The sequence below is a fragment of the Micromonospora sp. NPDC005203 genome (genome assembly GCF_042872705.1).
In the GTDB taxonomy this organism is placed as follows: Bacteria; Actinomycetota; Actinomycetes; order Mycobacteriales; family Micromonosporaceae; genus Micromonospora.
Genome location: NZ_JBIAKV010000011.1, coordinates 173,015 through 224,170, shown reverse-complemented (window position 1 = coordinate 224,170; position 51,156 = coordinate 173,015). Strand labels below are relative to the sequence as shown.

The window sequence follows — 51,156 nt, the reverse complement described above, 5'->3', positions numbered from 1 at the left end:
GCCCCCCCGGCCGGGCGGGCCCCCCCCCCCGGGGGGCCCGCCCCCCCCCCCCCCCCCCCCCCCCGCCCCCCCGCGGCCCCCGCCCCCCCCCCCCCCCCCCCCCCCCCCCCCCCCCCGCGACCGTTTGTGATCACCCGGTCGCCCGAGGGACCGACACGGGGGCATCACCGGTTGCCGCACCGGGTTAGGATCACGCGCTTCGCACCCCCTGACTTGGAGCCAACTGATGTCTCAGCCACCGGCCAACCCGTACGGCCCGCCGCACGATTCCGCCAACCAGCCCCCGCAGCCGGGGCAGCCGCAGCAGCCGGGCCAGGCGCAACAGCCCGGTGGGTGGCCGCAGCAGCCGGGGCAGCCCGCTGGGTGGCCGCAGCAGCCGGGCCAGCAGCAGTACCCGGGGCAGCCGCAGCAGCCCGGTGGGTGGCCGCCGCCGCAGCAGCAGCAGGGGTTCCCGCCCGCGCAGCCGGGTCAGCCGTACCTGCCCGGCGGCCCGCCCCCGGCGAAGAAGTCGAACGTCGGCAAGATCGTGCTGATCGTGCTGGCGGTGGTGCTGGTGATCTGCCTGGGCGGGGCGGCGATCACCTGGTTCGCGATCCGGAAGGACGTCGGCGACGTCGTCGACGCCACCAAGACCCGGGTGGTCGCGCCGGCGACCCTCGCCGGCCGACCGAAGCTCACCGACCCGCAGCTCCAAGCGGCCGCCGACGATCTGGTCACCAAGATGAAGTCGGAGGTGCAGAACGAGACCAGCACGGTCGGTGCGTTCTACGGCGACCCGACCAAGCAGGACATCGTCATGATCGCCGCGGTGTCCGGTCTGATGACGGACCCGAAGAAGGAACTGGACGACGCCGTCAACGGGCTCACCACCGAACTGACCGTGACCAACATGGCAGCGGTCGAGGCCGGCCCGCTCGGCGGCGACGCGAAGTGCGGGGACGGCAACGCCGCCGGGAACATCCCGTTGGGCGTCTGCGTCTGGGCCGACCGGGGCAGCGTGGGCCTGGTGGTGGTCTACTTCAAGACCGCCAAGCAGGTGGAGGCCGAGTTCACCACCATCCGGGGCCAGATCGAGCAGCGCTCCTGAGCCATGCGGTGACCGAGGCCCCGGCCACCGCATGGTGGCCGGGGCCGGCCCCCGAACCGTACGCCCGCGATCAGGCCGGTTCGTTGTCTCCCGCCGCGGCCCGCGCCGCCGCTGCCGCCGCCCGCTGGGCAGCGTTGCCGAGCACGCAGAACTCGTTGCCCTCCGGGTCGGCGAGCACCACCCAACCGCCGCCGGCCGGGTTGACGTGATCGGCGACAAGCGTCGCGCCGATGCCGAGCAGCCGCTCGACCTCCTCGGCCCGGGTGCGGTCGGCGGGTTGCAGATCCAGGTGCAGTCGGTTCTTCACCGTCTTGCCCTCGGGCACGGCGAGGAAGAGCACCTCCGGGCCGCCCGGCGGCAGGAGCATCGCCTCCGGGTCACCGGGGAAGTCGTCGGGCTGCCGGGGGCAGTCGAAGACCTGTGCCCAGAATCCGGCCAGGGCGTACGTGTCGTGACAGTCGATGCTGATGTTGTGGATCGTCGAACTCACAGCTGGTCCTTCACAGTGGTGGTGGCGACACGTTCCCCGGCGCTGCGGACCACGCAGAACTCGTTGCCCTCCGGGTCGGCGAGCACCGCCCAGCCCGTACCGTCGACCCGCCGTCGGTCGGTGACCAGGGTGGCCCCGAGGCCGAGCACCCGCTCGACCTCCTCGTCCCGGGTCCGGTCGGTCGGCTCCAGGCAGATGTGCAGCCGGTTCTTGGTCACCTTGTCCTCCGGCACCTCCTGGAAGAACAGGTTCGGCGTGGTCTCGCCCGGCGGCAGCAGAGCCGCCTCCGGGTCACCCGGGGCGTCCTCGGAGTGACGGGCGTACCCGAGCACGGCGGCCCAGAAGCCAGCCAGGACGTACGTGTCGTGACAGTCAAAACTGATGTTGCGGATCCGTGGATACACGGGTGTTCCCTCCGGGTGGGATGGGACGCTCCGCTTCCGGGAGTCAGCCGGCGCAGACCCGGGGTGCGGAGTCATCATTTGTGGACATCGACGCACCCCCCTTCACTTCTCGAGCTGACAGCGTGATCTTGCCACCGGTCGAACGCCGGGCGCAACCCCGTCAGCCGGTCGCGGCGACCGCGCCGTTCACCGCCGGGGCGTCCGCTGACGGCAGGGTGACCGTCACCTCCAGGCCACCGCCGGGCTGGGCGATGACGCGCACCGTGCCGCCGTGCGCCGTGCAGACCGCCCGGACGATGGACAGCCCCAGGCCGGAGCCACGGGCGCCGGTGCGTTCCCGGCCACCGCGCCGGAACGGCTCGAACAGCCCCGGCACGTCGGCCTGGTCCACCTCGAACCCGGTGTTGCCCACGACCAGCCAGGACCGCTCGCCGTCGGTGCCGGTGCGCACCCAGAGCCGGCCGTGCAGGTGGTTGTAGCGAACCGCGTTCTCGATGAGGTTGCCGGCCAACCGGTCCAGCAGCCCCGGGTCACCGACGACCGGCGCGGGCTTCAACGACGTCTGCACCCGCAGGCCGATCCGCTCCACCTCGCGACGCATCGCCGACAACGCGTTCGCGGTGCCCGCCGAGAGGTCACACTCGGTGCGCCGGCCCAGTTGCCGCCCGGCCTGCGCCTCGCTGCGGGCCAACACCAGCAACGCGTCCACCAGGCCGTTGGCCCGCTCGGACGCGTCCCGGACGACCGTAGCCATCCGGCGGTACTCCGCGGCATCCGCGTCGTCGTCGCTGAGCGTCACCTCGATCTCGGTACGCATCACGGCCAACGGAGTACGTAGTTCGTGCGAGGCGTTCGCCACGAAGCGCTTCTGCGCCTCGAACGCGGACGCGATCCGGTCCAGCATGGCGTCGAACGTCTTCGCCAGCTCGGCCACCTCGTCGTCGGCGCCCGAGTAGCCGATCCGCTGGTCCAGGGTGGCCTCGCCGAGGCGCTGCGCGGTCGCGGTGACCTGGTGCAGTGGGCGCAGCGCCCGGCCCGCCACCGCGTACGCGCCGGCCACCCCGACCACGCTGATCGCCAACAGCGCGACCAGGCCCTTGGCCAGCAGTTCCCCGGACGCGGCGTCGACCAGGCGCCGCTGCCACTCGGCGGCGTCCATCCGGCCGCCGTCGGAGAGCAGCACCGTCGTGCCGGGCAGCAGCTCGTCGGTGGGGCGCAGCGCGTCCCGGACCAGCAGCCAGGCCAGCAGCACCAGGATCGCCCCCGCGCCGACCAGCAGCACCCCGTTGAGCAGGGTCAGCCGTAACCGCAGGGTGGGCCGGACCCGGCGGCTCACCGTGCGCCCTCGGTTCGCGACTGCGGGGCTCGCAAACCCGGCGCACTCCTCGCGCTCACCGTGCGCCCTCGGTTCGCGACTGCGGGGCTCGCAAACCCGGCGCACTCCTCGCGCTCACAGCCCCACCTCGGCCGTGCGGTAACCCGCGCCCACCACGGTCTCGATCAGCGGCGGGTCACCGAGCTTCCTGCGCAGCGTCATCACGGTGACGCGGACGATCGTGGTGAACGGGTCGGTGTTCGCGTCCCAGACCCGTTCCAGCAGTTCCTCACTGGAAACCACCGCGCCGCGGGCCTTGAGCAGCTCGCTGAGCACCCCGAACTCCTTGTTGGTGAGGTCGACCGGCACCCCGGCCCGGGTGGCCACCCGGCGGGCCGGGTCGAGCACCAGGTCGGCCAGTTCGAGCACCGGCGGCGCGGCCGGGGTGGCCCGCCGGCCCAGCGCCTGCACCCGGGCGACCAACTCGTCGAAGGCGAACGGTTTGGACAGGTAGTCGTCCGCGCCGAGCTGCAACCCCTCCACCCGGTCGGCTACCGTGCCGCTCGCGGTCAGCATCAGCACCCGGGTCAGCGCACCGGAGGCGGCCAGATCCGCGCAGATCTGGTCACCGTGCACGCCGGGCAGGTCGCGGTCCAGCACCACCACGTCGTACCGGGTGACGAACGCCGCCTCGTGGCCGGCGTCGCCGTCGTACGCCACGTCGACCGCCATCCCCCGTTTGCGCAACCCGCGCGCGATCGCGTCGGCGAGGTTGCGCTCGTCCTCCACCACCAGTACCCGCATCCCGGCCTCCTCGCTGCTGACCACCGACAACCTAGTGCCAGCCGGCAACCATCCTCCCTCGCCGCCCGCCCGGGCCAGCCGGTGATCAGTCGCGCAACCGCCAGATCTGGTACGGGCCGCCCGTGCCAGCGCAGAGCAGGTGGCCCACGATCGCCTGGCACCGCCCGGTGGCGTCCGGCAGCAGGTCCGCGACGCGCGACTTACCGGCGGAAACGTCCAACTCCCCGACCAGCACCCCGCCGTCGGGATGCGGGCGGACGCCGAGCAGCCGACCACTGCTGTCGAGTTGGTACAGCTCCCACCGGCCCAGGTTGGCGGCCTCCTGGCCGGTCCGCACGTCGACGACGAAGACGTCCCCCAGCGGATCGCTGCTGCGTACGCTGGCCACCAGCTGACCGCCGGACGGCCAGGCCCACGCCCAGCGGTCGCTGCGCCAACGCACCTCGCCGGTCGCGGGGTCGACCCCCCACAGCCCACTGGAGCGGGTGCCCAGACACAGGACGGCGCCACAGCCCTGCACGAAATCGATCTCGCCGATCGTGGTGCTCCAGCGCCGGTCCAGCCGGTCCAGCCCGTACGCGGTGAGCGCGCCCGGTTGCCCGCCGGCGGTCAGCAGCAGGTCGTCCTCCACCTGCACGTACCCGAGTGGCCCGCCGTCGGGTGGCCGCAGGTCGGCGCGGGCCAGCACCGCCCCGGTCAGCGCGTCGCGTACCTCGACCGGTCCGCGCACGTCGCTGAGCACCAGCCGGTCCGCCTTCTCCCCGACGGGCTGCGCGGTGACGCCGGCGGTGGGGGTGCTCAGCTGCCAGCGCACCGTGCCACAGCAGGGGTCGACCACGCGCAGGCTGAGTGGCTGGTCCTCGCCGACGGACTGCAGCAGCACGTTGCCGTCCGCCAGCTCGAAGGAGCCGCCCGGCTGTTGCCAGCGGTACGCCCCGGTCGCGCGGTCCAGCGCCACGGTGAGAGTGTCCCGCGCGTCCGCACCGATCTCGTACCCGGTGAGCAGCAGGAGACCGTCCTTCGGCTGGATTCCCCAGAAGCGGGCCCGGCCGGGCAGCGGGGTGTCCCAGACCGGCTCGCCGTCGGACAGCCGGAAGGCGGCCAGCCGCCACTGCGGCGCCTGGACGGTGACCGGATTGATCACCAGGACCAGGTCGTCGTCGATCTGCACGTCGGCGCCCGCCTCGGCGGGCACCGTCACCACGGTCCGCCCCGGCGGCGGCGGCGCGGCGGCGGCGAGGGTGGCCAGCACGAGCAGCAGGGCCAGCGCGCAGCGTAGCGGCCGGCCCTTGGCGCGGGGTGGGCGGGGCGACGGCGCCGGCTCCAGCTCCGGTCCGTGCCGCAGCTCACCGAGGTCGATCACCGAGCCGCTCACCGGGACACCTGGAACAGCCGGTACGACCCGTCCACCAGCTGGCAGAGCAGGAGGCCGGGAATCGCCTGGCAGTTGCCGGCGACGTCGGGAAACACGTCCAGCACGCGCGCCTCCCCGGCGCGGACGTCCAGCTCCGCGACGACCATCCCGCCGTCCGGGTGCGGACGCGTGCCGATCAGCGGGCCGTCGCGGTTGACCACGGCCAGCTCCCACCGGCCCAGGTCGGCCACCTTGTCGCCGGTCATCGGATCGAGCACGACGAGCGGCTGTGGAGGGTCGGCGACGGGCGCGGACACCAGCCGTCCGTCGTACGGCAGGACCCACTCCCAGCGGTCGCTGTGCCACCGCACCTGGCCGGTCGCGGGATCGATCCCCCACAGCTCGGGGCGACGTCGCTGCGAACACAGGACGGGGCCGCAGTCCTCGATGAAGTCGATCCGATCGGTGCTGGTGGCGCTCCAGCGCCGCTCCAGCCGGTCCAGCCCGTAGGCGGTGATCGTGGTCGGCGTCCCGTGGCTGGCCAGCAGGAGGTCGTTCACCACCTGCACGTACTCGTACGATCCGCCCTCGGGCGGGCGCAGGTCGGCCCGGATGAGCTCCGTGCCGGTGATCGCGTCATGCACCTCGGTATGTCCCGTCCTCCGGTGGAGCACCACCCGGTCCACTCCGCGGGCGTCCTGCCGCAGGTTGACGGACTCGGCGGGGTCGGTCAGCTGCCAGCGCACGACGCCGCAGCAGGCATCGACCGCGCGCAGGGTGACCGGCTCGTCGTCCGCGCCGGACTGCAGCAACACGTTGCCGTCGGCCAGCAGGGTGGGGTGGCCCGGCTGCTGCCAGCGGTACGCCCCGGTCTCCCGGTCGAACGCCAGGGACTGGACGTCCTGCTCGGGCGGCAGCACCTCGTAGACCGTGACCAGCAGGGTCCCGCCCGCCGACGTGACCGCCCAAATCCGGCCCTGCACCGGCACCGCGGCCTGCCAGAGCAACCCGCCGTCGGGCAGCCGGAAGGCACTCATCCGCCGCCGCGTCGGCTGCCCCGGGTCCGGGTCGAGCACCACGAACAGATCGGCGGTTAACAGCGTCTCGGCGGCGAGTTGCGCGGGCAACGTCACCGCGGCCGGGCGGGGCGGCGGCACGGCGGCGGAGACGAGCGTGGCCAGCACGAGCAGCAGGACCAGCGCGCAGCGCAACAGCCGACCGTTCGCGCGGGGCGGGCGGGGCAGCGGATCCGGATCCGGGCCGGCCCGGAGCTCACCGAGGTCGATCACCGGGTCGGTCACTGTCCCAGCCGCCACAGCGCGGTCGAGCCGTCGAGACGCTGGCAGAGCAGGATCGGCAGCGACGCCTGGCAACTGCCCGCGATGTCCGGCAGCACGTCGAGGATCCGCGCCTGGCCGGCCGGCAGGTCCAGGGCGGCGACGACCAGCCGGCCGTCGTCGCCGTGCCGCAGCCCGACCAGCGGATCATCCAGCCGGAGCACCTGCATCAGGTCCCACTCACCCAGCTCGGTGCGCGTTCGCCCGGTCGCGGCGTCGCGCACCGCGTACTGCCGCCCGAAGCCGGCCATCAGCAAATGGTCGCCGCGTACGTCGGCCAGCAACTCCCCGCCCGGGTCCGACCAGCGCACCACGCCGGTGGCCGGATCGAGGACCCGGAGGCTGCCGTCCTGCCCCGACACGCAGAGCAGGTCGGCACAACCGACCACGAAGGACACCGGAGACACCTGCGCCGTCCACCGCTGCTCCAGCCCGACCAACTCGTAGGCCACCACCATCGGGACGTCCCCGGGTGTGAGGAGCAGCAGCAGATCGTCGACGACCTGGACCCGCTGGAACACCGATCGGTCGCCGGGCAGCGTGTCCACGCTGCGCAGCAGGCGGCCGCTGTCGGCGTCGTGCACCTGAACCTCGCCGGCGGGCTGCACCAGCACGAACCTGTCGACCCGACCGTCGATCACGTGGTAGCCGGGGCCGGAGGGCGACAGCAGGGGCACCGACCAGAGAACCCGGCCGGTGTCGGGGTCGATCCCGCTCATTCCGTCCACCCCGTTCTGGCGGACCTCGGTCAGCAGCAGCCCGCCGCCGGCGATCGGTACGGGGGAACCACGACGCTGCCACCGCTGGTGGCCCGTCTCGGCGTCGAAGGCGGTGGTCTCGATCACCCCGTCCTCGGCATCGACCCCAGTGAGTAACACCAGCCCTCGCTCGATCCGGACGCCGAGGTAGTCGTCGCCGCGGGGCACCGGCGCCCGCCACCGCACACCGGCGCCGTTCGGTGCCGGCTGGGTGTACGCGGTCAGGTGCCGGTCCTGGTCGGCTGTCGGGGGGTCGATGACGATGACGCCGTCCGCGGTGAGGAAGACGGTGTCCGCCCGCGACGTCGGCACCACGGTCATCGTCCGTTCCGGCTGCGGTGTCGCGCCGGCCGGCAGCAGCACGGCGAGCAGCAGCACGGCGGCGCCGCGCAACGGGCGGCCGGCGGACCGGGGCCGGCGGACCGGCGGACCGGTGGTCGACTCGTCCCCGATCTCACCCAGCTCGATGATCGACAACGACCATCCTCCCCGTGCTGGCCGGCGAGTGACGTCCGGCAAACCGACCGTGAGTGCACCGGCCCGGCAAAAGCGACGGACCCGCGCCTGTACGATGGCGCGTCGTGGCTGTGCCGGTGGTAGACCCTTCGCTGAATCCCGTTACCGACGCCGACCCGGCCGAGGTCGAGCCGACACGGCGGTCTCGACGCCGCCCGGCCCGAGCCGACCTGTTGGCCCTCGGAGCCTATGTGCTGCTCGGCGTCTTCGTCTGCCTCAACTACGCCGGTGACGTCACCGGCCGGGTCTCCTCGCACCTGCCCACCGACCACAGTTGGTTCGAGTGGTTGTTCGCGCACGGCGCGTACTCGGTGCGGCACCTGGAGAACCCGCTGTTCACGGACCGGCAGAACGCCCCGGACGGCGTGAACATGATGGCCAACACCTCACTGCTCGGGGTGACCCTGCCACTGGCCCCGCTGACCCTGCTGCTCGGCCCCCAGGTGGTGTACGCGCTCTATCTGGGTGCGGCGCTGGCGGCCACCGCCGGCACCGGGTACTGGATGCTCTCCCGCCACCTGGTGCGCTCCCGGGCGGCGGCCTTCGTCGGCGGCGCGTTCCTCGGCTTCGCGCCGGGAATCATCCACCACGCCAACGGTCAGCCCAACTTCGTGTCCAACTTCCTGTTGCCGCTGATCGTGGTGCGGGTGCTGCGCCTCGGCGAGCCGGGCCGGTGGCGGCGCAACGGGCTGGTGCTCGGCGCGCTGGTGACGTACCAGATCTTTATCAACGAGGAGATGCTGCTGCTCACCGCGCTGGCCTGTCTGGTCGTCGTGCTGGCGTACGTCGTGCAGCGGCCGCGCGCCGCCTGGGCGGCCGCCGGCACGTTCGCGGCCGGGCTCGGGGTCGCCGGCGGGCTGGCCCTGGTGCTCGCGGCGTACCCGATCTGGTTCCAGTTCAACGGCCCGCAGTCCTACCGGGGCCTGCAGGGTGGCGTCTTCCACAACTGGGGCGAGGACCTGATGGCCTTCGTCACCTTCGCAAGGGACACCTGGGCCGGTGACCCGGCGGTGGAGCAGACGATCGGGCTGACCGAGCAGAACACCTGGTTCGGCTGGCCGTTGGTGCTGCTCTCGCTGGTGTCCCTGGTGCTGCTCGTGCGCCGGTCGATGGCCACCCGGATCGTCGCGGTGCTGATCGTCGTGTTCACCGTGGCCGCGATCGGGCCGATTGTGCGTTTCGACGGGGTGGAGACGACGGTGCGCGGCCCGTGGTCGTACGTGCCGGACGACCTGCCACTTGTCGAGATGATGATGCCGACCCGGCTGACGCTCGTGGTCGCCGCCGCGGTGGGCGTACTGCTCGCGTTGACCTGGGATGCCGCGCACCGCCAGGGGCGCGCGGTGGCCGAGGACGCGCGGGTGCCGGCCCAGCGCGTCGACGAGCCGACCCCGGCGACGTCCGACGACCCGGCCGCTCCCGCGCCGGTCGCGGCGCGTCGTCGGTGGCTGCGCCCGGTGGGGTACGCGGCGGTCACCCTCGCCGTGCTGCCGCTGCTGCCCCGGCCGCTGCCCGCCCAGCAGATCGACCCGCCACCGCACTTCATCACCGCGGGCGGCTGGCGACCGTACGTGCCGGCGGGCCGGACCCTGGTGCCGGTGCCGATCCCGAGCAACGTGCACGGCCTGCCGACGCTGCGCTGGAGCGCGCTGACCGGGCAGGAGTTCCCCGTCCCGGGCGGTTACTTCATCGGGCCGAACGAGCTGGGCGAGGGGGTCTTCGGTGCGCCGAACCGGCCCACCAGCACCCTCATCTACTCGACCATGGACAAGAACGCGGTCCCGGCGCTCACCGCCGAGAACCGTCGCCAGGCCGTCGAGGACCTGCGGTTCTGGCGGGCGTCGGTGGTGGTGCTCGGGGGGCACCCGCGCGAGGCGGTGCTGCGCGATCTGGTCACCGGCCTGATCGGGCCGCCGCAGCGGGTCGACGACGTCTGGGTCTGGGACGTCCGCGCCCTGGTGGGTTGATCGGTCGATGAGGTCCCCGAGCCGGGGCGTGCTGGCCGCCATCGGGGGCGACGTCGTCCCCGGTGGCTGTCAGACCGAACGGTCGCTGAGCGCCCGCACGTCCCACACCCAGACGTCCAGCTCCTGGCGACCCGGACCAACCAGCTCCTCGACCGTCCGCCGCAGCGGCTCGGCGTTCTGCTGTCGCAACGGCAGCACCAGGATCGCCGCCCGCCAGTGCCGCAGCTCGTCGGCGAATCGACGCCGCTGCCGGTCGTCCAGCTTCGGCATCCGGCCGGTCGTCGCCACCTCCTCCAGCATCTGGCCCACCCCGCTGGGTCGGCCGCCGAACCGGCCGGCGTCACCGGTGTTGCCGTTGCGGGGGGCGAGGAAGTAACCGCCGGGAATCTTGAAGTCGAGGTTGGTGGCCGCCGCCCAGCGCATGCCGTGCGTGTTGCCCATGCTGGGCACCGGGATCGGCACCAGCGTCTGGTCCGGCCCGACGTACGCCCGCCAACGGTCGGCGGTGATGAAGTCCGGCACCGGCGGCCGGGAGACCATCCGCAGCGGCATCGGGGCGATCGGCAGCAGCGCGAACGCCAGGCCCGCCGCGGTGAGCGTCCGGACGGTACGCCGCTCGGCAGGACGCAACGCCCAGGCTCGTTCGACGGCGAGCGCGAGCAGCAGGCCGACCACCACGCTGGTGATCAGACCGAACCGGGTCGGCACCACCGCGTCCAGCAGCGGCAGGTGGACGAGCATCTGCCACGGCCCGGTGACCAGCTCCCGATCCCACCAGGAGACGCGCTCGCCGAGTGAGAGCACGGCGAAGAGCAGGCCCGTCGCCGCGAGCGCCCGGACGATCAGCTCCCGGCGCAACCAGACCACGATGCCGATGGCGATCAACGACAGGCTCCAGCCGAAGAAGGCGTTCTCCTCGGAGTAGTTCGGCGCGAGGTTGATGTTGGCGCGCTGGTTGCCGCCGAGGGTGGGCGAGCCCGGGGCGAAGAAGGCGGCGATGTCGTTGCCGTAGTCCTTCACCGCGTCGCTGAGCCCGTGGTAGGCCATCGGCCCGGCGAACTGCACGTACAGGGGGTACGCCAGCAGCGCGCCGGCCAGCAACGCGCAGGTCACCACACCGGCGCCCAGGGGCCGCCACGCGGCCCGCCAGCGGGCGGGCTCCTGCACGAGCACCGCCAGCAGGAAGACGCCGCACGCCAACGCCGTGAAGAGCAGGATCTCCTCGTTGATGAACGCCTGCGCGGTGACCAGCAGGGCGAGCAGCGCGCCGTCGCGGACCGGCCGGGTAGACCGGGTGAGCACCAGCACCCGCCAGACGATGAACGGCAGCAGGAACTGGCTGATGATGTTCGGGTGCCAACTGGCGTGCGAGAGCATCGCGGGTGAGAAGCCGCAGAACCAGCCGCCGGCCGCCGCCGCGAGCGGGGTGCGCACCAGGTGGCGGGAGAGCATGAGGTACCAGGCCAGGGCGGTGCCGGCGAGGCCGAGCGTCACCAGCAGCACGAAGGAGACCGCCGGCCCGAACAGCAGCGTCACCGGGACCATCGGGATGCCCAGCGCCAGCACGGCCGTGTTGGCCATCAGGTTGACGCCGTCGGGGTAGTTGAACTGCTCGGTGTAGAACGGGTACTCGCCGTGCAGCACCACCCGTACCGAGTGGGCCAGGAAAAACTGCACCTGGGCCGGGTCACCGGTGTAGAGCGAGGCCACCCGACCGGACGGGTCGAGCCAGATCCGGCTGGTCACCCAGAGCGCGGCGAGCAGGAACAACCCGCCCACCGCCAGGTGCTGCCGCCGCCGCGTCCACCCACGCCACCACGCCCGCGACGGTACGGCCGCCGCGCTCTCCCCGGACTCGACCGGCGCGGTCGCCTCCGCCGGAGCCGGCACGACGGTCTCCGCCGGCGGCGCGGTCGCCTCCGCCGGAGCCGGCACGACGGTCTCCGCCGGCGGCGCGGTCGCCTCCGCCGGAGCCGGCGCGGTCGCCTCGGCGGGGGTGGTGCGGGTGGGGGCGGTCGCGCGCGCCTCGGCCGGCGCGGCGGAGGCGCTGGTCAGCGCGGCAGGGCCGGCGAACTGGCCGACCGGAGTGCGAGAGCTCACCATCTCGCCGGAGCCGGCTGCCGACTCCGGGTGCGGCGCGGGCAGGGCGCGGGACTCGGCAGGCGTCACAGTCGGCGGAGTCTACCGGAGTAACCAAAACGCACTAAAGCCCCGGTGGCGTCCACTGTAGGTGGTCCGGCGACGACCACCTGAGGTCCGGCACCGGACATCTCGTACTATGGCGCTTTCCGACAGCGACGGCGAGGCGATCGGGGGCGGGCCAGGTGACTCCAGGCCGTCGGTACGGCAGGACGCTCGCCGTCCTGCTGAGTGCGCTGTTGGTCAGCACGGCATGCGGTCCGGTCGCGGATCGCAAGCCACAGGACCTGCGGGTCGGGTACGACAGCCTGGATGGCACGCTGGCGGTGTGGCCGCCGCGCGGCGATCTCTCGGGCGACGGCACGGCGACGGCAGCGGTCACCGCCGCGGTTCGTGACTGGCGGTCGCCGGCCGACGACCGCGCGCACCTCCCCACGTCCGGCATCCTGTTCTCCGGTCGGGTCGATGGTGCCCCGATGGCGATCGTGGCCGCCGACGTGCCCGGCGAGAGCGCCTCCTGGCTGCTGCAACTCACCCGCGACGGCGATCGGTACGCGGTGACCCGTGCCACCGAGTACACCGACCCGGGTTATCTCGTCTACTCCGACGTACTGCCGGTGCAGACCCCCGGCGGCCGGCGCTACCTGATCTCCGCCCGGGTGCAGACCCTGGTCGGACCACAGGAGCGGACGCTCACCGTCGCGGACGGCCTCAGCGCACCTGTCGACGTGCCGGCCTGCACGGCTGTCGCGGTGACCGCGACCCTCCGAACCACCGAGTCGTTGCCGCGCGGGCGGGCCGCCGACCGGCTGCTGGATCTGGGCACCGGCACCGTCGATCCGCGCTATCCCCTGGTCCGGGACGAGTCCGGCACGGGACGGCGGGCGCTGACCGGGCTGGACACCTGTGTGCTGGCCGGCGACCGGGGTCCGTTCGGCAGCATTCCGCGCCGGATCGGCGACCGGGACGCCCCGCGCTCGGTGCCGACGTCTTGGCCGATGGCGAAACTCACCGTCCGCTCGCTGGGTGAGGTCGCCCTCGGAGGTGGCGCGGCGGCGGAGTTGCAGCAGCTCAACTGGGATACCGACGCCGGCGCGATGACCGCCGTGATCTACCGACCGGCCGACGGCGGCGCACCCGTCGTCTCGCCCGCGGACCGGGCCACCCCGCTGCAGGCGTACCAACTGCCCGTACCCGGTCAGCCGCTGGTGGTGCTCAGTTGGCGGGCCACCCGGGACAGCTCGCTGTCCGTCCCGCCGGGCACCCCGCTGCTGGTCGAGCGCCCCGGCCTGGCGGTCATCCCCAGCCCGTCCCGCTCCCAGACCTACAGCCTCGCCAACTCCGACAAGACCCACTACCGCTCAGTAAAACCCCACTGACCCACCCCCACCCCCCACCCCACCCCCACCCCACCCTGGTCCCCGCCCCCACCGCGCCGATCTTGCACTTTCTGCCCCGACAAATAGCCGCGAAGCGCACATTACGACGACCGAAAGTGCAAGATCGGCGCGGCACAGGGGCGGGGCGGGGCGGGCAGCGGGGCGGGCGGTCCCGGAGGGGCCGCCCGCCGCTGGTGTCGCGAGGTGGTCAGTTCTGCGCGGCCGCGTCGCTGGGGGTGAGGCGGTCCGGGGTGGCGTCCAGGCCGGAGATCCAGCCGGTCACGTTGCGGGCCACGTCCTGGGCGGTCAGGCCCAGGTCGGCGAGGATCTGCGCGCGGGTGCCGTGCGGGTGCCACTCGGCCGGTACGCCCAGGTCCTTGAGCGGCACCCGGACGTCGGCGTCACGCATGGCCTGGGCGAGCGCGTCGCCCACCCCGCCGACCCGGACCCCGTCCTCGACGCTGACCACGAGCCGGTGGCGGGCGGCCAGGTCGACCAGCTCCGCCGGAACCGGGCGCACCCAGCGGGGGTCGACGACGGTGACCCCGTAACCCTGCTCGGCGACCCGGGCGGCCACCTCCATGCCCAGCTGGCCGAAGGAGCCAACGGCAACCAGCAGTACGTCGGTACGCGCCGACTCGGTCAGCACGTCGACCGGGCCGACCCGGCGCAGCGCCGGCAGGTCCGCGGCGACCGCGCCGGTCGGGAAACGCACCACGGTCGGGCCGTCGTCGACGGCGAGCGCCTCGCGCAGCTCCTCGCGCAGCGTGGCGGCGTCCCGGGGAGCAGCGATCCGCAGGCCGGGCACGACCCCAAAGACGGACATGTCCCAGATGCCGTAGTGGCTGGGGCCATCCGGGCCGGTGATGCCCGCCCGGTCCAGCACGAAGGTCACCGGCAGCTTGTGCATCGCCACGTCCAGCAGGACCTGGTCGAAGGCGCGGTTGAGGAAGGTGGCGTAGACCGCGACCACCGGGTGGAGGCCGCCGAGGGCCAGCCCGGCCGCCGAGGTGGCGGCGTGCTGCTCGGCGATGCCCACGTCGTACACCCGCTCGGGATACTTACGGGCCAGCTTGGCGATGCCGGTCGGCTCGGCCATCGCGGCGGTGATGCCCACCACGTCCGGGCGTTCGTCGGCGATGGCCAGCAGCTCGTCGGCGAAGACGTGCGTCCACTTCACCGACGGGGCGGCCAGCAGCGCGCCGGTCTCGACGTCGAAGGCGCTGCCGGGGCCGTGCAGGCAGTCCGCCTCGTCCTCCTCGGCCGGGCGGTAGCCGTAGCCCTTGCGGGTGACCGCGTGCACGATCACCGGGCCGCCGAAGTTCTTGGCCGCGCGCAGCGCCGCCTCGACCGCCGCCACGTCGTGCCCGTCCACCGGACCCACGTACTTGATGCCGAGGTCCTCGAACATGGCCTGCGGGGCGACCGCGTCCTTGATGCCCTTCTTGACCGCGTGCAGCACCTCGTACATCGGCTTGCCGACCAGCGGCGTGGAGCCGAGGGCGTCCTTGACCGTGTCGAGGACCTTCTCGTAGCCGGGGTTGAGCCGCAGCGAGGAGAGGTGGTCGGCCAGCCCGCCGATGGTCGGCGAGTAGGAACGGCCGTTGTCGTTGACCACGATCACGAGGGAGTTGCCGGCGGTGGCGATGTTGTTCAGCGCCTCCCAGCACATGCCGCCGGTCAGCGCGCCGTCGCCGACCACGGCCACGACGCTGCGGGCTTCGCCCCGCAGGGCGTACGCCTTGGCCAGGCCGTCGGCGTAGGACAGCGCGGTGGAGGCGTGCGAGTTCTCGATGAGGTCGTGCTCGCTCTCCGCCTGGCTGGGGTAGCCGGAGAGGCCACCGCGCTGGCGGAGCTTGTCGAAGCCGGCCTGGCGGCCGGTGAGGATCTTGTGCACGTACGACTGGTGACCGGTGTCGAACAGGAGCCGGTCGCGGGGGGAGTCGAAGACGCGATGCATGGCCAGCGTCAGCTCGACCACACCGAGGTTGGGCCCGACGTGCCCGCCGGTGCGGGAGACCTTGGCGATCAGGAAGTCACGGATCTCGGCGGCGAGGACGTCCAGTTCCTCACCGGACATCCGCTTGACGTCCTGCGGACCGCGGACCGTCCCCAGCAACCGGCCGTGGTTGGCCGTGTCCTCTTCAACACTCATGACCGGAGAGTCTATCGGCCGCCCGGCACTCCGCAGCCTGGGCCGAGTGGCCCGAGCCGCGCGGGTGGGCTGAGCGCCTGGTCAGAGGCGGATCCGCAGCCGCCGCCGGAGGACCGGAGTACGAGGATTGCCGGTCAGCGCTCGACCGGAGGCAGCAGCAGTCCGACGCACTCGACGTGCTGCGTCATCGGGAAGAGGTCGAAGCCCCGCAGCGCCGCCAGCCGCCAACCCAGCTCGGTGAAGGTGCGCACGTCCCGGGCGAAGGCCGCCGGGTCACAGGCCACGTACGCGACCGCCCGTGGGCCGGCGGCGACGACGTCCCGCACCACCTGGGCGCCCGCGCCCGAGCGCGGCGGGTCGAGCACCACCACGTCGACCGGGCCGGTGATCCGTCGACGGGTGAGCGCGGTCTCCACCCGGGCCGCCACCACCTCGACCCGGGGCAGGTCGGCCAGGTTGGCGCGGGCCGCGTCCACCCCGTCCCGGCTCGACTCGACAAGGGTGATCCGGGCAGCGCCGACCCGGCCGGCGAGGGCGGCGGCGAACAGCCCCGCGCCGCCGTAGAGGTCCCACGCGGTCTCGCCCGGCTGCGGGTCCAGCAGCTCCAGCACCGCCGCGCAGAGGGTGTCCGCCGCGGCCGGGTGCACCTGCCAGAACCCGGACGCGGGCAGCGCCCAGTCCCGGCCGGCGGCCACCTCGCGGACCTCGGTCGGGCCACTGACCGGGGTGGGTACCCCGTCGCGGACCGCGGTGACTGTCACGTCCCCGCCGGTGCTGGCGACGGTCTCCACCGCCTCGGCGGCCGGCCAACATTCGGCGAGCACCGGCAGCCGCTGGATGGCCGGGTGGGCGATCCGGCACCTGTCGATCGGCACCACCTCGTGCGAACGGTGCTTGAGCAGGCCGGCCCGGTCCGCGGCGTCCACGGCGTAGCGGACCCGGGAACGCCAGCCCAGCAGCCCGCCGGGCAGCGCCTCGACCCGGACGCCGAGTTGGTCCAGCTCGGCGTCGGTCAGCCCACCCAGGCGGGTCAACTGTTCACGCACCACGGCGGTCTTCCAGGCCAGTTGCGCCTCCGGGGCGACGTGCTGCAGGTCGCAGCCGCCACACGCACCCGGCTTCGCGTACGGGCAGGGCGGCTCGACCCGGTCCGGTGAGGCTTGCAGCACGGTCACCGCGTCGGCCCGGACGAACCCCCGGTGCACCTCGGTGACCTCCGCGATGACCCGTTCGCCGGGCAGCGCGTGCCGGACGAAGACCACCTGCCCGTCCACCCGGGCCACGCAGTGCCCGCCGGGGGCGACCGCGTCGACCGTCAGCTCGACCCGTTCCGCCTCGGCCAGGCCACGCTCAAGCACCGAAGGCACCGAAGGCACCGAAGGCACCGAAGGCACCGAAGGCACCGACGGCACCGAAGGCACCGAAGGCACCGACGGCACCGACGGCACCGCAGGCACCGCAGGCACCGACGGCGGGTCGGCCGGGGTGGCGGGCTGGTGTGCGCCGGGCTCAGTCACGGCCGGTCCCGACCGGGCCGCCGTCGATCGGGCGAGTCTCGGGCGCCGGGGCGGAGGCGACCGGCGGAGCCTCCGGCGCTACGGTGCCGCGCGGCCCGCGCGCCGGGGTCCGGGACAGCGTCGCGTCCAGCCGGTCCAGGTTCTTGCTCGCCGTCGAGGCGAGCTGCCACGGCACGCTGACCACCATCACCCCCGGTTCGAAGAGCAGCCGGCCCTTGAGGCGCAAAGCGCTCTGGTTGTGCAACAGGTTCTCCCACCAGCGACCCACCACGTACTCCGGAATGAAGACGGTGACCACGTCCCGGGGCGACTTGCGGCGGGTGTTGGCGACGAAGTCCAGGATCGGCCGGGTGATCTCCCGGTACGGCGAGTCGATCACCGTGAGCGGAATGGCCATCTCCCGCCGCTCCCAGTCGGCCTGCAGGTCGCGGGTGTCCTTGTCGTCCACGTTGACGGTCACTGCGGTCAGCGTGTCCGGTCGGGTGGCCCGAGCGTAGGCGATGGCCCGCAGCGTCGGCTGGTGCAGTTTGCTGACCAGCACGATCGCGTGGTTACGGGCGGGCAGCACGGCCCGGCCCTCGTCCGGCGGGGTCAGCTCGGCCGCCACCCGGTCGTAGTGCCGGCGGATGGCCAGCATCAGCAGGTAGATCACCGCCATGGCGGCGATCGCGATCCAGGCGCCGAGCAGGAACTTGGTGATCAGCACGATCACCAGCACCGTGCCGGTCAGGCCCATGCCGAACGTGTTGATAGCCCGGGACCGGATCATCCGGCGCCGCGCCTCCGCGTCCCGCTCGGTGCGCAGGCGCCGGTTCCAGTGCCGGATCATGCCCGCCTGGGAGACCGTGAACGAGACGAAGACCCCGACGATGTAGAGCTGGATGAGCCGGGTCACCTCGGCCTGGAAGCCGACGATCAGCACGATCGCGAACAGGGCCAGGAAGGTGATGCCGTTGGAGAAGGCCAGCCGGTCGCCCCGGGTGTGGAACTGGCGGGGCAGGTAGCGGTCCTGGGCGAGGATCGAGCCAAGCACCGGGAAACCGTTGAACGCGGTGTTCGCCGCCAGGAAGAGGATGAGCGCGGTCATCCCGGCCACCACGTAGAGCAGGATCGAGCCGGAGCCGAAGACCGTCTCGCCGAGCTGGGTGGTGACCGTCTTCTGCACGTAGCCGTCGGGGCCGGCGACGATCTGGAGCGCCGGGTCCTCGACGAACTGCAGGTGGGTCAGGCGGGCCAGCCAGATGATCCCGACCAGCATGCTTACCGAGATCGCACCCAGCAGCAGCAGCGTGGTGGCGGCGTTGCGACTCTTCGGGGCCTTGAACGCCGGCACACCGTTGGAGATCGCCTCGACGCCGGTGAGCGCGGCGGCGCCCGAGCTGAACGTCCGCAGCAGCAGGAAGACGAGCGCGAAACCGGTCACACTGTGCTCGGCCTGGATGACCAGGTCAGCGCTGGGCGCCCGGAGGTCGTCGCCCAGCACGAAGACCCGGAAGAGCCCGGTGAGCAGCATCCCGCCCATCACGATGACGAAGCCGTAGGTGGGAATGGCGAACGCGGTGCCGGACTCCCGCAGGCCGCGCAGGTTGACAGCGGTCAGCAGGACCACCGCGATCACCGCGATCAGGACCTTGTGGGTGGCCACGAACGGCACCACCGAGCCGAGGTTGGCCACCCCGGACGAGACCGACACCGCCACCGTGAGCACGTAGTCCACGAGCAGCGCGCTGGCCACCCCGACTCCGAACTTCGGACCCAGATTGACCGTGGCCACCTCGTAGTCGCCGCCACCGGAGGGGTAGGCGTACACGTTCTGCCGGTAGCTCGCCACCACGGTGAGCATCACCACGACCACCGCGAGGGCGATCCACGGGGAGAAGAAGTACGCCGAGGTGCCGGCGATGGAGAGGGTCAGCAGGATCTCGTCGGGCGCGTACGCGACGCTGGACAGGGCGTCGGAGGCGAACACGGGTAGCGCGATGCGCTTCGGCAGGAGGGTGTGCTGAAGTCGGTCGGACCGGAACGGTCGACCGAGCAGAAGCCGCTTCAGCAGCGAGGTGGGACTGGCCACGAACGCCAAGAGTACGACCACCGCCGTGGGAGCGCGGGGGTGGGCGATCGTGGCTGCCGGGCACCACGGGGTACGGTCGGTCCCCGCTCCGCACCGGGACGTGGCAGGCTCGCACTCGTCAGGCCACCAGCAGACGGAGTGGTACGCACCTTGGGAGGGACAGCGTGCACGTCGTGATCATGGGATGTGGCCGGGTCGGGTCGACCCTCGCCCACAGCCTGGAATCCCGAGGGCACTCGGTGGCGGTGATCGACCAGGACGCCGACGCGTTCCGCCGACTCGGCCCCGACTTCGCCGGAATCACGGTGACCGGGGCCGGTTTCGACGGTGAGGTGCTGCGCCAGGCCGGCATCGAGCGGGCGGACGCCTTCGCGGCGGTGTCGAGCGGCGACAACTCCAACATCATCTCGGCTCGGCTGGCCCGCGAGACGTTCGGCGTGTCCCGGGTCGCCGCCCGCATCTACGACCAGCGCCGGGCGCAGGTCTACGAGCGGCTGGGCATTCCCACCGTGGCGACCGTGCGGTGGACGGCCGACCGGATGCTGCGGCATCTGGTGCCGGAGGGCAACGTGGAGATCTTCCGCGACCCCACGAGCACCGTGTCGATCGTCGAGGTGCCGGTACACAAGGACTGGATCGGTCGGTCGGTACGCACCCTGGAGGACGCCTCGGGCGCGCGGGTGGCCTATCTGATCCGCTTCGGCATCGGCACGCTGGCCACCGGCTCTACCGTCGTGCAGGAGGGTGACCAGGTGTTCATGCTGGTCAGCGATGACATCGTGGCGACGGTCACGTCGGTGGCGGCGGCGCCGCCGGAAGGGGGGCACTGAGCCATGCGGGTCGCCATCGCGGGCGCGGGCAACGTCGGCCGTTCGATCGCCCAGGAGTTGATCGACAACGGCCACCAGGTGATGCTCATCGAACGTCAACCCAAGATGTTGCGCCCGGACCGGGTGCCGGCCGCCGAGTGGGTGCTTGCCGACGCGTGCGAGCTGAGCAGCCTGGAGGAGGCCAACGTCGCCGGGTGCGACGTGGTGGTCGCGGCGACCGGTGACGACAAGACCAACCTGGTGCTGTCGCTGCTGGCCAAGACCGAGTTCGCGGTGCCTCGCGTGGTCGCCCGGGTCAACCGGGCCGAGAACGAGTGGCTGTTCACCGAGCAGTGGGGCGTGGACGTCGCGGTGAGTAAGCCTCGGGTGATGGCCGCGCTGGTCGAGGAAGCCGTCACCGTCGGCGACCTGGTCCGGCTGATGACCTTCCGGCAGGGCGAGGCGAACCTGGTCGAGATCACCCTGCCACCGACCGCGCCCTACGTCGGTCAGCCGATCCACGCCGTGCCGCTGCCCCGCGACTCCGCGCTGGTGGCGATCCTGCGCGGCAAGCGGGTCCTGGTGCCCAGCCCGGACGACCCGATCGAGGCCGGCGACGAGCTGGTCTTCGTCTGCACCGCCGAGGTGGAGGACCAGGTCCGGGCGGTGATCCTCGGGCCGGACAGCGTCGAACGGACTCGCGGCTCGCGCTGAGCGGGCGAGCGGACGAGCGGGCGGCCCGAATAGCCGGGCGCCCGCTCAGGCGCCGGGTAGCGGGGTCGGCTGCGGCTCCCGGGTGACCCGGCGCACCGTCCAGACCGTGATCAGCAACAACAGCGCGTACGGCGGGTAGCCCAGCGCCAGCCGGGCCACGCCCAGCGCGGTGTCCTGGTGGGCCAGGTAGAGCCCGGCCTGCACGCCCACCTTGGCCAGCCACACCACGCCCCAGAGCACGGTCAGCTGGGTGAAGGTCCGCACCAGTTTCGGATCGTCGCGCCATTCCGAGCGGCCCTTGGCGACCAGCACCGACCAGATCCAGCCCACCAGCGGCTGCCGGATGACCGCCGAGACCAGCAGGGCGATGCCGTACCCGATGCCGTAGAGGATGCCGGGGAGGTAGAAGTCACGCTCGTCGCCGGTACGCCAGGCGATGGCGGCGCCGATACCGACGCCGAACAGGCCGTTGACGGCGTGCCGGATCGGCCGGCGCTGGGCCAGCCGCAACCCGGCGATCAGCAGCGCGATCGCGACCGAGGCGATAACCGCCGGTCGCAGCTCACCGATGACGTTGGCGACCACGAAGACGACCACCGGGATGCTGGACTCCACCAACCCCCGCCAGCCGCCGAGCTGGTCGGCCATCTGCTCGGCGATCGTCGGCAGTGGCTCCTCTTCCGGCTGGCCGGTCTCCGGCTGTGCCGCCCGGTGCTGTCCCGTCGTCATCGCCGGCCTTCCGTCCGCAGCGCCGTCACTTCGGCGAGTCCAGCTCGTAATAGGGGTTGTAGATGACCTTGCGGTCGTCGCGCACCGCCACCCGGCCCCGGGCGGTCAGGTGCCGGCCCGGCTCGATCCCGGCGATGTGCCGTCGACCCAACCAGACCAGGGTGACCACGTCGGTGCCGTCGTACAGGTCGGCTTCCAGGGTGGGCAGGTTGGTGCGCGGCGTGTAGACCACCGTGCGCAGCCGACCAGCGACCGAGACCAACTGGCCCCGCGAGCACTGCTGGGCGGGGATCCCGCCGCACTGGGCGCTCTCCCGACGCAGCTCCTGCGCGTCGATCTCGGCCTCGCTGGCGGTGAACCGTTGCAGGATGCGCCGCAGCGACACCCGGCCCTCGTCGGTCGTCATGACCTCCGCGTCACCCTCTCCACGCTCGCCGTCCCCGGCCGGCCCCGGCGACGCCGGAACCGTGCCGCCAGCGTACGCCGACGGGGCTGGTTCCGGCGGGCCGGTGGACGCGGGTCAGACCTGGCGTGGCTCGGCGGCGGCGTCGCCCGCCTCGGCGTCGGTCTGGTCGGAGATCTCTCGGGGCAGCCGCAGCGGCAGTGGCTCGCGGACCGGCTTGGCCTCCTGGCCGCGGTCGACCACCAGGCCGTCCAGGCACTCGAGGAGCGGCCCGGCCGCGGCCGGGTCGATGGCCACCGGCCCCTGGAACACGCCGCGGACCATCCAGCGCGGACCGTCGACGCCGACGAACCGCAGATTCGTCGGGCCGTCCGGGGTGGGCACCTGGGCGTGCAGCTCCGGGCCGTACTCGCCGTCGACCTCCTGCGCGCTCGCCCCGTCGCGCAGCAGCGACTGGCGGATCTCCTCGCGCACCTCGTCCCAGATCCCCTCGGACCGGGGGGCGGCGAAGACACCCAGCTGGAGCGCGTTGTCGCCATGCACCAGCACGACCTGCTGGATCACGCCCTGCGGGTCGGCCTGCACCCGCACCTCGACCTCGGCGATCGCCGGGATGTGCAGGCTGCCCAGGTCGAGCCGCTGCACGTCGGCGTAGCTCTCGGAGATGTCGTACGGGCCGCGCTCCAGCGTCGGCGCCGCATCACCCTGGTCCGGGATCTCGACGGCCTGATCGTCACGGGTGTGCCGTTCGGCATCGGCCCGCTTTCGGGAGAAGATCACTGCGCTCGCCCTCCGCTGTTCACACTCACCCTGCCACCTCTTCCGTCTGCCCGCGGCCCGGCTCGTCTGGCCGCGGCTCGACCCGGTCCTGGCCCGCCGGAGACGGCACCAGCCCGGCGTGACCACCGGTGGACCCGTGCCCGCCGGTCCCACGCCGGGACGCGGGCAGCTCGACCACCGGCTCGAACCTCGCCCGCGCGACCTGTTGGACCACGAGCTGCGCGATCCGGTCGCCACGGGAGATCTTCGCCGGCAGATCCCGATCATGGTTGATCAGGTTGACCAGGATCTCACCCCGGTAGCCGGCGTCGACCGTACCGGGCGCGTTGAGCACCGTCACGCCGAGCCTGGCCGCCAGACCGGACCGGGGATGGACCAGACCCACGTACCCCTCCGGCAGCGCGATGGCGACGCCGGTGGGCACCAGGGCACGGCCGCCGGGCGGCAACTCCACGTCCGCGGCCGCCACCAGGTCGGCCCCGGCGTCGCCGGGATGGGCGTACGTGGGCAACGGCAGCTCGGAGTCGAGCAGCTGCACGGGCACTCCTACGACGTCGGTCACGGGTCCCCCCTTCTCCTCCGGTTCGCGGGCTGACCCTGCCATCCTGCCGGTTCGCCGAGCCGCCGTGCGCCGTACCCTCGCAGGAGTGAGCATGTCGCCCTCTCCGTCCGCCGACCAGCCGCCGGTCGACGCCCGCACGGCCTACGACGAACGGCTGGATCTGCCCTGGTGGCTGTGGCTGGCCGGGCTGGTGGCCGCCGCGTTGTTGGCCGTCGAGATCTGGATGGGCGCCGACGGCGTCCGGGCCTGGCTGCCGTTCGCCGTGCTGCTGCCACTCGCCGCCGCCGGGTTGTGGTGGCTGGGCCGGATCCGGGTGCGGGTCGCTGACTCGGAGCTGCGGGTGGACGACGCGCGCCTGCCGGTGCGTTTCGTCGCCGACGTGGTCCCGCTGGACGCCGCCGGTCGCCGTGAGGTGCTGGGTGTCGGCGCGGACCCGCTCGCCTTCGTCGTACAGCGACCGTGGATCGGCGGGGCCGTGCAGGTGGTGCTCGACGACCCCGCCGACCCGACCCCGTTCTGGGTGGTGAGCACGCGGCACCCGGTCGAGCTGGCCGAGGCGGTGCTGGCCGCGCGGGACGCGCTCGCGGTGACCGGTCCGACCTCGGAGGAGCCCGGCTGATCCGGTGCCACGGGCCGCTCAGGTGCCGGTCGGCGGTCCCGGCAGGGCCTGCGGTGGCGCGGGCCGGGCGATGCCCCGCCGGCGCAGGTCCACCTGAAGCTGCTCGGCCATCTGCTGGGTGGCCCGCCGGTTGAGGAAGCTGGCCACCGCGGCGCCGGTCAGGAACGGCCCGAGTGTGGTGAGGTTGCGACCGAAGCGCCGCAGCAGCATGTCCCGCAGCTCCTTGCGGGCGGCGGTGCCGAGCACCGCGCCCACTCCCACGCCGGGAACCATCGGGTTGACCCCGCGCTGGGTGGCCCAGGAGTGCACCAGGGCGACGGCCCGTTGGCTGCCAGCGTCCGGGAGCGCGACACCGTGGACCTCGTGCAGCTCACCGACCAGCTTCAGCTCCACCGCCACCACGGCGACGGTCTCGGCGGCGAGCAGCACCGGCGCGGAGAGCAGGGTCGGAGCGATCGTCCACTCGACGGCGGCGACTCCCCCACCGGCCGCGCCGATCGCGGCGGTGGTCCGCGACGCGTTGCGGATGAGCCGGTCGGCCAGGGCGGCGTCGTCCAGGCCGGGAAAGTGCTGGCGCAGGGTGTCCAGGTTTCGCACCGGTATGTGCGGGGCGACGTCCGCGACCGCGTCGACCATCCAACGCATCGCGGCACGTGGCTTGAACAGGTCGGAGACGCCCCGGGCACGGGCCTGCCCGACCATCCGGGTCAGCAGTTGACGGCGACGGGCCGGCTCGATGTCGTCCGCGGTCAACGCCGCGACGGTCGCGCCGAGGTCGTCCGAGCCGCCGTCGGTGGCGCCGAGGTTGCCGGTGCCGCCGTCGGTGGCGCCGAGGTTGCCGGTGCCGCCGTCGGTGGCGCTGGGGTGGTCAGTGCCGCCATCGGTGCTGCCGCCTCGATCGCTCATCGGACCTCCCGGTGCTGTGGCTACCCGCTACGAGTCAAGCAGGTACCCACCTCGGCCGCATGCCTACACCGGCAGCGGCGGCCCCGTTCCGGAGGCCGCCGCTGGTGTCGTGGTTGTCAGACGCACTCGCGGCAGATCAGCTCGCCGTTACGCTCGACCGCCAGCTGGCTACGGTGGTGGACCAGGAAGCAGCGGGCGCACCGGAACTCGTCCTGCTGCATCGGAAGCACCTTGACCGTGAGCTCCTCGTCGGCCAGATCGGCACCGGGCAGCTCGAAGCTCTCGGCCACCTCGGCCTCGTCGACGTCCACCGCGCCCGACTGTGAGTCGACGCGCCGTGCTTTGAGCTCTTCCAGGCTGTCCTCGCCGAGGTCGACCTCGTCGCGACGCGGGGCGTCGTAGTCGGTGGCCATCGGTTTCACTCTCCCATATCGATGTTGTCGCTTCCGGTTGTAACGCCGGACGACGCTGTTTCGGTTCCGCTGGCCGGCCACCACTTGTGTCGGGCACCCGACCCGAGGACCGAACGGGTCGAGCTCGCTGGGGCGACTCCCCTGCGAGCGCGGAACCTTACCCCCCCTTGGGCGAGGCATGTATACCGCCCTTGCGGCTGAGATGTACGCCCCTGCGCGCCAAGTTGTTCCCAATGTGATTCAGGCGACACGAAGATAGGGGTATTAGTACCCGGTCTGCGGTCGGCGCGCCGGCATGTCGGGCTGTTTCCACGCGACGGCCGGACAACCGTTAACCTCAGCGGCGTATTCGACGGCCGGCGGCCCGAGCGATCGCTCCTGGCCGTCACCACCCACCTGGAGTCCGGGGAGTGCTCTGATGAGTTTTGCGCGCGTGCGGGCACTCGTCGTCGTCGGCCTGCTGGCGATCATCGCCCTGGTCTTCGTCGTCGTGGCCGTGGTCCGCGACAGCCAGGGCAACGCGGGCACCGCGGCGGGTTGCCCGGATGGCTGGCCGCTGGCGGATCTGACCCTGCGCGAGCGCAAGGACGTCAAGATCAACGTGTTCAACGCCACCGACCGGCCCGGCCTCGCCCACACCGTCAGCGACGAGTTCCGCAACCGCCAGTTCCAGGTCACCAAGACCGGGGACGAGAAGAAGCAGGTCGACAACGTCGCGGTGCTGCGGTACGGCCCGAACGGCGTCGGTTCCGCGCACCTGCTCGAGGCGTACTTCCTCAACGAGGCCAAGCGGGACTACGACGAGAAGCGCACCGACGACACCGTGGACGTGGTGCTGGGCAACAACTTCCAGCAGCTCGCCACCACGACCGAGGTCAACCAGTCCCTCGGCGACTCGGGGCCACCGAAGGCGCCCGCGGGCTCCTGCCCGTCCCCGGCCGCCAAGTGACGGCGTAGCCACGCCGCGCGCCGTCGGATCGGCAGGTCACGGTCCGCCGGCAGCGTCCAGCGCGGCGAGCCGGTCGTGCAGCGGCGGGAAGAGCGCCGGCGGGGCAGCGACCACCAGGTCCGGCCCCGGCGGCCGACCGGCCAGGCCGGCGACCCGCACACCCGCCTCGGCGGCCACCAGCCCACCCGCGGCCAGGTCCCAGGCCGCGAGGCCCTTCTCGAAGTACGCGTCGAGCCGGCCCTCCGCGACCAGGCAGAGGTCCAGCGCGGCGGCGCCCAGCCGGCGGATGTCCCGGACGTGCGCGATCAACCCGGCCACCACCTGGGCCTGGTGCGCACGACGACGGGCGTCGTAGCCGAACCCGGTACCGACCAGCGCCTGACCCAGGTCCACCTCGGCGGAGCAGCGCAGCTGGACGCCGTCCCGCCAGGCGCCACCCCCGGCCGTGGCCGTCCACTCCTCGCCGGTGCTCACGTTGCGCACCACGCCGGCGACCACCACCCCGTCCACCTCGGCGGCCAGCGACACCGCGCTGTACGGCAGCCCGTAGAGGTAGTTCACGGTGCCGTCGATCGGGTCGATGATCCACCGCACCCCGCCCGGCGCGACCGGCCCGGTGTCCCCGCTGCCGTACTCCTCGCCGAGCACCGCGTCGTCCGGCCGCGCCCGCTTCAGCGCGTCGAGCACCTGCCGTTCGACCGCCCGGTCGGCGGCGGTGACCACGTCGGTGACCGTACTCTTGGTCGCGGCCACGGAAACTCCCTCGGCGCGCATCCGGTACGCGGTGGCCGCCGCGTCCCGCGCCACATCCAGCGCGATCGCCAAAAGATCCCGAGGTGACGGTGCCGAACCGTGCATCCCAACGTCCCCTTCCCGCACGACCGGGGTGTTCCGGGCCACGCGCGGGTATCATCCTTACAAAGTCCAGATCAGCGTCGAATCAGCGGTCCCACCGTCGTTACGCAGTGCGGCGCAGGATGATCGCCGCAGACGGCGTTACAATTCATCCCTGCCCACGCGCCACGGACCGCCGACCACCGGCCGGCCCGGGACGCGAGGGTCCCTCAACCACATCGCCCGGCCCGGTTGCCCCATGCTGTGCCGGACGACCCGGCCGTGCCCGCTCTTCGCCTCCGGAAGGTCATTCGTGACAGAACCCCGCCAGACCGGCGCCGACGTTCGCTCGCTCACCGACACCCTGATCGCCCACGCGCAGAGCGCCGGTGGTCAGCTGACGTCGGCCCAGCTCGCGCGCACCGTCGAGTCCGCCGAGGTGACTCCGGCCCAGGCCAAGAAGATCCTGCGGGCGCTCTCCGAGGCGGGAGTGACCGTAGTGGTGGACGGCTCGGCGAGCACCCGCCGCCGGGTCGCCGCGGCCCGGTCGACCACGCCGGCGTCCCGGGCCACCACCGCCAAGACCACCAAGAAGGCCGCCGCGCCGGCCCCGAAGCAGGCGCCAGCCGGCGACGACGCGCCGGCGACGCCGGCCCCACGCAAGGCGACCGCGAGCAAGGCCACCGGCGCCTCCGCCGCGGCGGCTCCGGCGAAGGCGACCAAGTCGACCCGAGCCACCAAGGCGACGGTGGCCGCGGCCGCCGGTGCCAAACCGACAAAGGCCGCCGGCAAGGCCAAGGGCGAGGGCGCCGACGGCGAGATCGACCCGGAGGAACTGGCCGCCGCGATCGAGGACGTGGTGGTCGAGGAGCCGGCCGAGCTGGCCCAGGCCGCCGAGACCGACGCCGCCGCCTCGGCGACCGACAACGACTTCGAGTGGGACGACGAGGAGTCCGAGGCGCTCAAGCAGGCCCGGCGGGACGCCGAGCTGACCGCCTCGGCCGACTCGGTTCGCGCGTACCTGAAGCAGATCGGCAAGGTTCCGCTGCTCAACGCCGAGCAGGAGGTGGAGCTGGCCAAGCGGATCGAGGCCGGGCTCTACGCCGCCGAGCGGCTGCGCGCCGCCGACGAGGGCGAAGAGAAGCTCGTCCGGGACATGGTCCGTGACCTGGGCTGGATCTCCCGTGACGGCGAGCGCGCCAAGAACCACCTCCTGGAGGCGAACCTTCGACTGGTGGTGTCGCTGGCCAAGAGGTACACGGGTCGCGGCATGGCCTTCCTCGACCTGATCCAGGAGGGCAACCTCGGCCTGATCCGCGCGGTGGAGAAGTTCGACTACACCAAGGGCTACAAGTTCTCCACGTACGCCACCTGGTGGATCCGGCAGGCGATCACCCGCGCGATGGCCGACCAGGCCCGCACCATCCGCATCCCGGTGCACATGGTCGAGGTCATCAACAAGCTCGGCCGCATACAGCGCGAGCTGCTCCAGGATCTGGGTCGCGAGCCCACTCCGGAGGAGCTGGCCAAGGAGATGGACATCACACCCGAGAAGGTGCTGGAGATCCAGCAGTACGCTCGGGAGCCCATCTCTCTGGACCAGACCATCGGTGACGAGGGCGACAGTCAGCTCGGTGACTTCATCGAGGATTCCGAGGCCGTGGTCGCGGTCGACGCGGTCTCGTTCTCGCTCCTGCAGGACCAGCTCCAGCAGGTGCTGCAGACGCTCTCCGAGCGTGAGGCGGGTGTGGTACGCCTGCGCTTCGGCCTGACCGACGGCCAGCCCCGGACGCTTGACGAGATCGGCCAGGTCTACGGGGTGACCCGGGAGCGGATCCGGCAGATCGAGTCCAAGACGATGTCCAAGCTGCGTCACCCGTCCCGGTCGCAGGTCCTCCGGGATTACCTGGACTGAGCCGGTTTCGTCAACCGAACGTGTCGTTTTGACCACCTGGTGTGCAACACGAGATGGTGATCGTCCGGATGCACGAATGTGATCGTTGACGTGGCACCCTGGGTGCACGGCACACTGTCCCTGCCAGGTGTGACCTCGGTCCCCCGCGGGCACACAGGGAAGGCAGTGCCTAGCAAGGGTGTTGCACCATAGGTGAGCAACGACCGAAGAGATTGTTCATCGGTGACGACCAGAGGAGGAAGGCGATGACCCCGACCCTCACGCCGCCGCCCGTGACGGCGGCTCCCCCAGCCGCCGATGAACGGTGCGACCGCTGCAATGCTGCCGGGAAGCTCCGGATCACCCTCACGGGTGGGAGCGAGTTGGTGTTCTGCGGGCACCATGCGAACAAGTACGCGGAGGATCTCGTGAAGATCACCGAGCGGTTCGCGACGGAGCCCGATTTCAGCTGGCGTGGCGCCGATCTGATGGCGAACTAAATCCGCTAACCGACATAGCCGACCGGAGGTACCCCGAGGGGGACCTCCGGTCGGCTTTTTCTGTCCGAACCGCCACGCCCGGGAGCGAGGTCCCCGGGGCGCCACGCCCGGAAGCGAGGTCCCCGGGGCGCCGGCCGACCAAGGTCACGCTCGAACCAGGATGTAGGGGCCTTACCGACGCACCGACACCACTAGATCCGGGATCTAGCGCGATCTCGAGATTGGGACACCCGCGCAGGGCATGTGCGGCCGTTCCGGGCAGGCAGGCCTCGGCACCACCCCAGGCCCCGTGATCCACTCGATCGACACCACCCCGGACCCCCGTGATCCACTCGGTTTCACGGAAGTTGCGCTCTCCACGCCGCTCGAACACGGCGTTTTCAAGGAAGCCGAGTGGATCAGGCCGCCACACCGCCACACCCGCCCACACCGCCACACCGCCGCCCGTTGGTGCGGCCGGCGGGTGGATCTGTACGTGGGGGCCGTTCCTCGGCGGGTCTAGAGGGTTTGGACAGTGGCGATGCGTTCCTCTAGCTGCTCGATGGTGGCCTGCGCGCTCGGCGGCCCGCCGCAGAGCCGGCGCAACTCGGCATGGATCTTGCCGTGCGGCTGGCCGGTGCGGTGGTGTCGGGCGGCCACCAGAGCGTTCAGTTGGCGCCGGAGCGCCACGCGACGCTGGGCGGCACTCAGAGGTGCCGGTGGCGCCACGGTGGGCGCAGCGGCCGGCTGAGAGGCCGCGTCGACGGTACGGCGGCGTTGGGCGGCAAGTTGGGCGGCCTGCCGCTTGGTCAGCAGCAGGGACACCTGGTCGGCGGTGAGCAGGCCGGGCAGGCCGAGGTATTCCTCTTCCTCGGGGGTGCCGGCCTGTGCGGCGGTGCCGAACGACGCCCCGTCGAAGATGACCTGGTCCAGCTCGGCGGTGGCCGACAGCGCGGCGAACCGCTTCTCCAGCTCGCCGCTGGCCTGGTCGTCGCGCTGCGCGCGTTCCAGCAGGTCGTCGTCGAAACCGTCGGATTCCTTGGGTTTGCCGAGCACGTGGTCCCGCTCGGTCTCCATCTCGCTGGCCAGGCCGAGCAGGTGCGGCACGCTGGGCAGGAACACCGACGCGGTCTCCCCGGGTCGGCGGGCCCGAACGAACCGGCCGATCGCCTGGGCGAAGTAGAGCGGCGTGCTGGCGCTGGTGGCGTAGACCCCGACCGCGAGTCGGGGGATGTCCACCCCCTCGGACACCATCCGCACCGCGACCAGCCAGCGCTGGTCGGACGCCGCGAACGTCGCGATCCGGGCTGATGCGCCCTGGTCGTCGGAGAGCACCACGGTGGCCTTCTCGCCGGTCACCTGCTCGATCAGCTTGGCGTACGAGCGGGCGGTCTGCTGGTCGGTGGCGATGATCAGCCCACCGGCGTCGGCCATCCCCGCGTTACGGAGCACGGTGAGTCGGGCGTCGGCGGCCCGCAGCACCTGCGGCATCCAGTCCCCGGCCGGGTCCAGGGCGGTACGCCAGGCCTGCGCCACCAGATCCTGCGTCATGGGCTCACCGAGGCGTGCGGCCAACTCCTCCCCCGCGTTGGTCCGCCACCGGGTCTCCCCGGAGTACGCCAGGAAGAGCACCGGCCGGACCACGCCGTCGCGCAGCGCGTCGGAGTAGCCGTACACGGAGTCGGCGCGGGAGCGCATGAGCCCGTCCCCGCCCCGCTCGTAGCTGACAAACGGGATCGGGTTGTCGTCGGAGCGGAACGGCGTCCCGGTCAGCATCAGCCGGCGTACGGCGGGTTCGAAGGCGTTCTTCACGCCGTCGCCCCAGGACCGGGAGTCCCCGGCGTGGTGGATCTCGTCGAGGATGACCAGGGTGCGCCGGGTCATGGTGCGCCGACGGTGCACCTGCGGGGCCATTCCGACCTGGGCGTAGGTGACCACCGCGCCGTGGAAGTCGGCTGCGGAGTGCAGGTCGGCGTTGCGGAAGGCGGCGTCGAGTTGGATGCCCACCCGCGCCGCGGCGTCGGACCACTGGTTCTTCAGGTGCTCGGTCGGGGCGACCACGGTGACCGCCTCGATGGTGCCGTCGGCGAGCAGTTCGGCCGCGATCCGTAGGGCGAAGGTGGTCTTGCCGGCACCTGGCGTGGCGACCGCGGTGAAGTCGTCGGTACGCCGACGCAGGTATTCCACCAGGGCCCTACGCTGCCAGGAGCGTAGTGCCGGGAACGTCTCGAGCACCGGCGTCCGGGCTGCCACGCGAAGCTCCTCTCCGACCGCACGAACGCGGACCCCGGGCGAGGGCCACGAGTCCCGCCGCCCATGAAAACGCCTCCGCGCAGTAGCTGCCGCGAAGGCCGACTCAGCATAACCAGCACGGGCCCCACAGCCCAGGCGACGCCACGCTGGTCACAATCCCGCACCCGAACCGAACAACTGCCGGACCGTCTCACCACTCCCGGTCGGTACGCGGATCCGCCCCACCGGTGCGCGGCGGGCGCAGCGTCGCCACCGGGGCGGACCAGCGTCGACGCAGTGCGATCAGGCGCAGCCCGAAGGCCAGGACGGCGGCCGCGGTGAGCGACGCGGGCGCGGTCTGCCCGGTGACGTACAGCAGCACCACCGTGACCGACCCGGCCAGCGCCGCCAACGCGTAGATCTCCCGGCGCAGCACGACCGGGATCTCGGCGGTGAGCAGGTCGCGGGCGAGCCCGCCGCCGATCGCGGTGAGCATGCCGATGAGGCAGGCGCCGACGGCCGGCACCCGGGCGTCGAGCGCCTTGAGCGTGCCGGTGACGGTGAACAGCGCGAGGCCCGCCGCGTCCAGCACCAGCACGGTGGTGCGCAGTCGGGCCAGTTGTGGGTGCAACCAGAAGGTGGCCAGCGCGGTGATCGCGGCGGTGGCCACGTACCGCCAGTCGGCGAAGGCCAGCGGCGGCGCCTCGTCGATGACCAGGTCCCGGAAGATCCCACCGCCGAGGGCGGCCACGAACCCGACGAACGCGACGCCGAACAGGTCCAGCCGTTTGGCCACCGCCGCCGACGCCCCGGACGCGGCGAACACCGCGACGCCGGTCAGGTCCGCGAGGAGCAGGGCGGTGGAGGTGGTCACCGCCGCAGGCTACGTCGCCGGCCGGAGCGCCGGCCGAGGTTCACTCGCGGTACGAGTCGTAGATCTCCTTGCACTTCGGGCAGACCGGCGAACCCGGCTTGGCGGCCTTGGTGACCGGGAAGGTCTCGCCGCAGAGCGCGACGACGAAGGTGCCCATGACGGCGCTCTCGGCGATCTTCTCCTTGCGGACGTAGTGGAACATCTCGGGACCGGTGTCGGCGTCCTTCAGCTCGGGACGCTCGAGAACCTCTGTGCTCACGTCTGCACCTCCAACCGACAAGTTTGGCAGGTCATCACGGCCGGGTCCACCTGAGGCCGGCGGGAGCCCGACCCCGTACGGTGCCCGGGTGACTGACTTTCACCTCAGCTACGGCACCGAGGTCGCCGACGCCCTGCGCGACGGCCGGCCCGTCGTCGCACTGGAGAGCACCATCGTCTCGCACGGGCTGCCCCGCCCGGAGAACCTGCGGGTGGCCAGGGAAATCGAGCGGGCGGTCCGGGACGCCGGGGCCGTTCCCGCGACGATCGGCATGATCGGCGGCAGGCTGGTGGTCGGCCTGGACGACGCACAGCTGACCCGACTGGCGACGGTCGATGGAGTGACGAAACTCTCCGTCCGCGACCTCGCGGTGGCGGCGGCGAGCGGCGTGGACGGCGCCACCACGGTTGCCGCGACAAGCGCCGTGGCCGCCGCGGCCGGCATCGGGGTGTTCGCCACCGGCGGGTTGGGTGGGGTACACCGGGAGGCCACGCACACCTTCGACGAGTCGGCCGACCTGGTCACCCTGGCCCAGACCCCGATCGTGGTGGTCTGCGCCGGCGTCAAGTCGATCCTCGACGTGGGCGCGACGCTGGAGCGCCTGGAGACCCTCGGGGTCGCCGTGCTCGGTTACCGCACCCGCCGGTTCCCCGGCTTCTACCGCACCGACGCCGGCTTCGACCTGGACTGGTCGGTGGACTCGCCCGAGCAGGTCGCCGACGTACTCGCCGCCAGGGACGCGCACGCCCTGCACACCGGCGGGCTGCTCGTCGCCAACCCGTTGCCGGTCGACGAACAGCTCGACCCGGAGCTGCACGATCGGACGCTCGCCGACGGTCTGGCCCTGCTGGAGCGGGACGGGATCACCGGAAAGGCCGTCACCCCGTACCTGCTGGCGCACTTCCACTCGGCCACCGAGGGCGCGAGCCTCACCGTCAACGTCCGGATCATCCTGCGCAACGCCGATCTGGCCGCGCGGATCGCGGTCGCCGCAGCGGCCCGCGACACCGCCGTCGCGGTATGACCCGAACGGCCCGGCTGGTCGTCGTCGGGGACGTGATCACCGATGTGGTCGCGGTGCTGTCCGGGCCGCTCGCGGCTGGCTCGGACACCGGAGCCGAGATCAGTGTCGGCGGCGGGGGCCAGGCGGCCAACACCGCCGCCTGGGTCGCCGCTCAGCGGGTGGACGTCACGCTCGTCGCCGCCGTCGGGAACGACGACGCCGGGCGGGACCGGGTCGCCGAGTTGGAGCGGGCAGGTGTGGACTGCGCGATCGAGCGGGTCGAGGACGTGCCGACCGGCACGGTGATCGTGTTGGCGACCGACGACGAGCGCACCATGGTCAACCAGCGGGGTGCGAACCTGCGGCTGAGCGCCGCGCACGTCGAGCGGGCCCTCGCGGCGGTGCCCGACGCGGGGCATCTGCACCTGTCCGCGTACACCCTCCTGGACGCCGGGTCACGCGACGCCGGGCTGCGGGCGTTGGCCGCCGCCCGCGAGCGCGGGCTCACCACGAGCGTCGACGCGGCCTCCGCGGCGCCGCTGCGGCGGGTGGGCGCGGCGGCGTTCCTGAGTTGGGTACGCGACGTCGACCTGCTGCTGGTCAACGCGGACGAGGCCACGGTGCTGGCCGGCGGCCTGGACCCGGCGGCGCAGGGGCGGGCATTGTCGGCGACGGCCTGGCGGGTAGTGGTGAAGCGCGGCGCGGCCGGCGCGGTCTGGGTCGACCGCAGCGCGGCGGTCTGGGTGGCGCCCGCCCGGCGGGTGGCGGTACGGGACGTCACGGGGGCGGGCGACGCCTTCGCGGCCGGCCTGCTCACCGCCTGGCTCGCCGGCGCCGCCCCGACCGCGGCGCTGACCCGCGCCACCGACCTGGGCGCGCTGGCCGTCTCGACGGTCGGCGCACGGCCACAGCCGTAGCGGTCGCGGCACACGCCACAGCCGTAGCGGTCGCGGCGCCCGGCCACAGCCGTGAGTGTCGAACCCCGGCCCGTTCGCGGGTCAGGGTTCGACGTCGATGACCTTGTGGTGGCGTTCCTCCGCGGTGAGGCTCATCGGCGGGGTGTCGTCCTGGTGGCGGCTGTGGAACCGGTTGGCCAGCCGGTGTTCCTCCTTGGGCGGCCGGTCGTTGGCCAGCAGCACGGCCAGCCACGGGATGAGCACCATGCCGAGGACACACAACGGCAGCCACAGCCAGAGCAGTGGGGCGTTCGCACCGACCAGGATCGCGCCGACGATGATGCACAGCACCCGGATGCCCATCATCAGGACATAGCGGCGCTGGCGACTGGTGAGCTGATCGTCTTGGCTGCGCGAGGCGTCGGTGATCAGAATCGGCTGGTAGGCCTGACGCTTCACCTGGGACCTCCTCGAGGGGATTACGCCTCATCCTGTCACCGCGAGGCCGTGATCAGCGAAATTCGACTCATCCCCATGCGTGTTACGCCCGTGGTACGCTCCACGGCGTGGGCAGCAGGTTCAGCTTCACCGACGAGGCGTTGGCCAACCTGAGGGTCTACGACGTCACGCCCGGGGAAGTCTGGGAGGCGCTGCACAGCGCCCGACGGGTCATTCGTCACCTGGGCGACGACGTCATGGTGGTCTACGCCGCCGCCCGTCGGGGCCGCCGACTGGCGGTGCTGCTCGCCGAGGCCGATGGCACCGACAACGACTGGGACATCCTCTCCGCCCGCGAGTTGAGCGACGTCGAGTCCAAGCGCTACGACGAGGCCGTGCGGAGATCTCGGGAGATGAGGAGGCCGTGACGATGCACCGAAACGACGCGACCAAGCAGTTCCACAGCGGCGACGACCGGATCGCCGAGCTGATCGACGAGCACCCGGGGGTCGACCTCCCCGCCCCCGACACCGACGTGCCGATGGTGAGCCGGTCGGTCCGGCTGCCGCTGGAGACCTACGAGCGGGTGCGGGCCGCCGCCGACGCCCGCGGCATCGGGGTCACCACGCTGATGCGCCAGTGGATCGAGGCCGGCCTCGCCGACCTGGACGACTCCGCGACCGTCTCGCTGGCCGACGTCCGGCGCGCGCTGGCGTCCCTGGCGCATCCCACCGCCGCCTGAGCGTCAGCCCCGCGCAGCCTTGGCCGCCGCCTTCATCTGCTGCTTGAACTCCCGCACCCGGCTCAGCGAGTCGACGTCGGTGACGTCGGCGACCGACCGGTACGCGCCGGGGTCGCCGTAGTCTCCGGCCACCTTCCGCCAGTCCTGCGGGGTCACCCCGAAGCGCTTGCCGAGCAGGGCCACGAAGATCTGCGCCTTCTGCCTGCCGAAGCCGGGCAGCGCGGAGACCCGCCGCAACAACTCCGGCCCGTCGGCGACCTCGGCCCACAGCAGGGCCGCGTCGCCGTCGTAGCGCTCCACCAGCACCCGGCAGACCTCCTGCACCCGGGCCGCCATCGCCTTCGGGAACCGGTGCAGCGCCGGCGGCTGGGCGAAGACCGCGACCAGGGCCTCCGGGTCGTACCCGGCCAGCTCCGCCGCGTCCAGGTCGTGGCCGAGCCGCTGGGTGAGCACGTACGGCGAGGAGAACGCCTTCTCCATCGGAATCTGTTGGTCCAGGACCATGCCGAGGAGCAGAGCCAGCGGGCTGCGCTCCAGCAGACGGTTGGCCTCCGGGTCGATGGGCAGCACGAGCGTCATGCCGACCATCCTGCCCGGCCCACCCGACCGGGCGGACACCGACGCTCCGACCGGGCACGACAGACCGGCGTCCGTCTGCCACGCTCGACCGCATGCTTCGGACCGCCCTGCCCGGATCCCCGTACCACCGGCTCGGCCGCACCGACCGGCACCGCTGGTGGCAACCCATCGTCGGCACCCTCGCGCTGCTCGCCTCGGCGCTGGTGGTGGTCTGCCTGCTCTTCGGCGTCGCCGCCGTCGCGGCCGAGCTCACCGACCGCCCGTACGACGCCGACGGGCTGCCGACCTTCGGCCCGATTCCGGACACCGGACTGCTGATCGCCTCGCTGGCGCTGCTGCTCCCACTGCTGCTCGGCACCGCCTGGCTCGTGCAGCGCCGGCCCGCCGGCACGCTCTCCTCGGTGCTCGGCCGGCTGCGGTGGGAGTGGCTCGGCCGCTGCCTGCTGATCGCCACCCCGCTGATCATCGTGATGCTGGTCGGCGCGGGACTCCTGCTCGACCTGACCGGCGAGAGCGCGATACCCGCCCCGGACACGTGGGTGGGGTTGCCGAAATTCGCCGCCGGGCTGCTGATGGTCCTCCTGCTGGTGCCGTTCCAGGCCGCCGCGGAGGAGTACGCCTTTCGCGGCTGGCTGTTGCAGGCCGTCGGCGCGTACCTGCGCACACCCTGGCCCGGGATCGCTCTCCAGGCGGTGCTCTTCGCCGCCGCGCACGGTTGGGGCAGCGGCTGGGGCTTCCTGGACCTGGCCTTCATGGGCCTGTTGTTCGGCTGGCTGACGGTGCGAACCGGCGGGCTCGAGGCCGCGATCGCGCTGCACGTGGTGAACAATCTGTTCGCCTTCACCCTGGCGGCGGCGTTCGGCGGGCTCAGCGCCGACGAGACGATGGCCGACGCCCCGTGGCAGGTCATCCTCGTCGACGTGCTGGCCCTGTCGGCGTACGCCCTGGTCATCGACCGGTTGGCCGCGCGTCGAGGGCTGGCGACAGTCGTACCGCCGGCCCTGGTCGTGGCGGTGCCCGGCGAGCCCTCGGCCCCGACCGGCGCGGAGCTGGGGCTGCCGGGCGGCGGGGTCGAATCTCGCGGGTGATGCTGGCTTCCCCAGCGACGGCAGGCAGGATGTCGGGGTGGACGAACACGACATGCTGCTCTCCCCCGCCGGTGTCGACGCGCTGCGGGCCGCGCTGACCCGGACCGGGTTCACCAGCCAGGGCATCGCCGAGCGGTTGGGCGCGCAGGCAACCGCCGCGGTCGCCCGCAACGACTACCGGGCCGCGCTGCGCGCCACCGAGGACGGCGACCCGCTCGGCACCCTGATCCGGCTGTTCATCTGCGCCCAGACCGAGTCGGAGGCCGCGGTGGCCGCCGCGCTGGCACCGCTGGGCCTACCGGAAGCGCTGGCCGGCGGGCTGGTCGAGCGGCACGGCGACGGCCTGCGTGCCGGCATCGACCTGGAGCCGTACGGCGAGGACTGGTGGGTGCTCGCCGACGTGCCGGCCAGCGCCCGCCCGGGTCGCCCGTTGCACGCCGAGCACGTCCTCGGCGTCGGCGGGGCCACCCACACCCTGATCGGCGCGACCATGCGCCGGCCGGTCGACACCGCACTGGACCTGGGCACCGGCTCCGGCGTCCAGGCCCTGCACCTGGGCACCCACGCCAGGTCGGTGACCGCCACCGACCTCTCCGAGCGGGCGCTGCGCTTCGCCGCGACCACCGCCGCCCTCAACGGACAGGACTGGGAGCTGCTCCGCGGCGACCTGGTCGCCCCGGTGGCCGGTCGGCGGTTCGACCTGGTGGTGAGCAACCCGCCGTTCGTGGTCGGTCCGGGCACCACCACGCACGTCTACCGCGACTCCGGCCGGGCCGGTGACGCGATCGGCGCCGAACTGGCCGCCGCCGCCCCGGAGCTGCTCACCGAGGGCGGCACCATGCAGTACCTGGCGAACTGGGTGCACGTGACCGGCGAGGAGTGGGACGAGCGGGTCGCCGGCTGGTTCGCCGGGACCGGCCTGGACGCCTGGGTGATCCAGCGTGAGGTGGCCGACCCGATGGCGTACGTCGACCTGTGGCTCACCGACGTCGGCGAAACCGCCGACCCGCAGCGGATGGCCGCGTGGCTGGACTGGTTCGACGCGCACAAGGTGGAGGGAATCGGCTTCGGCATCGTGTCACTGCGCCGAGGTGGACACACCGACCCCGTGGTCCGCGTGGAGGATCTGCGCCAGCGGGCGCAGCCACCGCTGGGCGACCAGATCGCCGCCTGGTTCGACCGACAGGACTTTCTCCGGGTACGCGACACCGAGGCGTTGCTCGCCGAGCGCTACCGGGCCGCCGAGGGCCTCCAACTGCGGCAGGAGGCCACCATGGGTGACGAGGGCTGGGCGGTGGACCGGCAGGTCCTCGCGATGCCGCACGGCCTGCGCTGGACCGAGGAGATCGACCCGCTGGTGCTGGCGCTGGTCGGTGGCGCCGACGGGCGCCTGCCGCTGCGTGACCAGCTCGCCCTGCTCGCCGCCGCGCACGACGTCGAACCCGACGAGATGGCCGAGGCCGCCGGCCCGATCGTGGCGCACCTGGTGGAGCGCGGCTTCATTGAGCCGGTGACCGCCTGATGCGTGCGGTGGTGCAGACCGTCGGGCGGGCCAGCGTGACCGTGGACGGCGAGGTGGTCGGCGCGATCGAGAACGGACTGCTGGTGCTGCTCGGGGTGACCCACACCGACACCGCGCAGACCGCTCAGACGATGGCCCGCAAGGTGCACGAGTTGCGCATCCTGGACGACGAACGGTCCGCCGCCGACACCGGCGCGCCGATCCTGGTGGTCAGTCAGTTCACCCTCTACGGCGACGCCCGCAAGGGCCGCCGTCCCAGCTGGACGGCAGCCGCCCCCGCCGAGGTCGCCGAACCACTGGTCACCGCGGTGGTCGACGCCCTACGCCAGCGAGGCGCCAGGGTAGAGACGGGCCGCTTCCGCACCCACATGCTGGTGGAGAGCACCAACACAGGCCCCCGAACCCTCCTCCTGGACCTCTAACTCGAAATTAGGAGAAGAGGCCTCGGCGGGACAGGGACTGGCGGAGCCAGTTGTCGAGTTCGGTGGTCCAGTCGGTGCGGTCGGCAGTGGCGTGGTCGACGGTGAACCGACCGAAGGCGTCTCGTCCCTCGGTGAAGACACCACCGCGCTTGTCGACCTCCAGCACGACCTGCATCTGCTGGGCGTCGGCGACGAAGGTGACCTCCAACTGGTTGATCGAGCGGGCGTACTGCGGCGCCGGGCCGAACTCGATCTCCTGGTAGAACGGCATCGTCTGCCGTACGCCGTAGATGTGGCCACGCTCCACATCGGCACGTGCGAACCGGAAACCCAGCCGCAGCAACGCGTCCAGTAGTCGCTCCTGAGCGGGCAGCGGGTGCACCGACACCACGTCCAGGTCGCCCTTGTCGACCGCGCGGGCAACCTCCAACTCGGTACGCAGCCCCATCGTCATTGCGTGCAGGTGTTGCCCGTACAGCTCGGTGACCGGTGTCTCCCACGGCACGCCGAACCGGAACGGGATGTCGTGGCGCTGCCCCGGCTCCAACCGGAACGCGCCGGTGACCTGCTGACGGTGGAACTCCTGGGTGGTGTCGTAGTCGTTGTCGCCGCTCTCGACCTCGACCCGGGTGACCAGGCCGAGGGTGACGTGGTCGATGTCGACCTGGTGGTCACCGCCGACCACCTGGATCCGGCCCTCCAACTGCCCGCCCGGACGGCAGTTCGGGTCGGCCAGCACCGTCTCCACCGACGGGCCGCCGACCCCCATCGCCTTCATGAGCCGCTTGAAGACCACGCCGTCCTCCAACTGTGTCCGTGCCGACCGAGGTGCCGACCGTCCGCACCGTAGCCGGGGTGGGCAACCACGGAGCGGGGCGACACTCCACACAACGATCTGACGCAATTCCTGTCGGGTGTCTGATCGCCTCACTCCCGTTTTACGCCCCGCCCGCCAAGCTGTGTCTCACACCGGCACCACTGGGCCGGAGACACGGCATAGACGTGGAAACGGGGAGAGACAGAGATGGTCCTGCAGATGACGGAACACCGGACGCGCCCGGCCACCACGACCGACACCGACGGGACCTCCGAGGTCCTCACCGACCTGGACGCCACCGACGAGCGTGGCATCTCGACCGACCTGGTCCGGGCGTATCTCAACGGGATCGGCCGGACCAAGCTGCTGACCGCCGCGCAGGAGGTCGACCTGGCCCGGCGGATCGAGGCCGGCCTGTTCGCGGACGAGAAGCTGGCCACCTGCACTCCGGTCTCCGAGGAGCTGCGGGCCGACCTGCAACTCGTCGTCGCGCAGGGCCGGGCGGCCAAGGACCATCTGTTGGAGGCGAACCTGCGGCTGGTGGTCAGCATCGCCAAGCGCTACACCGGCCGCGGGATGGCGTTTCTCGACCTGATCCAGGAGGGCAACCTCGGCCTGATCCGGGCGGTGGAAAAGTTCGACTACGCCAAGGGCTACAAGTTCTCCACGTACGCCACCTGGTGGATTCGGCAGGCGATCACCCGGGCGATGGCCGACCAGGCCCGCACCATCCGCATCCCGGTGCACATGGTCGAGCAGGTCAACCGGATGGTCCGCGCCCGCCGCGAGCTGGCGGTGACGCTGGGCCGCGAGCCGACGGTCGCCGAGGTGGCCCGCGCCCTGGAGGTGCCCGAGATCCAGGTCATCGAGCTGATCTCCTACGACCGGGAGCCGGTCAGCCTGGACCAGGCCGTCGGCGACGACGGGGAGAGCGCGCTCGGCGACTTCGTGGCCTCGGTGGACCCGCGCACCGAGCCGGGCGACGCCGCCGCCCACGGCGAGCTGCGCAACGAGGTCAGCATCGTGCTGGCCACCCTGTCCCAGCGGGAGCAGGCGGTCATCCGGTTGCGGTTCGGCCTGGACGACGGCCGGCAGCGCACGCTCGACGAGGTCGGCCGGGAGTTCGGCCTGTCCCGGGAGCGGATCCGGCAGATCGAGAAGGTGACGCTGCTGAAACTGCGCGCCCCGGAGCGGGCGCAGCGCCTGGAGGCGTACGCCTGCTGACGCACCCGGTTCCCACGGAAGGCCCCGGCGGTTCGCCGGGGCCTTCCGTGCTGTGGTGGTGCTTGACGAAGGCGCCCTTGCACGATACAAACCAACTGGTTATAAAACCAGGAGGTTATGAGTGGCGAGCACGGAACTGTTGGACGCGACCTTCGCGGCGCTGGCCGACCCGACCCGCCGGGCCATCCTCGCCCGGCTCGCGACCGGGGAGGCGACCGTGACGGAGCTGGCAGCACCCTTCGAGATGAGCCAGCCGGCCATCTCCAAGCACCTCCGGGTGCTGGAACGCGCTGGCCTCGTCAGCCGGGGGCGGGACGCCCAGCGCCGACCGTGCCGTTTGGAGGCCCGACCACTGCGCGAGGCGACGGCCTGGCTCGCCGACTACCGCGACTACTGGGTGCAGAGCTACAAACGCCTCGACGCTCTGCTCGACGAACTCCAGTCCCTCGACCGCACCGACACCGCGCGTCGGCCCGCCGGACCGGACGGAACGAGCGAGTGACAAACGTCGACGATCCGCTCGTCGTGCACACCCCGGGCGACCGGGAGATCGTGCTGAGTCGGCTGTTCGAGGCGCCGGCGCGGCTGGTGTTCGCCGCCTTCACCCGACCCGAGCTGCTCCTGCGGTGGTACGGCGCACACGGCTGGAGGCTGGCGGAGTGCGACGTCGACCTGCGGGTCGGCGGGCGGTGGCGGTTCGTGTCGCAGGGCCCGGAGGGCGCCCGGATGGTCCAGGCTGGGATCTATCGACAGGTCGAGCCGCCGCACCGACTGGTCTGCACCGAGCTCTTCGACGACCAGTCCTACCCGGGCGAGACGCTTGTCAGCCACGAATTCACCGAGGCGGCCGGGCGAACGACAGTCAGCACCACGCTGCTCTACGCCACCGCGCAGGGGCGGGACACCGTGCTGCGCTACCCGATGGCGCGGGGGGTCGGGCAGAGCTTCAGGCGGCTCGCCGACCTGCTGCGTTCCACAACGACGACACGAGGGGTGCAACCATGAACTGGACGCTGGAAGTGGTGATCGTGCCGGTCTCCGACCTGGACCGGGCGAAGAAGTTCTACGCCGACCAGCTCGGCTTCACTGTCGACCACGACACGGTGATCAGCGACGAGGCGCGGGTCATCCAACTGACCCCACCCGGCTCGGGCTGCTCCGTCGTGCTCGGCAGGGGCGTCGTCCCGGACATGCCGCCGGGCTCACTCAGGGGCCTGCAACTGGTGGTGCCCGACCTGAAGCGGGCCCACGCCGAGCTGGTCGAACGGGGGGTGGAGGTGAGTGAGATCCAGGTGGTGGGTCAAAACCCCCGGCCGGTGCCGGATCCGCTGGACAACGTCGGCTTCGTCTTCTTCGCCGACCCGGACGGCAACACCTGGGGCGTCCAGCAGATCTCCAGCCGACCCTGACCGGGTGCCCTCAGAGGCGGCGGGGACCGGTGTCCGGGCGGGCGACCACGCCGCCCACCCGCACCTGGGCGTGCAGGACCGCGATGCCGTCCGGGCGGGCGAGCACCGGGTTGAGGGTCAGTGACCGTACGCGGGGCTGCTCGTCGGCGAGCTGCCCCACCCGCAGCAACAGGTCGGCCAGGGCCGTCCGGTCGACCGGCGCGGCACCCCGGTGCCCACGCAGCAGCGGCGCGGCCCGGGGCTCGTCGACCAGCTCGGCCGCGTCGGTGTCGGTCAGCGGCACCGCCCGCCAGGCCCGGTCACCCAGCAACTCGGTGGCGACCCCACCGAGACCGAAACCGACCACCGGCCCGAACGCCGGGTCCTCCACCAGCTCCACCACGCACGCAACCCCGGGCGGCACCATCGGCTGGACCAGTACGTCCGCGCCGAAGGCCGCGGCCAGCTCGGTGTACGCCCGCCGGAGCGCCATCTCGTCGGGCAGGTCGAGCCGGACCGCGCCGAGGTCGAGCCGGTGCCGCAGGCCGGGGGCAGCCGCCTTGAGCGCCACCGGATAGCCCAGCGGCGCCGCCGCGTCGACCGCCGCGTCGGCCGAGTCGACGGGCACCGACGCCACCACGTCGATCCCGTACGCGGCCAGCAGTGCACCGGGGTCGGTGGCGTCGCTGCGGAACGCGGCCTGCGCGGCGACCCGGTCGACGCCGGGCAACTCGGGGACAACCCCGGGCGGGCGGCGGAGCCACTCGGCGTACCGGTGCACCCGGGCGAGGGCGCGCACCGCCTCCTCCACTCCCCCGTAGGCGGGCACCCCCGGCGGCAGCCGCCCGACCAGGAACGTCGCCACGGTCGGCTTGCCCAGCGCGAGGGCCGCCGGTAGGGCGGCGGTCACGTCGGCGTCCACCTCGGTCCGTTGGCCGGGCAGCGGCGGCGCGAAGACCACCACCAGGGCGTCCACCTGGTCGTCGCTGGCCGTCTCGGCGAGAGCGGCGGCGAACTCGGCGGCACCGGCGCCCGGCCCGACGTCGCGGGGATAACCGTCGGCCACCGTGAGGCCGTGCCCGGCGCAGGCGGTGGCGGCCAGGCCGGTCAGGGCCGAGGAGTTGCCCACCACGCCGACCCGGCCGCCGACCGGCAACGGCTGGTTGGCCAGCAGCACGCCCACGTCGAGCAGTTCCGGCACGGTGTCCACCCGGATCACCCCGGACTGGGCGAAGAGCGCGGACACCGCCGCCTCGTCCGGCCCGGCGGTGTCACCGATCCCCACCGGGCGGGCCGGTGAGGCGAGCGCGACGACCGGTTTGGCACGGCCGATCCGCCGGGCCAGCCGGGCGAACTTCCGTGGGTTTCCGAAGGTCTCCAGGTAGAGCATGATCACATCGGTGCCGGGATCGTCCTGCCAGTACTGCAGCAGGTCGTTGCCGGAGACGTCGGCCCGGTTGCCGGCCGACACGAAGCTGGACAGCCCGAGGCCACGCCGGTCCGCCTCGGCGAGCAGCGCCACCCCGAACGCGCCGGACTGACTGAAGATGCCCACCCGGCCCGGCGGCGGCAGCGCCGGGGCGAGGGTGGCGTTGAGGCGTACCGTCGGGTCGGTGTTGGCCACGCCGAGACAGTTCGGGCCGACGACCCGCATGCCGGCGGCGTGCGCCGCGCGGACCAGCGCCCGCTGCGTGGCCGCGCCCCCGGCCCCGGCCTCGGCGAAGCCGGCCGAGATGACCACCAGCGCGTGCACTCCGGCGGCGGCGGCGTCGGCGACCACCGCGGTCACCGCCCCCGGCGGAACCGCCACCACCGCCAGGTCCACAGGCGTGCCGGCGTCGACCGCCGACGGGTACGCGGGCAGGCCCGCCACGGTGGACGCGCTCGGATGCACCGGCACCACCGCGCCGGTGAACCCGCCGTCGCGCAGGTGCCCGAGCACCGCCGCGCCGACACCCTGGCCGGTGGCGCTGGCACCGTAGACGACGATGCCCCGGGGGGTGAGCAGCCGGGCGATCGAGCGGGCCTCGGTGCGGTGCTCCCGGCCACGCTGCACCTCCAGCGTGGCTTCGGTGGGCGCGATCGGGAAGCTCAGGTGCACCACACCGTCGGCGTACTCGCGCTGGACCTGGTAACCGAAGTCGGCGAAGACCCGCAACATCGTCCCGTTGGTCGGCAGCACCTCGGCGACGAAACTCATGATGTCGTTGCGGCGGGCCGTCTCGGCCAGGTGCTCCATCAGCACCGAACCGATGCCCCGGCCCTGGTAGGCGTCCTCCACGACGAAGGCCACCTCCGCGTCCGGCGCCTGCGGGCCGAGCCGCTCGTACCGGCCGACCGCGACGATCCGGTCGGCGGCCAGCACCACGAACGCCTCCCGGTCGTGGTGGTCGACGGTGACGAACCGGATCAGGTCCCGTTCCGGGATGCGGGGGTACGGCGAGAAATACCGAAGGTAGCGGGTGCGCTCGGAGAACCGGCTGTGCATCGCCACGATGCCCGGCGCGTCAGCCGGGTCGATCGGACGCAACTGGACGGTGCTGCCGTCGCTGAGCAGCACGTCCACCGGCTGGTCCACGGTCGTCACCGAAACAGCCCGGCTCAGTCCCGCGGATCGTGTGGATCGAGCCCGAGCAGCGGGAAGACGGCCTTGCGGGTCGCCGCGATCGCCCGGTCCACCGCGTTCGGCTCGCCGGTCGGCTGCCACGTCTCGTACGACGGGTCGGCGTCGTCGGTCATCCGCAGCGGCACCTCCCGGCCCAGACGACGGGAGGCGACCAACTCCCGCCAGCCCGCCGGCGTGAGCGTGGCCGGGTCGATCGGGTCACCGGTGGCCACGGCCAGCAGGTGACTCCAGGCCCGGGGCACGACCTCGACCAGCGCGTACCCGCCGCCGCCGGTGGCCACCCACCGGCCGTCGCACAACTCGTCGGCGAGTGCCCGCATCGCCAGGTAGGTGGCCCGCTGCCCGTCCACGGTCAGGTTGAGGTCGGCGAGCGGATCCAGTCGGTGCCCGTCGGCGCCACACTGGGTGACGAGCACCTGCGGCCGGAACGCGCGCAGCACCGACGGCACGACCGCGTGGAACGCCCGCTGCCAACCGGTGTCGTCGACACCCGGTGGCAACGGCATGTTGACAGCGGTGCCCTGCGCGCCCGGCCCACCCGTCTCGTCCGGGAACCCGGTGCCCGGAAAGAGCGCCAGCGGCGTCTCGTGCACGCTGACCGTGAGCACCCGGGGGTCGTCGAAGAAGATCTGCTGTACACCGTCTCCGTGGTGCACGTCGACGTCCACGTACGCGACCCGCTCCGCGCCCAGGTCGAGCAGGCGGGCGATGGCCACCGCCGGGTCGTTGTAGACGCAGAAGCCGGACGCGCGGGCGGGCATCGCGTGGTGCAGGCCGCCGGCCACGTTCACCGCCCGCCTGGCGTCACCGCGCCAGACCGCCTCGGCGGCGGCCACCGTCGCGCCGGTGATCAGCGCGCTGGCCTCGTGCATCCCCTCGAAGATCGGGTTGTCGGACGTGCCCAGCCCGTACCCGGCGAAGAGCGGGTCGCGGGGCGCGGCCCGCACCGCGGCCAGGTAGGCCGGGTGGTGCACGCGAGTGAGCAGGGCGTCGTCGGCCGGCTCCGGCTTGACCATCCGCACCCCCGGCCGATCCAGGATGCCCAGATCCCGGGCCAGCGCGACGGTCAGCTCCACCCGCACCGGGTCGAGCGGATGGTCACCCATGTCGTAGGCGAGCAGCGAGGAGTCCCACACCACCACCGTGTCGTCGGACATGAGCCCATCGTCGCACGAGGACCGTCGCCGACCCACCGCACGCGCTGGTCAGCGCGCAGATATCGGCCCGGGGGCGACCGGGCGCGTGGGATCGGCCACCCAGTTGCTCCACGATCCAACGTAGAGCGCGGCGTCCGTGCGGCCGGCCAGGTGCAGCGCGAGCACCGCCTGCGCGGCGGTCACCCCGGAGCCGCAGTACGCCCCGACGGCCCGCGCCCCGGTCACTCCGACGGTGGCGAACCGCTCACGCAGGGCGTCGGCGGCCGGGAAGCGCCCGTCCGGACCGACGTACTCCCCGGCGGGGAGGTTCGCGGCACCCGGCACGTGCCCGGCGACCGGGTCGATCGGCTCGACCTGACCGGAGTAGCGGGGCGCCGTCCGCACGTCGAGCAGCACCGCGTCGTCGGCGGCGGCCAACTCGGCGGCCTGCCCCGCGTCGAGCACCGGGAGATCACCGGGGCGTACCGCGACGTCACCGGGGGTCGGGGCGGGCGCGTCGGTGGAGACGGGCCGGCCGGCGGCGACCCAGGCTGGATAGCCACCGTGGAGCAGGCGCACCGGGCGGTGTCCCGCCCAGCGCAACGTCCACCAGGCCCGCGCGGCGGCCAGGCCGTCGCCGCCGTCGTACACCACCACGGGGTGACCGGCGCGGACGCCGACGGCCCGCAGCGCGGCCTGCAACGCGGCCGGGTCGGGCAGTGGGTGCCGGCCGCCGACGCCGGGCGGCCCGCAGAGCGCGGTGTCCAGGTCGACGAAGACCGCGCCGGGCAGGTGGCCGGCGAGGTAGTCGTCGTGGCCCGGTGGGCCGACGAGCCGCCAGCGAACGTCGAGCAGGGTGGGCGGATCATCCTGGTCAAGCTCGGCGGCGAGCCGGTCGACCTCGACCAGCGGCTCCTGGGTACCGGACATGACGACCATCCAACACCATTCGCGTCGACGGCACGCGGCTCGGCGGCGGTCGCTGGTGCTTCTCCGAGGTAGCATCGTGCACCGGAGGGCCGCTGACGTTATGAAGTCTCACGACCTGGTCGACACGACCGAAATGTACCTGCGCACCATCCTCGAACTGGAAGAGGAAGGGGTGCCGCCGCTGCGTGCCCGGATCGCCGAACGGCTGCAACAGAGCGGCCCCACCGTGAGCCAGACCGTTGCCCGAATGGAGCGCGACGGCCTGCTCACCGTTGAGGGCGACCGGCACCTGACGCTCACCGTGCAGGGCCGGGGCAGCGCCGTGTCGGTGATGCGCAAGCACCGCCTCGCCGAGTTGTTGCTGGTAAACGTCATCGGGATGCCCTACGAGGAGGCCCACGAAGAGGCCTGCCGCTGGGAGCACGTGATGAGCGACGCGGTGGAGAAGCGGGTGTACGACCTGCTCAACCGGCCGACCCGCTCCCCGTACGGCAACCCGATCCCGGGGCTACAGGAGCTGGGCTCGCCGGCCGAGGAGGCCACCGAGGCCGTCGAGGGCGAGCGCAATCTGGCCTTCCCCGGCCTCTCCGGGCCGGTCGTCGTGCGCCGGATCTGCGAGAGCGTGCAGAAGGACGCCGACGTGCTGCGTCAACTCCACGCCGCCGGTGTCGACCCGGGCGCCACGGTCACCGTGGCGCAGGAACGCGACGGCGTGTCGATCGACAGGTCGGGCGACCGGGTACGACTCCCCCGCGAAGTCGCCTCCCGGGTGTTCGTCGCCGCCAGTTGACCAATCGGTTATCCGGGCGTCACAGCGCCCGGGTGTCCACCTTCTTGGCCAGCGCGCCCAGGTCAGCGGTCATCTTCTCCGCCGCCGTGCGTTCGCTCCCCCGCGCACCGGTCCAGCTCAACGTGGCCAGCCGACCGTCGGTGGCCAGCCAGCCCACCTCGGCGACCGGCCCGTGCCCGCTCGCCGCGGCGGTGGTCCGCCGGTACGCCTGCTGACCCAGGCCGGTGATCTTCGCCGCCTTGTCCGGCACCACGTCCGCGGCGAAGGTGGCCTTGTCGATCGTGGTCTCGGACACACTGAGCGTCAGCTCCGGCCACGCCGCGCCTCCGGCCCGCACCACACAGGTGTGCGTGTCGCCCTGCTCGCTGGCCGCCGCCACGTCGAAGCGCACCTTCACCAGTTCCTCGATCACCGCGAAGTCCAACAGCCGGCAGGCGCCGCCGGAGGACGCCGCCGCCACGTCCACGGCGATGGGCACCGGTGGCGGCAGCACCGCCACCGGCTCGGCCTCGGCGGCGCAGCCGCTCATCAGCAGCCCCGCCAGCCCTCCGACCACGATCCGCCCGCGCACGTTCCACCCTCTCGCCGACCGACCGACGGCGGAAGGCGCCCGCCGGATGTCCGTCGGACACCGTACGGGGTGTAAGTGTCGCGCGGAAGTCCTCGTTCCGGCGGTCTGCCCGCGCTCATCCGGACGGTGGATCGTCCACATACGGGCAGTGTCGGCAGCCGCGCCCGCAGCAGGTGCCTCGCCGGGCCAGGAACCCGGCGCTGAGCACGAACAACCCCGTCGCCGGGTCGAGGTAGCCGGCCTCCCCGGCGGTCAGCGCGGCGGCGTGGGTGGCGAGGATCCGGGCCCGGTCGGGGTGCGCGGGCGACAGCCGGGACGGGTGCGGCTCGGTGAGCGGCCGATCCGCCAGGGGTCGTCGCTCCTCGGTCACCGCCGCAGTCTAGGGATCCGCCGCGGCCTGCTCCACGCTTGAGTCTCCAGCGGGGGGAGACGCGAGGGTGGGGGCATGAGCGGTACGAAGCAGTACACGATCGGCGAGCTGGCCCGCCGCACCGGCCTGAGCGTCAAGACCATCAGGTACTACGCCGACAGCGGGATCGTGCCACCGACGGACCGGAGCCCGAGCGGCTACCGCCTCTTCGACGCCGCGGCGGTTGCCCGGCTGGACCTGGTCCGGACGCTGCGCGACCTGGGCGTGGACCTGGCCACCATCCGGCGGGTGGTGGACCGCGAGGTGCCCCTGCCCGAGGTGGCCGCCGCGCACGCCGAGGCGTTGGCGGTGCAGATCCGGGTGCTGCGGCTGCGCCAGGCGGTGCTCACCCTCGCGGCGAAGCGCGGGTCGGGGCCGGCCGAGGTGGACGACCTGCATCGGTTGGTCCAGCTCACCGCCCGTGAACGGGGGCACCTGGTCGCCGACTTCCTGGCCAGCGTCTTCGCCGGCCTCGGCGACCAGCCCGCGTACCCGGGTGTGATCGTGTCGATGACACCGGAACTTCCCGACGACCCCACCACCGAGCAGGTCGAGGCGTGGCTGGAACTGGCCGAGATGTGCCGGGAGCCGGAGTTCCGGGCACGGATGCGGCGGCTGGCGCATCAACACGCCGCCGACCACGACGTCCCGGGGCTGCCCCGCCCGGACGCCGTCGCGGTGGTCCGGGACGCGGTGGCCCCCGCCCTCGCGGCCGGACTCGACCCGACCAGCCCGGACGCCGATCCGGTGGTCGCGGCAGCCACCAGCCGGTACGCGAGCCTGCACGGTCACTCCGACGACGCCGACCTGCGTCAGCGGTTGCTCGACCGGCTGGTGCCGGCCAACGATCCCCGCCGGGACCGCTACCTCGACCTGTTGGCGGTGCTCAACGGCTGGTCGACAGGCGATGCGACCGCGCCGGCGGTGGACTGGTTCATCCGAGCCCTGCACGCCCGGATGCCGGCACCGATTCGTTGAGCCGGCCGAGCCGGCTGGGTGGCTGGGTGGCTGGGTGGCTTCAGCCGAACCAGGTCATCGCCTGGCCGTGGCCCCGGGTCCAGGCCAGCGGCTGCCCGTCGAGCGCGAGGACGTTGTGCAGCGCGTCGCTCGGCGGGTCGGGCAACCCGTCGTACGGCAGCACCTCCGGCGCCTCGTTCGCGATCCAGTGCCCCGGCAGCTCACGGACCAGCCGGACGAACGCGTCCCGGCGCGGCGGCGGCACCTGGTAGAGCACGGACGTGTGGAAGACCACGAGCGTCGCGTCGGCCGGCGCGCGGGCGGCCAGCGCCGGCAGGTCGTCCACCAGATCGCCGCGGACCAGTAGCGGCGGGTCGGCCGCGGCGAGGGCCGCCGCGGCACGCAACCGGGACCGCCGGTGCGCGTGCTCCGGCCAGATCAGAGCGTCCAACCAGGACACGTCGCCGGGGTCGGTCACGTCGAGCGGGTTGAGGTCCAGACCAGCCCGCCACACCACCCGGGGTACGCGGGCCGGCGCCACCAACCCACCGGCCGTGCACTCCAGGACCGGCTCGCCGGAGCCGACCTCGTGATCGCCGTAGCGGTACGCGTACCGATCGGGGTAGAGGCAGAGCCCGGCGGACGCGCCGACCTCCAGCAGGGCGAGGGGCTGCGGCAGCGCGGCGAGCACCGGCAGCAGGACCGCGCACCTGCCGCTCTCGTTGGTCTGGGTGGCCCGGGTGCGCAGCTCCGCCTCGACGGCGGGCCAGTGCGTCACCGCGTACTCGTGAAACGCGACCGGGTCGTCGACCGGGCCGCCGAGCCAGCGCACGACGCCGAACAGCAGATTCGGCTGCCGTTTGCCCGGC

Annotated in this window: 52 protein-coding genes (1 of these 52 running past the window's edge); 22 read left to right on the top strand and 30 right to left on the bottom strand. The window is 72.5% G+C overall.

Annotated features, from left to right (window positions below; translation table 11 throughout):
• Nucleotides 1-226 precede the first annotated feature (226 nt).
• The gene (locus ACFYPM_RS23750; protein WP_387200740.1) at nucleotides 227-1,087 is read left to right on the top strand and encodes a hypothetical protein; all 861 of its coding nucleotides are present in this window, start codon (nucleotides 227-229) and stop codon (nucleotides 1,085-1,087) included.
• A 70-nt stretch (nucleotides 1,088-1,157) separates the two neighbouring features.
• On the opposite strand, the gene ACFYPM_RS23745 is transcribed toward ACFYPM_RS23750, so the two are convergent.
• The 7 genes from ACFYPM_RS23745 to ACFYPM_RS23715 all read right to left on the bottom strand — a co-directional run bounded on the left by ACFYPM_RS23745 (nucleotide 1,158) and on the right by ACFYPM_RS23715 (nucleotide 8,026).
• The gene (locus tag ACFYPM_RS23745; protein ID WP_387200737.1) at nucleotides 1,158-1,577 is read right to left on the bottom strand and encodes a VOC family protein; all 420 of its coding nucleotides are present in this window, start codon (nucleotides 1,575-1,577) and stop codon (nucleotides 1,158-1,160) included.
• Complete coding sequence (locus ACFYPM_RS23740) at nucleotides 1,574-1,981, bottom strand: VOC family protein (RefSeq protein WP_387200734.1); 408 nt, start codon at nucleotides 1,979-1,981, stop codon at nucleotides 1,574-1,576. Before ACFYPM_RS23740 ends, ACFYPM_RS23745 begins: the two co-directional genes overlap by 4 nt.
• A 160-nt stretch (nucleotides 1,982-2,141) precedes the next feature.
• Nucleotides 2,142-3,317: a sensor histidine kinase gene (locus tag ACFYPM_RS23735; protein ID WP_387200731.1), complete on the bottom strand. Its 1,176-nt coding sequence runs from the start codon at nucleotides 3,315-3,317 to the stop codon at nucleotides 2,142-2,144.
• A 114-nt stretch (nucleotides 3,318-3,431) separates the two neighbouring features.
• Nucleotides 3,432-4,100, bottom strand: a complete 669-nt coding sequence (locus tag ACFYPM_RS23730; RefSeq protein WP_387200775.1) for a response regulator transcription factor — start codon at nucleotides 4,098-4,100, stop codon at nucleotides 3,432-3,434.
• 85 nt (nucleotides 4,101-4,185) lie between these two features.
• The gene (locus ACFYPM_RS23725; RefSeq protein ID WP_387200728.1) at nucleotides 4,186-5,475 is read right to left on the bottom strand and encodes a PQQ-binding-like beta-propeller repeat protein; all 1,290 of its coding nucleotides are present in this window, start codon (nucleotides 5,473-5,475) and stop codon (nucleotides 4,186-4,188) included.
• A complete protein-coding gene (locus ACFYPM_RS23720; protein ID WP_387200725.1) occupies nucleotides 5,472-6,755 on the bottom strand; it encodes a PQQ-binding-like beta-propeller repeat protein in 1,284 nt (427 codons plus the stop codon). Before ACFYPM_RS23720 ends, ACFYPM_RS23725 begins: the two co-directional genes overlap by 4 nt.
• Complete coding sequence (locus ACFYPM_RS23715; protein WP_387200722.1) at nucleotides 6,752-8,026, bottom strand: PQQ-binding-like beta-propeller repeat protein; 1,275 nt, start codon at nucleotides 8,024-8,026, stop codon at nucleotides 6,752-6,754. Before ACFYPM_RS23715 ends, ACFYPM_RS23720 begins: the two co-directional genes overlap by 4 nt.
• A 110-nt stretch (nucleotides 8,027-8,136) precedes the next feature.
• On the opposite strand from ACFYPM_RS23715, the gene ACFYPM_RS23710 reads away from it, so the two are divergent.
• A complete protein-coding gene (locus tag ACFYPM_RS23710) occupies nucleotides 8,137-10,032 on the top strand; it encodes a hypothetical protein (protein WP_387200772.1) in 1,896 nt (631 codons plus the stop codon).
• 69 nt (nucleotides 10,033-10,101) lie between these two features.
• On the opposite strand, the gene ACFYPM_RS23705 is transcribed toward ACFYPM_RS23710, so the two are convergent.
• Entirely contained in the window at nucleotides 10,102-12,201 is a 2,100-nt protein-coding gene (locus ACFYPM_RS23705) for a hypothetical protein (RefSeq protein WP_387200719.1), read from the bottom strand.
• Nucleotides 12,202-12,356: 155 nt separating this feature from the next.
• On the opposite strand from ACFYPM_RS23705, the gene ACFYPM_RS23700 reads away from it, so the two are divergent.
• The gene (locus ACFYPM_RS23700; protein ID WP_387200716.1) at nucleotides 12,357-13,550 is read left to right on the top strand and encodes a hypothetical protein; all 1,194 of its coding nucleotides are present in this window, start codon (nucleotides 12,357-12,359) and stop codon (nucleotides 13,548-13,550) included.
• Nucleotides 13,551-13,758: 208 nt separating this feature from the next.
• On the opposite strand, the gene dxs is transcribed toward ACFYPM_RS23700, so the two are convergent.
• The 3 genes from dxs to ACFYPM_RS23685 form a co-directional block, all read right to left on the bottom strand.
• Nucleotides 13,759-15,705 carry a 1-deoxy-D-xylulose-5-phosphate synthase gene (gene dxs / locus ACFYPM_RS23695; RefSeq protein ID WP_387200714.1) on the bottom strand — a complete coding sequence of 649 codons (1,947 nt, stop codon included), beginning with the start codon at nucleotides 15,703-15,705 and terminating at the stop codon, nucleotides 13,759-13,761.
• Nucleotides 15,706-15,839: 134 nt separating this feature from the next.
• Nucleotides 15,840-17,063 carry a class I SAM-dependent RNA methyltransferase gene (locus ACFYPM_RS23690; protein WP_387200711.1) on the bottom strand — a complete coding sequence of 408 codons (1,224 nt, stop codon included), beginning with the start codon at nucleotides 17,061-17,063 and terminating at the stop codon, nucleotides 15,840-15,842.
• A 151-nt stretch (nucleotides 17,064-17,214) separates the two neighbouring features.
• A complete protein-coding gene (locus ACFYPM_RS23685) occupies nucleotides 17,215-19,293 on the bottom strand; it encodes an APC family permease (protein WP_387200708.1) in 2,079 nt (692 codons plus the stop codon).
• Nucleotides 19,294-19,457: 164 nt separating this feature from the next.
• Here ACFYPM_RS23685 and ACFYPM_RS23680 point away from each other — a divergent pair, with 164 nt between their 5' ends.
• Together ACFYPM_RS23680 and ACFYPM_RS23675 are read left to right on the top strand one after the other, a co-directional pair.
• On the top strand, nucleotides 19,458-20,123 hold the full coding sequence (locus ACFYPM_RS23680) for a TrkA family potassium uptake protein (protein WP_357247637.1): 666 nt from the start codon (nucleotides 19,458-19,460) through the stop codon (nucleotides 20,121-20,123).
• 3 nt (nucleotides 20,124-20,126) lie between these two features.
• A complete protein-coding gene (locus ACFYPM_RS23675; RefSeq protein ID WP_387200705.1) occupies nucleotides 20,127-20,816 on the top strand; it encodes a potassium channel family protein in 690 nt (229 codons plus the stop codon).
• 45 nt (nucleotides 20,817-20,861) lie between these two features.
• Here the strand turns inward: ACFYPM_RS23675 and ACFYPM_RS23670 are convergent, their stop codons facing one another.
• From ACFYPM_RS23670 to dut, 4 genes are all read right to left on the bottom strand, one after another.
• Nucleotides 20,862-21,545 (bottom strand): DUF3159 domain-containing protein, encoded by a 684-nt coding sequence (locus tag ACFYPM_RS23670; protein WP_387200702.1) that lies wholly within the window; start codon nucleotides 21,543-21,545, stop codon nucleotides 20,862-20,864.
• A 25-nt stretch (nucleotides 21,546-21,570) separates the two neighbouring features.
• Nucleotides 21,571-21,951, bottom strand: a complete 381-nt coding sequence (locus tag ACFYPM_RS23665) for an OB-fold nucleic acid binding domain-containing protein (protein WP_357070298.1) — start codon at nucleotides 21,949-21,951, stop codon at nucleotides 21,571-21,573.
• 114 nt (nucleotides 21,952-22,065) lie between these two features.
• The gene (locus ACFYPM_RS23660) at nucleotides 22,066-22,728 is read right to left on the bottom strand and encodes a DUF3710 domain-containing protein (RefSeq protein ID WP_387200699.1); all 663 of its coding nucleotides are present in this window, start codon (nucleotides 22,726-22,728) and stop codon (nucleotides 22,066-22,068) included.
• Between the two features lie 25 nt (nucleotides 22,729-22,753).
• Nucleotides 22,754-23,290 carry a dUTP diphosphatase gene (dut, locus tag ACFYPM_RS23655; protein WP_387200696.1) on the bottom strand — a complete coding sequence of 179 codons (537 nt, stop codon included), beginning with the start codon at nucleotides 23,288-23,290 and terminating at the stop codon, nucleotides 22,754-22,756.
• 85 nt (nucleotides 23,291-23,375) lie between these two features.
• Here dut and ACFYPM_RS23650 point away from each other — a divergent pair, with 85 nt between their 5' ends.
• Entirely contained in the window at nucleotides 23,376-23,909 is a 534-nt protein-coding gene (locus ACFYPM_RS23650) for a DUF3093 domain-containing protein (RefSeq protein ID WP_387200693.1), read from the top strand.
• A gap of 18 nt (nucleotides 23,910-23,927) precedes the next feature.
• Here ACFYPM_RS23650 and ACFYPM_RS23645 read toward each other — a convergent pair whose 3' ends face one another.
• Complete coding sequence (locus ACFYPM_RS23645) at nucleotides 23,928-24,815, bottom strand: hypothetical protein (protein WP_387200690.1); 888 nt, start codon at nucleotides 24,813-24,815, stop codon at nucleotides 23,928-23,930.
• A 116-nt stretch (nucleotides 24,816-24,931) separates the two neighbouring features.
• Nucleotides 24,932-25,228, bottom strand: a complete 297-nt coding sequence (locus tag ACFYPM_RS23640) for a DUF4193 domain-containing protein (protein ID WP_007075406.1) — start codon at nucleotides 25,226-25,228, stop codon at nucleotides 24,932-24,934.
• A 433-nt stretch (nucleotides 25,229-25,661) separates the two neighbouring features.
• Here ACFYPM_RS23640 and ACFYPM_RS23635 point away from each other — a divergent pair, with 433 nt between their 5' ends.
• Entirely contained in the window at nucleotides 25,662-26,177 is a 516-nt protein-coding gene (locus tag ACFYPM_RS23635) for a LytR C-terminal domain-containing protein (RefSeq protein ID WP_387200769.1), read from the top strand.
• 36 nt (nucleotides 26,178-26,213) lie between these two features.
• Here the strand turns inward: ACFYPM_RS23635 and ACFYPM_RS23630 are convergent, their stop codons facing one another.
• Nucleotides 26,214-27,035 carry an inositol monophosphatase family protein gene (locus ACFYPM_RS23630; RefSeq protein WP_387200687.1) on the bottom strand — a complete coding sequence of 274 codons (822 nt, stop codon included), beginning with the start codon at nucleotides 27,033-27,035 and terminating at the stop codon, nucleotides 26,214-26,216.
• A gap of 289 nt (nucleotides 27,036-27,324) precedes the next feature.
• Between ACFYPM_RS23630 and ACFYPM_RS23625 the strand changes: the two genes are divergently transcribed.
• Together ACFYPM_RS23625 and ACFYPM_RS23620 are read left to right on the top strand one after the other, a co-directional pair.
• Nucleotides 27,325-28,926 (top strand): RNA polymerase sigma factor, encoded by a 1,602-nt coding sequence (locus ACFYPM_RS23625; RefSeq protein ID WP_357247613.1) that lies wholly within the window; start codon nucleotides 27,325-27,327, stop codon nucleotides 28,924-28,926.
• A 245-nt stretch (nucleotides 28,927-29,171) separates the two neighbouring features.
• Complete coding sequence (locus ACFYPM_RS23620) at nucleotides 29,172-29,405, top strand: hypothetical protein (protein ID WP_030489368.1); 234 nt, start codon at nucleotides 29,172-29,174, stop codon at nucleotides 29,403-29,405.
• Between the two features lie 498 nt (nucleotides 29,406-29,903).
• Here ACFYPM_RS23620 and ACFYPM_RS23615 read toward each other — a convergent pair whose 3' ends face one another.
• From ACFYPM_RS23615 to ACFYPM_RS23605, 3 genes are all read right to left on the bottom strand, one after another.
• Nucleotides 29,904-31,637 (bottom strand): DEAD/DEAH box helicase, encoded by a 1,734-nt coding sequence (locus tag ACFYPM_RS23615; RefSeq protein WP_387200684.1) that lies wholly within the window; start codon nucleotides 31,635-31,637, stop codon nucleotides 29,904-29,906.
• 190 nt (nucleotides 31,638-31,827) lie between these two features.
• Nucleotides 31,828-32,490, bottom strand: coding sequence for a trimeric intracellular cation channel family protein (locus ACFYPM_RS23610; RefSeq protein WP_387200681.1), 663 nt, complete (start codon nucleotides 32,488-32,490; stop codon nucleotides 31,828-31,830).
• A gap of 40 nt (nucleotides 32,491-32,530) precedes the next feature.
• Nucleotides 32,531-32,749, bottom strand: a complete 219-nt coding sequence (locus ACFYPM_RS23605) for a DUF3039 domain-containing protein (protein WP_007456912.1) — start codon at nucleotides 32,747-32,749, stop codon at nucleotides 32,531-32,533.
• 88 nt (nucleotides 32,750-32,837) lie between these two features.
• On the opposite strand from ACFYPM_RS23605, the gene ACFYPM_RS23600 reads away from it, so the two are divergent.
• Together ACFYPM_RS23600 and ACFYPM_RS23595 are read left to right on the top strand one after the other, a co-directional pair.
• The gene (locus ACFYPM_RS23600) at nucleotides 32,838-33,773 is read left to right on the top strand and encodes a pseudouridine-5'-phosphate glycosidase (RefSeq protein ID WP_387200678.1); all 936 of its coding nucleotides are present in this window, start codon (nucleotides 32,838-32,840) and stop codon (nucleotides 33,771-33,773) included.
• The gene (locus tag ACFYPM_RS23595; RefSeq protein WP_387200675.1) at nucleotides 33,770-34,669 is read left to right on the top strand and encodes a carbohydrate kinase family protein; all 900 of its coding nucleotides are present in this window, start codon (nucleotides 33,770-33,772) and stop codon (nucleotides 34,667-34,669) included. Before ACFYPM_RS23600 ends, ACFYPM_RS23595 begins: the two co-directional genes overlap by 4 nt.
• 81 nt (nucleotides 34,670-34,750) lie before the next feature.
• Here the strand turns inward: ACFYPM_RS23595 and ACFYPM_RS23590 are convergent, their stop codons facing one another.
• Nucleotides 34,751-35,107 (bottom strand): DUF3099 domain-containing protein, encoded by a 357-nt coding sequence (locus ACFYPM_RS23590; RefSeq protein WP_387200672.1) that lies wholly within the window; start codon nucleotides 35,105-35,107, stop codon nucleotides 34,751-34,753.
• Between the two features lie 107 nt (nucleotides 35,108-35,214).
• On the opposite strand from ACFYPM_RS23590, the gene ACFYPM_RS23585 reads away from it, so the two are divergent.
• Both ACFYPM_RS23585 and ACFYPM_RS23580 read left to right on the top strand, forming a co-directional pair.
• Entirely contained in the window at nucleotides 35,215-35,514 is a 300-nt protein-coding gene (locus tag ACFYPM_RS23585; RefSeq protein ID WP_355032867.1) for a hypothetical protein, read from the top strand.
• Between the two features lie 2 nt (nucleotides 35,515-35,516).
• Nucleotides 35,517-35,828 carry a hypothetical protein gene (locus ACFYPM_RS23580; RefSeq protein WP_387200668.1) on the top strand — a complete coding sequence of 104 codons (312 nt, stop codon included), beginning with the start codon at nucleotides 35,517-35,519 and terminating at the stop codon, nucleotides 35,826-35,828.
• A gap of 3 nt (nucleotides 35,829-35,831) precedes the next feature.
• Here the strand turns inward: ACFYPM_RS23580 and ACFYPM_RS23575 are convergent, their stop codons facing one another.
• On the bottom strand, nucleotides 35,832-36,416 hold the full coding sequence (locus ACFYPM_RS23575) for an HhH-GPD-type base excision DNA repair protein (RefSeq protein ID WP_387200766.1): 585 nt from the start codon (nucleotides 36,414-36,416) through the stop codon (nucleotides 35,832-35,834).
• Nucleotides 36,417-36,499: 83 nt separating this feature from the next.
• Between ACFYPM_RS23575 and ACFYPM_RS23570 the strand changes: the two genes are divergently transcribed.
• The 3 genes from ACFYPM_RS23570 to dtd are packed head-to-tail and all read left to right on the top strand — an operon-like array spanning nucleotide 36,500 to nucleotide 39,439.
• Nucleotides 36,500-37,495, top strand: coding sequence for a CPBP family intramembrane glutamic endopeptidase (locus tag ACFYPM_RS23570; RefSeq protein WP_387200666.1), 996 nt, complete (start codon nucleotides 36,500-36,502; stop codon nucleotides 37,493-37,495).
• A 37-nt stretch (nucleotides 37,496-37,532) separates the two neighbouring features.
• Complete coding sequence (locus ACFYPM_RS23565) at nucleotides 37,533-39,017, top strand: methyltransferase (protein WP_387200663.1); 1,485 nt, start codon at nucleotides 37,533-37,535, stop codon at nucleotides 39,015-39,017.
• Nucleotides 39,017-39,439, top strand: a complete 423-nt coding sequence (dtd, locus tag ACFYPM_RS23560) for a D-aminoacyl-tRNA deacylase (RefSeq protein WP_387200660.1) — start codon at nucleotides 39,017-39,019, stop codon at nucleotides 39,437-39,439. Before ACFYPM_RS23565 ends, dtd begins: the two co-directional genes overlap by 1 nt.
• A 7-nt stretch (nucleotides 39,440-39,446) precedes the next feature.
• On the opposite strand, the gene ACFYPM_RS23555 is transcribed toward dtd, so the two are convergent.
• Entirely contained in the window at nucleotides 39,447-40,235 is a 789-nt protein-coding gene (locus ACFYPM_RS23555) for a sporulation protein (RefSeq protein ID WP_387200657.1), read from the bottom strand.
• Nucleotides 40,236-40,463: 228 nt separating this feature from the next.
• Between ACFYPM_RS23555 and sigB the strand changes: the two genes are divergently transcribed.
• The 4 genes from sigB to ACFYPM_RS23535 all read left to right on the top strand — a co-directional run bounded on the left by sigB (nucleotide 40,464) and on the right by ACFYPM_RS23535 (nucleotide 42,889).
• The gene (sigB, locus tag ACFYPM_RS23550) at nucleotides 40,464-41,480 is read left to right on the top strand and encodes an RNA polymerase sigma factor SigB (RefSeq protein WP_387200654.1); all 1,017 of its coding nucleotides are present in this window, start codon (nucleotides 40,464-40,466) and stop codon (nucleotides 41,478-41,480) included.
• A 121-nt stretch (nucleotides 41,481-41,601) separates the two neighbouring features.
• The gene (locus ACFYPM_RS23545; RefSeq protein WP_387200651.1) at nucleotides 41,602-41,982 is read left to right on the top strand and encodes an ArsR/SmtB family transcription factor; all 381 of its coding nucleotides are present in this window, start codon (nucleotides 41,602-41,604) and stop codon (nucleotides 41,980-41,982) included.
• On the top strand, nucleotides 41,979-42,485 hold the full coding sequence (locus ACFYPM_RS23540; protein ID WP_387200648.1) for an SRPBCC domain-containing protein: 507 nt from the start codon (nucleotides 41,979-41,981) through the stop codon (nucleotides 42,483-42,485). Before ACFYPM_RS23545 ends, ACFYPM_RS23540 begins: the two co-directional genes overlap by 4 nt.
• Complete coding sequence (locus ACFYPM_RS23535) at nucleotides 42,482-42,889, top strand: VOC family protein (RefSeq protein ID WP_387200645.1); 408 nt, start codon at nucleotides 42,482-42,484, stop codon at nucleotides 42,887-42,889. Before ACFYPM_RS23540 ends, ACFYPM_RS23535 begins: the two co-directional genes overlap by 4 nt.
• A gap of 10 nt (nucleotides 42,890-42,899) precedes the next feature.
• Here ACFYPM_RS23535 and ACFYPM_RS23530 read toward each other — a convergent pair whose 3' ends face one another.
• From ACFYPM_RS23530 to ACFYPM_RS23520, 3 genes are read right to left on the bottom strand one after another with little or no spacing between them, the layout of a single operon-like run.
• Nucleotides 42,900-45,455 (bottom strand): GNAT family N-acetyltransferase, encoded by a 2,556-nt coding sequence (locus tag ACFYPM_RS23530; protein ID WP_387200642.1) that lies wholly within the window; start codon nucleotides 45,453-45,455, stop codon nucleotides 42,900-42,902.
• 14 nt (nucleotides 45,456-45,469) lie between these two features.
• Nucleotides 45,470-46,651 (bottom strand): acetoin utilization protein AcuC, encoded by a 1,182-nt coding sequence (locus ACFYPM_RS23525; protein ID WP_387200639.1) that lies wholly within the window; start codon nucleotides 46,649-46,651, stop codon nucleotides 45,470-45,472.
• Between the two features lie 48 nt (nucleotides 46,652-46,699).
• Nucleotides 46,700-47,560, bottom strand: coding sequence for a sulfurtransferase (locus ACFYPM_RS23520; RefSeq protein WP_387200636.1), 861 nt, complete (start codon nucleotides 47,558-47,560; stop codon nucleotides 46,700-46,702).
• 100 nt (nucleotides 47,561-47,660) lie between these two features.
• Between ACFYPM_RS23520 and ACFYPM_RS23515 the strand changes: the two genes are divergently transcribed.
• Nucleotides 47,661-48,350: a metal-dependent transcriptional regulator gene (locus ACFYPM_RS23515; protein ID WP_357247558.1), complete on the top strand. Its 690-nt coding sequence runs from the start codon at nucleotides 47,661-47,663 to the stop codon at nucleotides 48,348-48,350.
• Nucleotides 48,351-48,369: 19 nt separating this feature from the next.
• On the opposite strand, the gene ACFYPM_RS23510 is transcribed toward ACFYPM_RS23515, so the two are convergent.
• Together ACFYPM_RS23510 and ACFYPM_RS23505 are read right to left on the bottom strand one after the other, a co-directional pair.
• Nucleotides 48,370-48,921 carry a hypothetical protein gene (locus tag ACFYPM_RS23510; protein ID WP_387200632.1) on the bottom strand — a complete coding sequence of 184 codons (552 nt, stop codon included), beginning with the start codon at nucleotides 48,919-48,921 and terminating at the stop codon, nucleotides 48,370-48,372.
• 115 nt (nucleotides 48,922-49,036) lie between these two features.
• Nucleotides 49,037-49,291: a DUF5522 domain-containing protein gene (locus ACFYPM_RS23505; protein ID WP_387200629.1), complete on the bottom strand. Its 255-nt coding sequence runs from the start codon at nucleotides 49,289-49,291 to the stop codon at nucleotides 49,037-49,039.
• 75 nt (nucleotides 49,292-49,366) lie between these two features.
• Here ACFYPM_RS23505 and ACFYPM_RS23500 point away from each other — a divergent pair, with 75 nt between their 5' ends.
• Nucleotides 49,367-50,308 carry a MerR family transcriptional regulator gene (locus ACFYPM_RS23500; protein ID WP_387200626.1) on the top strand — a complete coding sequence of 314 codons (942 nt, stop codon included), beginning with the start codon at nucleotides 49,367-49,369 and terminating at the stop codon, nucleotides 50,306-50,308.
• A gap of 40 nt (nucleotides 50,309-50,348) precedes the next feature.
• Here ACFYPM_RS23500 and ACFYPM_RS23495 read toward each other — a convergent pair whose 3' ends face one another.
• On the bottom strand, nucleotides 50,349-51,156 hold the 3' portion of the coding sequence (locus ACFYPM_RS23495) for a DUF2332 domain-containing protein (RefSeq protein ID WP_387200623.1). Its footprint extends 128 nt past the window's final position; only the last 808 of its 936 coding nucleotides appear in the window; the start codon falls outside the window, past its right edge; the stop codon is at nucleotides 50,349-50,351.

Bases quoted from the DNA above. Each gene is read 5' to 3' on its own strand.
- ACFYPM_RS23750 (WP_387200740.1), top strand. From the start codon at position 227: ATGTCTCAGCCACCGGCCAACCCGTACGGCCCGCCGCACGATTCCGCC.
- ACFYPM_RS23730 (WP_387200775.1), bottom strand. From the start codon at position 4,100: ATGCGGGTACTGGTGGTGGAGGACGAGCGCAACCTCGCCGACGCGATC.
- dxs (WP_387200714.1), bottom strand. From the start codon at position 15,705: ATGAGTGTTGAAGAGGACACGGCCAACCACGGCCGGTTGCTGGGGACG.
- ACFYPM_RS23675 (WP_387200705.1), top strand. From the start codon at position 20,127: ATGCGGGTCGCCATCGCGGGCGCGGGCAACGTCGGCCGTTCGATCGCC.
- ACFYPM_RS23670 (WP_387200702.1), bottom strand. From the start codon at position 21,545: ATGACGACGGGACAGCACCGGGCGGCACAGCCGGAGACCGGCCAGCCG.
- ACFYPM_RS23665 (WP_357070298.1), bottom strand. From the start codon at position 21,951: ATGACGACCGACGAGGGCCGGGTGTCGCTGCGGCGCATCCTGCAACGG.
- ACFYPM_RS23645 (WP_387200690.1), bottom strand. From the start codon at position 24,815: ATGAGCGATCGAGGCGGCAGCACCGATGGCGGCACTGACCACCCCAGC.
- ACFYPM_RS23640 (WP_007075406.1), bottom strand. From the start codon at position 25,228: ATGGCCACCGACTACGACGCCCCGCGTCGCGACGAGGTCGACCTCGGC.
- ACFYPM_RS23630 (WP_387200687.1), bottom strand. From the start codon at position 27,035: ATGCACGGTTCGGCACCGTCACCTCGGGATCTTTTGGCGATCGCGCTG.
- ACFYPM_RS23620 (WP_030489368.1), top strand. From the start codon at position 29,172: ATGACCCCGACCCTCACGCCGCCGCCCGTGACGGCGGCTCCCCCAGCC.
- ACFYPM_RS23595 (WP_387200675.1), top strand. From the start codon at position 33,770: ATGACCCGAACGGCCCGGCTGGTCGTCGTCGGGGACGTGATCACCGAT.
- ACFYPM_RS23580 (WP_387200668.1), top strand. From the start codon at position 35,517: ATGCACCGAAACGACGCGACCAAGCAGTTCCACAGCGGCGACGACCGG.
- ACFYPM_RS23575 (WP_387200766.1), bottom strand. From the start codon at position 36,416: ATGGTCGGCATGACGCTCGTGCTGCCCATCGACCCGGAGGCCAACCGT.
- ACFYPM_RS23570 (WP_387200666.1), top strand. From the start codon at position 36,500: ATGCTTCGGACCGCCCTGCCCGGATCCCCGTACCACCGGCTCGGCCGC.
- dtd (WP_387200660.1), top strand. From the start codon at position 39,017: ATGCGTGCGGTGGTGCAGACCGTCGGGCGGGCCAGCGTGACCGTGGAC.
- sigB (WP_387200654.1), top strand. From the start codon at position 40,464: ATGGTCCTGCAGATGACGGAACACCGGACGCGCCCGGCCACCACGACC.
- ACFYPM_RS23535 (WP_387200645.1), top strand. From the start codon at position 42,482: ATGAACTGGACGCTGGAAGTGGTGATCGTGCCGGTCTCCGACCTGGAC.
- ACFYPM_RS23525 (WP_387200639.1), bottom strand. From the start codon at position 46,651: ATGTCCGACGACACGGTGGTGGTGTGGGACTCCTCGCTGCTCGCCTAC.
- ACFYPM_RS23520 (WP_387200636.1), bottom strand. From the start codon at position 47,560: ATGTCCGGTACCCAGGAGCCGCTGGTCGAGGTCGACCGGCTCGCCGCC.
- ACFYPM_RS23515 (WP_357247558.1), top strand. From the start codon at position 47,661: ATGAAGTCTCACGACCTGGTCGACACGACCGAAATGTACCTGCGCACC.
- ACFYPM_RS23500 (WP_387200626.1), top strand. From the start codon at position 49,367: ATGAGCGGTACGAAGCAGTACACGATCGGCGAGCTGGCCCGCCGCACC.